The sequence below is a fragment of the Aminobacter sp. BA135 genome, assembly GCF_050859125.1.
GTDB classification, from domain to species: Bacteria; Pseudomonadota; Alphaproteobacteria; order Rhizobiales; family Rhizobiaceae; genus Aminobacter; species Aminobacter ciceronei.
The window spans coordinates 1572750-1627007 of the sequence record NZ_CP139572.1 but is presented as its reverse complement, the minus strand read 5'-3'; the positions used below and the strand labels follow the sequence as shown (position 1 = coordinate 1627007).

Annotated in this window: 62 protein-coding genes, 1 tRNA gene, 1 pseudogene and 1 riboswitch (2 of these 65 running past the window's edge); of the genes and pseudogenes, 35 read left to right on the top strand and 29 right to left on the bottom strand. The window is 63.8% G+C overall.

Annotation, left to right across the window (positions count from 1 at the left end; all coding sequences use genetic code 11):
- Positions 1-283 carry the end of a TIGR02302 family protein gene (locus SLT36_RS08025; protein ID WP_432286727.1) on the top strand. 2303 nt of this gene lie to the left of the window's left edge, so the window shows 283 of its 2586 coding nt (coding positions 2304-2586); the start codon falls outside the window, past its left edge; its stop codon occupies positions 281-283.
- Positions 284-576: 293 nt separating this feature from the next.
- Here SLT36_RS08025 and SLT36_RS08020 read toward each other — a convergent pair whose 3' ends face one another.
- Both SLT36_RS08020 and SLT36_RS08015 read right to left on the bottom strand, forming a co-directional pair.
- Entirely contained in the window at positions 577-1203 is a 627-nt protein-coding gene (locus SLT36_RS08020; RefSeq protein ID WP_432286726.1) for a glutathione S-transferase family protein, read from the bottom strand.
- Positions 1204-1299: 96 nt separating this feature from the next.
- Positions 1300-2160, bottom strand: a complete 861-nt coding sequence (locus SLT36_RS08015) for a LysR substrate-binding domain-containing protein (RefSeq protein WP_432288278.1) — start codon at positions 2158-2160, stop codon at positions 1300-1302.
- A gap of 306 nt (positions 2161-2466) precedes the next feature.
- Here SLT36_RS08015 and SLT36_RS08010 point away from each other — a divergent pair, with 306 nt between their 5' ends.
- Positions 2467-3411, top strand: coding sequence for a DMT family transporter (locus tag SLT36_RS08010; RefSeq protein WP_432286724.1), 945 nt, complete (start codon positions 2467-2469; stop codon positions 3409-3411).
- On the opposite strand, the gene SLT36_RS08005 is transcribed toward SLT36_RS08010, so the two are convergent.
- The 3 genes from SLT36_RS08005 to SLT36_RS07995 all read right to left on the bottom strand — a co-directional run bounded on the left by SLT36_RS08005 (position 3378) and on the right by SLT36_RS07995 (position 4824).
- The gene (locus tag SLT36_RS08005; RefSeq protein WP_432286722.1) at positions 3378-3773 is read right to left on the bottom strand and encodes a response regulator; all 396 of its coding nucleotides are present in this window, start codon (positions 3771-3773) and stop codon (positions 3378-3380) included. The genes SLT36_RS08010 and SLT36_RS08005 overlap by 34 nt on opposite strands.
- A gap of 67 nt (positions 3774-3840) precedes the next feature.
- Complete coding sequence (gene hpt, locus SLT36_RS08000) at positions 3841-4383, bottom strand: hypoxanthine phosphoribosyltransferase (protein ID WP_067957665.1); 543 nt, start codon at positions 4381-4383, stop codon at positions 3841-3843.
- A gap of 9 nt (positions 4384-4392) precedes the next feature.
- Positions 4393-4824, bottom strand: a complete 432-nt coding sequence (locus tag SLT36_RS07995) for a hypothetical protein (protein ID WP_432286721.1) — start codon at positions 4822-4824, stop codon at positions 4393-4395.
- Between the two features lie 439 nt (positions 4825-5263).
- Between SLT36_RS07995 and ftsE the strand changes: the two genes are divergently transcribed.
- The 4 genes from ftsE (at position 5264) to SLT36_RS07975 (ending at position 8613) form a co-directional block, all read left to right on the top strand.
- Positions 5264-5923 carry a cell division ATP-binding protein FtsE gene (gene ftsE, locus SLT36_RS07990; protein WP_067957659.1) on the top strand — a complete coding sequence of 220 codons (660 nt, stop codon included), beginning with the start codon at positions 5264-5266 and terminating at the stop codon, positions 5921-5923.
- Positions 5916-6929: a cell division protein FtsX gene (locus SLT36_RS07985; RefSeq protein ID WP_432286720.1), complete on the top strand. Its 1014-nt coding sequence runs from the start codon at positions 5916-5918 to the stop codon at positions 6927-6929. Before ftsE ends, SLT36_RS07985 begins: the two co-directional genes overlap by 8 nt.
- Positions 6930-7012: 83 nt before the next feature.
- On the top strand, positions 7013-7720 hold the full coding sequence (locus SLT36_RS07980; RefSeq protein ID WP_432286719.1) for a YdcF family protein: 708 nt from the start codon (positions 7013-7015) through the stop codon (positions 7718-7720).
- A 104-nt stretch (positions 7721-7824) separates the two neighbouring features.
- The gene (locus SLT36_RS07975; protein WP_432286717.1) at positions 7825-8613 is read left to right on the top strand and encodes a lysophospholipid acyltransferase family protein; all 789 of its coding nucleotides are present in this window, start codon (positions 7825-7827) and stop codon (positions 8611-8613) included.
- Here SLT36_RS07975 and SLT36_RS07970 read toward each other — a convergent pair.
- The 3 genes from SLT36_RS07970 to SLT36_RS07960 form a co-directional block, all read right to left on the bottom strand.
- On the bottom strand, positions 8610-9185 hold the full coding sequence (locus tag SLT36_RS07970) for a demethoxyubiquinone hydroxylase family protein (RefSeq protein WP_154386129.1): 576 nt from the start codon (positions 9183-9185) through the stop codon (positions 8610-8612). The two genes, SLT36_RS07975 and SLT36_RS07970, sit on opposite strands and share 4 nt — an antisense overlap.
- Positions 9186-9245: 60 nt before the next feature.
- Complete coding sequence (locus SLT36_RS07965; protein WP_432286715.1) at positions 9246-10301, bottom strand: bifunctional transcriptional activator/DNA repair enzyme AdaA; 1056 nt, start codon at positions 10299-10301, stop codon at positions 9246-9248.
- A gap of 74 nt (positions 10302-10375) precedes the next feature.
- A complete protein-coding gene (locus SLT36_RS07960; protein WP_432286713.1) occupies positions 10376-10894 on the bottom strand; it encodes a gamma-glutamylcyclotransferase in 519 nt (172 codons plus the stop codon).
- A gap of 56 nt (positions 10895-10950) precedes the next feature.
- On the opposite strand from SLT36_RS07960, the gene SLT36_RS07955 reads away from it, so the two are divergent.
- Positions 10951-11949, top strand: coding sequence for a DUF2125 domain-containing protein (locus SLT36_RS07955; protein WP_432286711.1), 999 nt, complete (start codon positions 10951-10953; stop codon positions 11947-11949).
- A 52-nt stretch (positions 11950-12001) separates the two neighbouring features.
- Here SLT36_RS07955 and SLT36_RS07950 read toward each other — a convergent pair whose 3' ends face one another.
- On the bottom strand, positions 12002-12937 hold the full coding sequence (locus SLT36_RS07950) for a prephenate/arogenate dehydrogenase family protein (RefSeq protein ID WP_432286710.1): 936 nt from the start codon (positions 12935-12937) through the stop codon (positions 12002-12004).
- Positions 12938-12940: 3 nt separating this feature from the next.
- The gene (hisC, locus tag SLT36_RS07945) at positions 12941-14053 is read right to left on the bottom strand and encodes a histidinol-phosphate transaminase (RefSeq protein ID WP_432286709.1); all 1113 of its coding nucleotides are present in this window, start codon (positions 14051-14053) and stop codon (positions 12941-12943) included.
- 153 nt (positions 14054-14206) lie between these two features.
- Positions 14207-14284, top strand: a riboswitch (SAM riboswitch).
- Between the two features lie 49 nt (positions 14285-14333).
- Here hisC and metA point away from each other — a divergent pair.
- On the top strand, positions 14334-15257 hold the full coding sequence (gene metA / locus SLT36_RS07940; protein ID WP_432286707.1) for a homoserine O-acetyltransferase MetA: 924 nt from the start codon (positions 14334-14336) through the stop codon (positions 15255-15257).
- 42 nt (positions 15258-15299) lie between these two features.
- Here metA and SLT36_RS07935 read toward each other — a convergent pair whose 3' ends face one another.
- Positions 15300-16157 carry a LysR family transcriptional regulator gene (locus tag SLT36_RS07935; RefSeq protein WP_432286706.1) on the bottom strand — a complete coding sequence of 286 codons (858 nt, stop codon included), beginning with the start codon at positions 16155-16157 and terminating at the stop codon, positions 15300-15302.
- A 152-nt stretch (positions 16158-16309) separates the two neighbouring features.
- On the opposite strand from SLT36_RS07935, the gene SLT36_RS07930 reads away from it, so the two are divergent.
- Positions 16310-17830 (top strand): MFS transporter, encoded by a 1521-nt coding sequence (locus SLT36_RS07930; protein WP_432286704.1) that lies wholly within the window; start codon positions 16310-16312, stop codon positions 17828-17830.
- Positions 17831-17875: 45 nt separating this feature from the next.
- On the opposite strand, the gene SLT36_RS07925 is transcribed toward SLT36_RS07930, so the two are convergent.
- The 5 genes from SLT36_RS07925 to SLT36_RS07905 all read right to left on the bottom strand — a co-directional run bounded on the left by SLT36_RS07925 (position 17876) and on the right by SLT36_RS07905 (position 24019).
- Positions 17876-19681, bottom strand: a complete 1806-nt coding sequence (locus SLT36_RS07925; protein WP_432286702.1) for an ABC transporter ATP-binding protein/permease — start codon at positions 19679-19681, stop codon at positions 17876-17878.
- 124 nt (positions 19682-19805) lie between these two features.
- The gene (locus SLT36_RS07920; protein ID WP_432288277.1) at positions 19806-20666 is read right to left on the bottom strand and encodes a lipid kinase; all 861 of its coding nucleotides are present in this window, start codon (positions 20664-20666) and stop codon (positions 19806-19808) included.
- 179 nt (positions 20667-20845) lie between these two features.
- Positions 20846-22267, bottom strand: a complete 1422-nt coding sequence (locus SLT36_RS07915) for a pyridoxal phosphate-dependent decarboxylase family protein (RefSeq protein ID WP_432286701.1) — start codon at positions 22265-22267, stop codon at positions 20846-20848.
- Between the two features lie 98 nt (positions 22268-22365).
- A complete protein-coding gene (locus SLT36_RS07910) occupies positions 22366-23157 on the bottom strand; it encodes a DUF1194 domain-containing protein (protein WP_432286699.1) in 792 nt (263 codons plus the stop codon).
- A 91-nt stretch (positions 23158-23248) separates the two neighbouring features.
- On the bottom strand, positions 23249-24019 hold the full coding sequence (locus tag SLT36_RS07905) for a class I SAM-dependent methyltransferase (RefSeq protein ID WP_432286697.1): 771 nt from the start codon (positions 24017-24019) through the stop codon (positions 23249-23251).
- A 106-nt stretch (positions 24020-24125) separates the two neighbouring features.
- Between SLT36_RS07905 and gloB the strand changes: the two genes are divergently transcribed.
- The 3 genes from gloB to SLT36_RS07890 all read left to right on the top strand — a co-directional run bounded on the left by gloB (position 24126) and on the right by SLT36_RS07890 (position 25904).
- A complete protein-coding gene (gene gloB, locus SLT36_RS07900) occupies positions 24126-24893 on the top strand; it encodes a hydroxyacylglutathione hydrolase (protein ID WP_432286696.1) in 768 nt (255 codons plus the stop codon).
- A gap of 115 nt (positions 24894-25008) precedes the next feature.
- Complete coding sequence (locus SLT36_RS07895; RefSeq protein WP_432286695.1) at positions 25009-25464, top strand: DUF6678 family protein; 456 nt, start codon at positions 25009-25011, stop codon at positions 25462-25464.
- A 2-nt stretch (positions 25465-25466) separates the two neighbouring features.
- Positions 25467-25904, top strand: a complete 438-nt coding sequence (locus SLT36_RS07890) for a cupin domain-containing protein (RefSeq protein WP_432286694.1) — start codon at positions 25467-25469, stop codon at positions 25902-25904.
- Here SLT36_RS07890 and yddG read toward each other — a convergent pair.
- Complete coding sequence (gene yddG / locus SLT36_RS07885) at positions 25901-26797, bottom strand: aromatic amino acid exporter YddG (protein WP_432286692.1); 897 nt, start codon at positions 26795-26797, stop codon at positions 25901-25903. The genes SLT36_RS07890 and yddG overlap by 4 nt on opposite strands.
- Before the next feature lie 137 nt (positions 26798-26934).
- A complete protein-coding gene (locus SLT36_RS07880) occupies positions 26935-27717 on the bottom strand; it encodes a DUF3108 domain-containing protein (protein ID WP_432286691.1) in 783 nt (260 codons plus the stop codon).
- Positions 27718-27972: 255 nt separating this feature from the next.
- On the opposite strand from SLT36_RS07880, the gene rpmB reads away from it, so the two are divergent.
- The 6 genes from rpmB (at position 27973) to SLT36_RS07850 (ending at position 31733) form a co-directional block, all read left to right on the top strand.
- Positions 27973-28269: a 50S ribosomal protein L28 gene (rpmB, locus tag SLT36_RS07875; protein ID WP_067957607.1), complete on the top strand. Its 297-nt coding sequence runs from the start codon at positions 27973-27975 to the stop codon at positions 28267-28269.
- A 122-nt stretch (positions 28270-28391) separates the two neighbouring features.
- Positions 28392-29069: a queuosine precursor transporter gene (locus SLT36_RS07870; RefSeq protein ID WP_067957605.1), complete on the top strand. Its 678-nt coding sequence runs from the start codon at positions 28392-28394 to the stop codon at positions 29067-29069.
- Between the two features lie 59 nt (positions 29070-29128).
- The gene (locus tag SLT36_RS07865) at positions 29129-30076 is read left to right on the top strand and encodes a LysR family transcriptional regulator (protein WP_432286690.1); all 948 of its coding nucleotides are present in this window, start codon (positions 29129-29131) and stop codon (positions 30074-30076) included.
- Positions 30077-30176: 100 nt separating this feature from the next.
- Positions 30177-30539: an antibiotic biosynthesis monooxygenase family protein gene (locus tag SLT36_RS07860; RefSeq protein ID WP_432286688.1), complete on the top strand. Its 363-nt coding sequence runs from the start codon at positions 30177-30179 to the stop codon at positions 30537-30539.
- A gap of 14 nt (positions 30540-30553) precedes the next feature.
- Positions 30554-31183, top strand: a complete 630-nt coding sequence (locus tag SLT36_RS07855) for a DsbA family oxidoreductase (protein WP_432286686.1) — start codon at positions 30554-30556, stop codon at positions 31181-31183.
- Positions 31184-31328: 145 nt separating this feature from the next.
- Complete coding sequence (locus SLT36_RS07850) at positions 31329-31733, top strand: GNAT family N-acetyltransferase (protein ID WP_432286684.1); 405 nt, start codon at positions 31329-31331, stop codon at positions 31731-31733.
- A gap of 6 nt (positions 31734-31739) precedes the next feature.
- On the opposite strand, the gene SLT36_RS07845 is transcribed toward SLT36_RS07850, so the two are convergent.
- Positions 31740-32168, bottom strand: coding sequence for an Lrp/AsnC family transcriptional regulator (locus SLT36_RS07845; protein ID WP_432286682.1), 429 nt, complete (start codon positions 32166-32168; stop codon positions 31740-31742).
- Positions 32169-32290: 122 nt separating this feature from the next.
- On the opposite strand from SLT36_RS07845, the gene SLT36_RS07840 reads away from it, so the two are divergent.
- Positions 32291-33391 carry a saccharopine dehydrogenase C-terminal domain-containing protein gene (locus tag SLT36_RS07840; protein ID WP_432286680.1) on the top strand — a complete coding sequence of 367 codons (1101 nt, stop codon included), beginning with the start codon at positions 32291-32293 and terminating at the stop codon, positions 33389-33391.
- Positions 33392-33531: 140 nt separating this feature from the next.
- On the opposite strand, the gene SLT36_RS07835 is transcribed toward SLT36_RS07840, so the two are convergent.
- The 5 genes from SLT36_RS07835 to SLT36_RS07815 form a co-directional block, all read right to left on the bottom strand.
- A complete protein-coding gene (locus tag SLT36_RS07835; protein ID WP_432286678.1) occupies positions 33532-33903 on the bottom strand; it encodes a nuclear transport factor 2 family protein in 372 nt (123 codons plus the stop codon).
- Between the two features lie 47 nt (positions 33904-33950).
- Entirely contained in the window at positions 33951-34970 is a 1020-nt protein-coding gene (locus tag SLT36_RS07830; protein ID WP_432286677.1) for an esterase-like activity of phytase family protein, read from the bottom strand.
- Positions 34967-36865 carry a cobaltochelatase subunit CobT gene (gene cobT, locus SLT36_RS07825; RefSeq protein WP_432286676.1) on the bottom strand — a complete coding sequence of 633 codons (1899 nt, stop codon included), beginning with the start codon at positions 36863-36865 and terminating at the stop codon, positions 34967-34969. Before cobT ends, SLT36_RS07830 begins: the two co-directional genes overlap by 4 nt.
- 12 nt (positions 36866-36877) lie before the next feature.
- On the bottom strand, positions 36878-37864 hold the full coding sequence (gene cobS, locus SLT36_RS07820) for a cobaltochelatase subunit CobS (RefSeq protein ID WP_432286674.1): 987 nt from the start codon (positions 37862-37864) through the stop codon (positions 36878-36880).
- A gap of 116 nt (positions 37865-37980) precedes the next feature.
- Positions 37981-38589: a J domain-containing protein gene (locus SLT36_RS07815; protein ID WP_154386105.1), complete on the bottom strand. Its 609-nt coding sequence runs from the start codon at positions 38587-38589 to the stop codon at positions 37981-37983.
- A gap of 141 nt (positions 38590-38730) precedes the next feature.
- Between SLT36_RS07815 and SLT36_RS07810 the strand changes: the two genes are divergently transcribed.
- From SLT36_RS07810 to SLT36_RS07795, 4 genes are all read left to right on the top strand, one after another.
- Positions 38731-39033, top strand: a complete 303-nt coding sequence (locus SLT36_RS07810; protein ID WP_310328086.1) for a BolA family protein — start codon at positions 38731-38733, stop codon at positions 39031-39033.
- A gap of 80 nt (positions 39034-39113) precedes the next feature.
- Positions 39114-39458, top strand: a complete 345-nt coding sequence (locus SLT36_RS07805; protein ID WP_432286672.1) for an ArsR/SmtB family transcription factor — start codon at positions 39114-39116, stop codon at positions 39456-39458.
- Positions 39459-39462: 4 nt separating this feature from the next.
- Positions 39463-39993, top strand: coding sequence for an arsenate reductase ArsC (locus SLT36_RS07800; RefSeq protein WP_432286671.1), 531 nt, complete (start codon positions 39463-39465; stop codon positions 39991-39993).
- Positions 39990-40700 carry an aquaporin gene (locus tag SLT36_RS07795; protein ID WP_432286669.1) on the top strand — a complete coding sequence of 237 codons (711 nt, stop codon included), beginning with the start codon at positions 39990-39992 and terminating at the stop codon, positions 40698-40700. Before SLT36_RS07800 ends, SLT36_RS07795 begins: the two co-directional genes overlap by 4 nt.
- On the opposite strand, the gene SLT36_RS07790 is transcribed toward SLT36_RS07795, so the two are convergent.
- Genes SLT36_RS07790 through SLT36_RS07780 form a run of 3 tightly spaced genes read right to left on the bottom strand, consistent with a single transcriptional unit; the run spans position 40648 to position 43300 of the window.
- Positions 40648-41571, bottom strand: a complete 924-nt coding sequence (locus SLT36_RS07790; RefSeq protein ID WP_154386100.1) for an HlyC/CorC family transporter — start codon at positions 41569-41571, stop codon at positions 40648-40650. The genes SLT36_RS07795 and SLT36_RS07790 overlap by 53 nt on opposite strands.
- The gene (gene aroB, locus SLT36_RS07785; RefSeq protein WP_432286667.1) at positions 41568-42680 is read right to left on the bottom strand and encodes a 3-dehydroquinate synthase; all 1113 of its coding nucleotides are present in this window, start codon (positions 42678-42680) and stop codon (positions 41568-41570) included. The genes SLT36_RS07790 and aroB overlap by 4 nt, the downstream gene beginning before the upstream one ends.
- Complete coding sequence (locus SLT36_RS07780; RefSeq protein ID WP_432286665.1) at positions 42677-43300, bottom strand: shikimate kinase; 624 nt, start codon at positions 43298-43300, stop codon at positions 42677-42679. Before SLT36_RS07780 ends, aroB begins: the two co-directional genes overlap by 4 nt.
- 132 nt (positions 43301-43432) lie before the next feature.
- On the opposite strand from SLT36_RS07780, the gene SLT36_RS07775 reads away from it, so the two are divergent.
- From SLT36_RS07775 to SLT36_RS07755, 5 genes are all read left to right on the top strand, one after another.
- Positions 43433-43582: a histidine kinase gene (locus SLT36_RS07775; protein WP_115730645.1), complete on the top strand. Its 150-nt coding sequence runs from the start codon at positions 43433-43435 to the stop codon at positions 43580-43582.
- 10 nt (positions 43583-43592) lie between these two features.
- Positions 43593-44504: a site-specific tyrosine recombinase XerD gene (locus SLT36_RS07770; protein ID WP_182575159.1), complete on the top strand. Its 912-nt coding sequence runs from the start codon at positions 43593-43595 to the stop codon at positions 44502-44504.
- Between the two features lie 97 nt (positions 44505-44601).
- Positions 44602-45552 carry an acetyl-CoA carboxylase carboxyltransferase subunit alpha gene (locus tag SLT36_RS07765; protein WP_432286664.1) on the top strand — a complete coding sequence of 317 codons (951 nt, stop codon included), beginning with the start codon at positions 44602-44604 and terminating at the stop codon, positions 45550-45552.
- A 277-nt stretch (positions 45553-45829) separates the two neighbouring features.
- The gene (locus SLT36_RS07760) at positions 45830-47101 is read left to right on the top strand and encodes a L,D-transpeptidase family protein (RefSeq protein WP_432286663.1); all 1272 of its coding nucleotides are present in this window, start codon (positions 45830-45832) and stop codon (positions 47099-47101) included.
- Positions 47102-47106: 5 nt separating this feature from the next.
- Positions 47107-47340 carry a sulfurtransferase TusA family protein gene (locus SLT36_RS07755; RefSeq protein ID WP_432286661.1) on the top strand — a complete coding sequence of 78 codons (234 nt, stop codon included), beginning with the start codon at positions 47107-47109 and terminating at the stop codon, positions 47338-47340.
- Positions 47341-47380: 40 nt separating this feature from the next.
- Here SLT36_RS07755 and SLT36_RS07750 read toward each other — a convergent pair whose 3' ends face one another.
- The gene (locus tag SLT36_RS07750; protein WP_432286659.1) at positions 47381-48511 is read right to left on the bottom strand and encodes a CobW family GTP-binding protein; all 1131 of its coding nucleotides are present in this window, start codon (positions 48509-48511) and stop codon (positions 47381-47383) included.
- A complete protein-coding gene (locus SLT36_RS07745; protein ID WP_432286658.1) occupies positions 48508-49650 on the bottom strand; it encodes a D-alanyl-D-alanine carboxypeptidase family protein in 1143 nt (380 codons plus the stop codon). Before SLT36_RS07745 ends, SLT36_RS07750 begins: the two co-directional genes overlap by 4 nt.
- A gap of 228 nt (positions 49651-49878) precedes the next feature.
- Here SLT36_RS07745 and SLT36_RS07740 point away from each other — a divergent pair, with 228 nt between their 5' ends.
- The 7 genes and pseudogenes from SLT36_RS07740 to SLT36_RS07710 all read left to right on the top strand — a co-directional run.
- Entirely contained in the window at positions 49879-51042 is a 1164-nt protein-coding gene (locus tag SLT36_RS07740) for a M20 aminoacylase family protein (protein WP_067957538.1), read from the top strand.
- A gap of 151 nt (positions 51043-51193) precedes the next feature.
- Positions 51194-51270, top strand: a tRNA-Arg gene (locus SLT36_RS07735).
- Between the two features lie 113 nt (positions 51271-51383).
- A complete protein-coding gene (locus SLT36_RS07730; RefSeq protein WP_432286656.1) occupies positions 51384-51884 on the top strand; it encodes a hypothetical protein in 501 nt (166 codons plus the stop codon).
- A gap of 433 nt (positions 51885-52317) precedes the next feature.
- Positions 52318-52608, top strand: a pseudogene (locus tag SLT36_RS07725) (ribbon-helix-helix protein, CopG family).
- A 136-nt stretch (positions 52609-52744) separates the two neighbouring features.
- The gene (locus SLT36_RS07720) at positions 52745-53065 is read left to right on the top strand and encodes a hypothetical protein (RefSeq protein ID WP_432286654.1); all 321 of its coding nucleotides are present in this window, start codon (positions 52745-52747) and stop codon (positions 53063-53065) included.
- Positions 53066-53362: 297 nt separating this feature from the next.
- Entirely contained in the window at positions 53363-54022 is a 660-nt protein-coding gene (locus SLT36_RS07715) for an FkbM family methyltransferase (protein WP_432286653.1), read from the top strand.
- Positions 54023-54099: 77 nt separating this feature from the next.
- Positions 54100-54258: the beginning of a glycosyltransferase family 25 protein gene (locus tag SLT36_RS07710; protein WP_432286651.1), read on the top strand. Its footprint extends 300 nt past the window's final position; only the first 159 of its 459 coding nucleotides appear in the window; the start codon lies at positions 54100-54102; the stop codon falls past the right edge of the window.

The window sequence follows — 54258 nt, the reverse complement described above, 5'->3', positions numbered from 1 at the left end:
GCTGCGCCAGGGCGCCCAGGACATGATGCAGCAGATGCAGGCGATGCAGGGCGACCAGGGCGGCAGCGGCGAAGGCGGCCGCCAGCAGAATGCCGACCGCGACCCGCTCGGCCGGCCCCGCGCCACCACCGGTCCCGACTTCGGCGACTCGACCAAGGTGCCCGACGAGATCGACGTGCAGCGCGCCCGCCAGATCCTCGACGCCATCCGCAAGCGCCTGGGCAATGCGCTCAGCCCCGAACTGGAACGGAGTTATCTCGAACGCTTGCTGGAGCTGCGGTAGCCGGGAGCTCACTACGTTCGTTCCTCCTGTACCGACGCACTCCGTCCCACCCCTCTCTGTCCTGCCGGACATCTCCCCCGCAAGGGGGGAGATTAGTATCGTCACCGGCACTGCTCATCCTGTCACGAGGTAGCAACGGGCCGTGTGGCTGGTGGTTGGCGGTGGGGCTCGATGACGGCATGATCTCCCCCCTTGCAGGGGAGATGTCCGGCAGGACAGAGGGGGGTGCGAGAGGAGTGAGTTCGAAGGTGTAATGCTCAAATCGCTCACGCCTCGGCGCCGCACACCCAGCCTCAGCCCGCAACCATGCCCGCTTCTTGCGCCATCACAAGATCCGTCTGGCTGGCGCGCTGAAAAGCGGGGCGTGCTGCCAAGCGCTCGACATAGTCCAGGAACACCGGCTTTTCGGGCAGCGTCTTCAGCACACGGATGCCGAAATTGATGCCGCCGCCGATCTGGGTGTCAGCTGCGGTGAAGCTGTCGCCTGCGATGTAGGGGCGCGAGGACAACGTCCTTTCGAGATTGTCGACCATCTCGCTGAACGAACCGTAGGAATAGCCGCTGCCCATGAATTCGTGACCATGCGCCTTGGCCGCCAGCACTGGGTCGAACACCGAATCGGCATAGACGAGCCAGGTCAGGTAGGGTGCGCGCAGCTTGTCGCCGACGGCAGGCGCAAGTCCGGCCTCGGGGAAGACATCACAGAGATAGGTGCAGATTGCCGCCCGCTCGGTGACCAGGATGCCATCGTGGATGATCGCCGGTACCTTCTTGTTGGGCTGGATCGAACGATACTCTTCCGGCACCCCGCCAGGTGCGCGGATATCGACCTTCTCGATCGTATAGGGGGTGCCGAGTTCCTCAAGCAGCCAAAGCACGTTGGACGCGCGCGACCAGGGCGCGTGGTAAAAGGTGATCATCACTTCCTCCTCATTTCAGAATGCCGCCTGCATAACATTGGCCTCCTGACAGCCTTTTGTCAGGAGGTATGGCAGGATACGGCTTGTTCCCAGCGATCAGCGCCGCTGATGGAAAGCCTCGCGGATGGCGTAGGCCATGGCGTCGACGGTTTCGCTGTTGGCGCGCGGATTGCGATGCATGACGACCCTGGTCGTGTCGATTGCCCCGAAGCCTTCGGCCTCCGTCAGCTCGCGGCAATCCAGTGGAATGTTGCTGCGGGCCATCGGCGCCAGCGCCAGTCCGGCGGTGACGGCAAGGGAGAGCCCGTTGGTGGTATCGCTGGTGTAGGCGAAACGGTAATCGATGCCGCGCTGCTCGAGTGAGCGAAGCGCATACTCCCGCGACCAGCCGTGGCGGGTGTACATGGCAACCGGCAGCGGCCGCTCCAGATGCAGTTGGTGGTGAATGGAGGTCACCCAGACCGTCGGGTCATTCATCAGGACTTCGGCGCCCGATGGAAATTGCCACTCGAAGACCACGGCAAGATCAAGTTCGCCGGCCGCGAGCGAAGCCAGTTGGGAGACCGAATAGCCGAACCGCACCGTCACCTCCACCTTCGAATGGCGCTTGGCAAAGGCACCCAGGGCGCGCGACAGAACAGGCTGGCCATACTCCTCGGGGATGCCAATGCGGACCGGTCCGCCAAGCGGCGCCGCGCGCATCGACGACGCCGTTTCATCGAGCAGGGCAACGATGCGGCGGGCATTTCCGACGAGCTCGGTGCCGCGTTCGGTCAGGGCGACGCCGCGCGCGCCGCGCGTGAACAGCACCTCGCCGACGACCTCCTCGAGGCGCTTGATCTGCATGCTGACCGCGGACTGGGTGCGCCCGACGCCTTCGGCCGCGCGGGTGAAATTGCCGCTCTCGGCAACCGCGAGGAAGGTGCGCAGCAGGTCGCTGTCGAGGCGTGCGGTCATGAAAACGTTTTCAGCCATGAGAAATTCTAATGACTGCCATCATTCCAATTCGTTTGCATCGTGTCAAACGGCGGGGAATAGTCCCGCTACCCATTGGAAGGTGGTCGCAAGAGATGCGGCTGCGGACTGGTAATACCGTCCTCACTTTCACCCGCCGCAATCTTGCCGGCGGGTATTTTTTTGGGGCAGCTGTGCGCCAGTCGCTGTCGCCGCTGGCCCAACAGGAGGCGCCGACAAGCGCTCTCGTTCCGCCCGATCTCAAGGTACAAATATCGGGACGACCTCTTAGCCAGGCATTCCTGCACCATGCACAACAGAACGCTTCTCGGCATCCTCTGCCTCTGCCTGGGCGTGCTGGTGTTTTCGATCCAGGACGCCCTGATCAAGGCCGTGGCCGGCACCTATCCGGTCAGCGAAGCGCTGCTGATCCGCGCCGTGGTGGCGTTGCCGATCCTGCTCCTGCTGGTGCATCGCGATGTCGGGCTTCCGGCACTCGCCTCGCCCAACTGGCGCTTTCTCGCAACGCGCTCGACGATCCTGTTCGTGTCTTACTGCGCCTACTACCTGGCGATCCCGGCGCTGCCGATCGCCGATGCGGCGGCGCTCTTCTTCCTGACGCCATTGCTGATCATGACCATGGCCGGTCCCTATCTCGGCGAACGGGTGCCGTGGCAAAGCCTTGCCGCCGGCACGGTCGGGCTGTTCGGTGTGGTCATCATGGTCAATCCCAGCGCCGGCATCTTCGAATGGGCGGCCTTGCTGTCGCTCGCCTCGGCGTTTCTCTACAGCTTCTCGCAGCTGATGGCGCGCAAGGTCGGCGTGACGGAAAGTGCCACGACAATGGCCTTCTACCAGAACGCCGCCTATCTCTTCGGCGCCGTGCTGATCACCACGATCTTCTCGGCCGCCGGCTTCCAGCAGACAGGCCATCCCAGCCTCGATTTTTTGATGCGGCCATGGATCTGGCCGAGCCTGCGCGACTTCCTGATGATGGGCGCCTGCGGCATCATTGCCGCTGTCGGCATGGTGCTGCTTGGCCAAGCCTATCGGCTGACGCCCGCCAACAAGGCGGCGACTTTCGAATACACCGGGCTGTTGTGGGCACCGCTGTGGGGCTTCCTGTTCTTCGCCGAGGTGCCCGGAACCGGCACGGTGATCGGCGCGCTGCTGATCGTCGGCGCCGGTATATTCGCGCTGAATGTCGGGACGCGGACGCCTCAGGCGGCGCCGGCGAGCGCCACTGTCGACTGAGCAGCCAGCGCCCGCGAAACGCGGTCACGAATGTCGTTGAGCGTGAACGGCTTCTGCACGACATCGATGATGATGGCGTCGAGTTCCTCTGCGCGCTCGCGCTGGTCGGCATAGCCGGTCATCAGCAGGATCGGCAGCCCGGGATAGGCGCGTGCTGCATTCTGCGCCATCTCGATGCCGTCCATCTCCGGCATGCGGATGTCGGAGACGATCAGGTCGTACCCGCCGCGCTCTGCGTGGATGCAGTCGAGCCCTTCGGCGCCATCGCAAGCGACGTCGACCTTGTGGCCGGCGCGTTCGAGCGCGCGGGCTGCGAGAGTGCGGACGGACTCATCGTCCTCAACGATCAGAAGTTTTGCCATGGCGGCGATATTTGCCGCGACTGGTTGACGATTCCTGAATGCCGCAAAATTTGTGATTAGCGGCTGATCAGTCTTCGCCCTTGACCACTCCGACGAAGGGCAGCTCGCGGAAGGCGTGCGCCACATCCATGCCATAGCCGACGACGAAATAGTCGGGGCAGTCGAAGCCGACATAATCGGCATTGAGGTCGGTCTTGCGGCGCATGCGCTTGTCGAGCAGCACGGCGATCGAGCAGCTCTTGGCGCCACGCGACATCATCAGCTCGCGGGTGAACTTCAGCGTCTTGCCCGATTCGAGAATGTCGTCGATCAGCAGGACGTCGCGGCCGGCAACCTCGTTATCGATGTCACGCAGCACGCGGACCTCGCCGCTCGTGGTGCCGGCGCCATAGCTTGAAATGAAGATGAACTCGACCTCCGGCGACAGGCCGACGTCGTGCATGGCGCGGATCAGGTCGGCGGCGAAGATGAACGAGCCCTTCAGCACCGAGATGACCAGAAGGTCAGTGTAGTCGTGCGCCGCGATATCCTTGGCGAGTTCGAGATTGCGCCGTGCGATCGCCGAGGCGGAGAACAGCACTTCGATTTCCTTGTCGCGCACAACAGGCATGACAGCATCCTATTCCGAGAAAGCGACCGTGACGGTCTTTACCCCGTTCATAGGCACGTCGAGCCGGCTCGAAAAGTCCCATCTTGCGCCGGCTGCCACCGGAACCGTGCCTGTCCCCAGCCTGTAACGCAGGACTTTGCCGTCATCGCCGGTGACGGCGATGACGATCGGCGGCAGCGGTGCCGCCCTGTTTCCGTCGTTGAAGGCGGTGCCGTCGACGAGCAGAAGCGGCTTGCGGCCGGAGCTGTCGATGCGCGAAACGACGTCGGCGAGGCGCAGCTTCGGCGCCTGCCATGACAACGGAAACGCCGCGGCATGCAGCACCTGGTGTCCGCCGGCGACCCAAAACGCCATTGCCGCCAAGGAGATACCGGAGAGCCAGAAGATCGGCCCGCCGCGCGTCGGCCGGGCGTCCAGCCGCGAATGCGCTGGCCTGAGCATCTCCATTCCGCCCCGATTGGCTGGCTGAGTGGCGAGGACAGGCTGGACGGCGGATGATTCGTTTCGGCGATCGGCGCGAGCCACGACTTCGAAATCGGCGTCGATAATGTCCAAGGCAGGCGCGCGCTGCGGTTGGGCGGATGTGTCGCGGCCGTCATCGGTCATGATTTCGCCGGAAACCGGGCGTGCTTTCCGCTGCTCAGCCATCAGACCCCTTAGACATTCTGCCGAGAGGGGGTAAACGGAAATGGTTAATGCTTCGCCACCGAGGTGCTTCGGCGCCCCATTCCGGACGGAAAATTAACCGTCTCTTAACCATGCGGACCCATGGTCGTTTCGTAGAAGCGGGCAGCCAGGGTCCCGATGAATCTCCATGGATTCGCAAGTTCCCAGGGTTTCGTAAGTTCCCAATGTTTCGCAAGTTCAAGGTCTGCAGCACGTGATCCGCTTCGAGAATGTCGGCCTCAGATACGGGATGGGACCGGAGATCCTGCGTGACATCTCCTTCCACATCCCCGAGCGCTCGTTCCAGTTCCTGAGCGGGCCGTCGGGCGCGGGCAAGACCACCCTGCTGCGGCTGCTGTTTTTGTCGCTCAAGCCGACGCGTGGCCTGATCAGCGTCTTCGGCAAGGACCGTTCGCGCATCTCGCGCACCGAGCTGCCGCTGATGCGCCGGCGTATTGGCGTGGTGTTCCAGGATTTCCGCCTGCTCGACCACATGACCACCTACGAGAATGTGGCGTTGCCGCTGCGCGTGCGCGGGCGCGAAGAGGCAAGCTACCGCACCGACGTCACCGAACTGCTCAAATGGGTCGGCCTCGGCGAGCGCATGCATGTGCTCCCGCCGGTGCTTTCGGGCGGCGAAAAGCAGCGCGCCGCGATCGCCCGCGCGCTGATCGAGCAGCCCGAGATCCTGCTGGCCGACGAGCCGACCGGCAATGTCGATCCGCCACTGGCGCGGCGCCTGCTCAGGCTGTTCATCGAGCTCAACCGGCTTGGCACCGCGGTGGTGATCGCAACCCACGATCTCGGCCTGATGGACCAGGTCGATGCTCGGCGCATGATTCTCGCCGGCGGAAGGCTCGACATCTATGACTGAGGCCCAAGCCGACAGCAGCACACACGACGAGGAATTCGAGGACGAATTCGAGGATGCGCCGCTCCAGCAGCCGGCGCCAAGGCTGCAGCGCAAGACCGCCCCCATCGTGCCGTCACAGAACATCGCCGGCCGCGCGCTGGTGCTGGTCATCGCCATCATGACCTTTTTATCGTGCCTGACGCTGGGTGCGGTCACACTGGTGCGCGACACGGCCTCGGTGTGGGAAAACCAGATCGCCCGCGAGGCGACGATCCAGATCAAGCCCGCCGAAGGGCTGGACATGGAGGCGGCACTGGAGACGGCCGCACGCATCGCCGGCGAATTCGCCGGCGTCAGCGGCACCAAGATCGTCGATCGCGCCGCTACCGCGCGGCTGCTCGAACCGTGGCTCGGCTCGGGATTGAACATCGACGAGTTGCCGGTGCCGCGGCTGGTGATCGTCACCATCGACCAGAGCAGCCCGCCCGATTTCGGCGCGATGCGCCAGGCGATCAGCCCCAAGGTGCCAACCGCCACGCTTGACGATCACCGCACCTGGGTCGACCGGCTGGTGGCGATGGCGCGCACGACGGTCACCATCGGCACCGGCGTGCTGGTGCTGATGCTGGCAGCGACTGTGCTGTCTGTGGTGTTTGCGACGCGCGGCGCCATGGCCGGCAACGGCCACATCATCGAGGTGCTGCATTTCGTCGGCGCCGAGGCCAATTTCATCGCCAGCGAGTTCCGCCGTCACTTCCTGCTCACCGGCATGAAGGGTGCGGCCGCCGGTGGCGTTGCCGCTGTGGTGGTCTTCATCATCTTTTCGTGGTGGTCGTCGCTCAATCTCGCGACGCCGGAAGCCGACCAGGCAACCGCCCTGTTCGGCAACTTCGCCATCGGCCTGAACGGTTATCTCGGCGTTGCCGTGATCGTTACTGTCATTGGAGCATTGACTGCCGCGACATCACATTTCACCGTCGTCAGCTATCTCGGCGACATCGACGTGCAGCATCCGGAAAGGATGTGATCACCGATGATGTCACTTTGTTGCAGAATGTGCTTAGATAGGCGCTGCAAAAGCCGCAATCCCTGCTTAACCATGGCTTCGTGATGGGTCAGAACGCGCTCGCCGCATCGGGGACGGTTTCCGGATCGAAAATCTACCCGGCCGGGCTCAAGCCGCGCCGGAGAAGTATTTTTTTGCGCCGCATTTTGTTCATCCTCGTCGCAGCAGCCTTCATCTTCACCGGTGGCTTCGCGCTGTTCGCAACCCATGTCAGTCGACTGACCACGCCGGCCAACCCTGCCAAGGCCGACGCCATCATCGTTTTGACCGGCGGCCAGTCGCGGCTGGATGCGGCACTTGACCTGCTCAAGGCCGGCAAAGGCGAACGCCTGCTGATCAGCGGCGTCCATCCCTCGGCAACGCGCCGGCAACTGCAGCTGGCGACGCGCAGCGACAAGTCGCTGTTCAACCGTGTCGACATCGACCGCGCCGCGCTCGACACCATCGGTAATGCCGAGGAAAGCGCCAAATGGGTCGAAAGCCACGACTATGCCCGTGTCATCCTCGTCACCAACAACTACCACATGCCGCGCAGCATGCTGGAAATGGGCCGGCTTTTGCGCAAGGCCAGCCTGGAGCCCTACCCGGTCGTCAACTCCAAGCTTGGCGAAGGCCGCTGGCTGACCAAGCCCGAAGCGTTCCGCGTGCTGTTCACCGAATACAACAAGTACCTGCTGGCGCTCGCGCGCGGCATCGTGCCGGTCAAGCCGACCTCGGACGGCATGGTCGTGGTGCAGGCCGCCGCCGAATAGGCACTCTGCCACGCAAAAGCTCATTCCAAAGCAAGCGGCGTTTTCCTTTTTGGACGGCTTGGTGTAACCAACGGCGAAATCCCGTCCTCAGGCGCCCCTCACCAATGCTCCATATCCGCTCGCTGGCATTCAACTTCGTCTTCTATGTCAGCCTGATCGCCCAGATGATCTTCTGGACGCCCTACTATTTCCTGTCGCCACGCCACCGCGCCTGGCTGGTGCCCAAATTCTGGGCGCGTTCGAGCCTGTGGCTGCAGGAAAAGATCGCTGGCACGAAGAGCGAGGTCATGGGGCTCGAGAACCTGCCTGCGGGTTCGTTCATCCTGGCGCCCAAGCACCAGTCGTTCTGGGACGCCATCGCCTTTTTCCCCTACCTGCGCGACCCGCTCTACATCCTCAAGCGCGAGCTGATGTGGATCCCGTTCTTCGGCTGGTACATCGCCAAGATGAAGATGATCCCGGTCAACCGTGGCAAGCGCTCGGCAGCCCTGAAGGCCGTTGTCGTGGCAACCCGCCGGGAAATGCAGAACGACCGCCAACTGATCATCTATCCCGAGGGCACCCGCCGCGCGCCCGGCGACGAGCCGGCCTACAAGTGGGGCATCGCCGAGCTTTACGCGGCGCTCAACATGCCCGTGGTGCCGGTCGCCCATGTCGCGGGCCTGTATTGGCCGCGGCGCAAGTTCCTGCGTTACCCCGGCACCATCAAGGCGCGTTTCCTGAAGCCGATACCGGCGGGCCTGTCGCGCGAGGAATTCATGCAGCGCCTGATCTCGGAAACCGAGGCCGCCTGCGACGAATTCCTGATCGAAGCCGCAACCTCGAAAAACCCGCCGCCGATGCCGCCGACGGCGGTGAAGCGGCTCAGGGAATTGGGCGTCGAGGTCGGCTAGCTACCGGCCGCCAGCTCGCGCTTCATCCAGCTCGTATCGCCCCAGGTCGACAGCCAGATCATCATGGCTGTCGCCGCCGAGATCGCCCCATAGGCCAGCCTGTAAGGCACGCCCTTGGCGGACCTGCGCTGGCGCGCGACCTCAAGATGCTCGAGTTCCTCCTGCTGGATGTCGAGGATGGCGGCATGCAGGCGCTCGTCCCGACGCTCCAGGAAACGAAGCTGTTCTTCGAGATGGCGATGCACGGTGGCCTCCACCGCTTCCGTGCAGAGCCAGACCATCTGCGGTCCAAGCACCGATGTAACCAACCCCAGCACATAGCCGCCAAGCGACCAGAACTTCATGACACGGCACGGCCGCGTGTCGCGTGTCGGCATGGCGTCGCGAAAGATCCTGGCGTGAAGGATCTCGTCGGCGCGCATTTTCTCCAGCTCCGGCTGGATCACCGGGAAGAACCGCCGGGCAACAGCGATTTGCGCGCCATAAATGTTGATCGCGGCGCGTTCGCCAGCGTGATTGACCTTGAGGATACGCTGGATCGTGATCTTGTCCGCGCTTGCAGGCAGCAGCATCGATGTCCCCCGACTACGATGCTCCCTTGATATCACTGATCCTTGATATGTGACACGAGGCTAGCCAGCGGCCATCCGTCGCTCGTGTTCGAGCAGCCAGCGCTTGCGCCAGAGGCCACCGCCATAGCCCGTCAGGTCGCCGCTGGCGCCGACCACCCTGTGGCACGGGATGACGATGGCGATCGGGTTGGCGCCGTTGGCGCGGCCGACCGCACGTATGGCTGCGGGGTTGCCGATCTCGCCGGCGAGGCCGGAATAAGTCACCGAGACGCCCGCAGCAATGCGGCGCAAGCCGTCCCACACCTGACGTTCAAAGGACGTGCCTTGCGGTGCCAGCCGAGTTGCGAACTCTGCAGACGTGCCAGCGAAATAGGCGGAGAGTTCCGCCTCGATCTGATCGATCGGTGCGGCCCTGCCGAAGGCAATGGCCGAGCCGGTGACCGCCTGCAGCTTGCGCACCTCTGTCGCCAGCGCCTTTCGCTCGAGGAATTCGAGGATGTGCAGGGCATGCTGGTCCGCAATCGCGATCATCGGGCCGATGGGCGTCTCGATCCAGTCGGCCTTGAGCATGGTCTTGCCGCGCAGCTTGGCCGGCGCCTCGCCGAGCAGCCGGGTGACAGCCGCGCGAAAGCCGCTGCCGGAATCGAACCCCGCTTCGACCTGAGTATCGAGCACGCTGTCGCCCGAGCTCAGCCGCTCCGCCGCCTGCCCGAGCCGGCGCAGCCGCGCCATTTCGAGGAAGCTCATGCCGAAACGACGCTTGAAGGCGCGGCGCACGGTCGAGGCATCGAGGCCCATGGCAACGATGTCGGCCTCCAGCCAACGTCGCTCCGGCTCGCGTTCGAGCGCCTCGACCAGCGTTGCGACCAATGGCTCCGCTTCGCCCGAGCCCATCATCGGCCGGCAGCGCAAGCAGGGCCTGAAGCCGGCATGCAGGCATTCGGCGGTGGTGTCGAAGAACTGCACGTTCTCGCGCTTGGGCTTGCGCGCGGAGCAGGTCAGCCGACAGAAGATGCCGGTCGTCCTGACCCCGACATAGGCAAAACCGTCATAGCCTGCGTCGCGGGCGATCAGGGCATCGTAGAGCGTATCGTCGTCGGGGCGTTGGAACAGCATGGTTGATCTTTAGCGCGATTGCGCGCGACGCGCCGCCGAAAATCGGGCGTTGATTTTACCTCCTGACACCAGGTCTATTCGCCGACGAGCCGCGCCACTTCTTCGAGCCAGTGGTCACGAATGCCGAGTGCCTTGAGATGCTCGACGGTGCTGAACACATACTCCTCGTTGCGGCCCGATTGGCCGACGGCCCCGGTGACGATGCCGGCCGCATGCGCCGCGTCGAGATTGCCGGCGTACTGGTGATGCTTGCGGTCGGCGATGTAGCAGACCGCAGCCACCTTTTCGCTCCCGTCGAGCTGGATCGTCAGCTGGCGTTCGAGATAAACGCTGGTGACGAGCTCGCGGTTCCTGAGATAGGCCAGCACCTCGTCGCGCAGGTCGCCGGGCACGCGGAAGGCGAGGCCGACACAGGAGCCGCCACGGTCGAGGCCGAGCACCAGGCCCGGCCGCTGCTCGGTGCCACGATGGACCCAGGAGCGGATGCAGAGCGAACGACGAAACCCCATCAACCGGGCACGGCGCGTCTCGACATGCGCGAAACCTGGCCGCCACATCAGCGAACCGTAGCCAAAAACCCAAAAATCGCCCATATCGCCAGCCTGTTGGTGATCGCGGTGAACAGAACCGCGTTAGCGAGAGCCCAAGCATGCCGTCAAGTCAGGAACCAAGAGCAAACTACAGCCGCCGCTTCATGTGGCTCGGGCTTTTCATCGTGCTGCTGTTCGGCGGCTACAGCGCCGGATGGTTCTGGTTCGCCGGCAAGGCCGAAAGCGAGGTGCGCAAGGCGATCGCCGGCGTCAACCGCGATGGTGTGTCGCTCGAATGCGCCAACCCCGCGATCAAGGGCTTCCCGTTCCGCATCGGCCTGTTCTGCGACCGGCTGGACTACGAGGATGCGGGGCGCAGGATTTCGGCCAGCGCCGGCAGTTTCCGCACCGCCGCCCAGGTCTATCAGCCGATGCACTCGGTGCTGGAGATCGACGGCCCGCTCAGGATCACCGCGCCCGACCTGCCTCAGTTGCAATTCAACTGGGATTTGCTGCATGCCAGCGCACGTATCGCCAAGCCGTTGCCCGAACGTATCTCGGTCGAAACGCTCAAGCTTTCTGGCCAGGCGGCGTTCATCGACGGGGTCGCCAAGCCGCTGTTCACCGCCGAGCAGACGCAGACGCATCTGCGCCCGAACGGCGCCAACATCGATCTTGCCGGCACCTTCACCGGTCTGCAGATCGATCCGCAGGCGATCGGCGGCCGCACGCTGCCCAAGCTCGACGGCAGCGCCGACACCTCGCTCAACAATGGCGTTGCCCTTGTGGAAAGCAGGCAGCCGGCGCTGCGCGGCCAGTCGGGCAGCATTCGCTCGCTGACGCTGACGTCGGGCGGTACGACCGGCGTCGCACTCAGTGGCCCATGGTCGGTCGGCGACGATGGGCTGATCGATGCAGATCTCAAGGTGACGATCCAGAACCCGCGCGAGCTGTCGCGCATCCTGTCTCAGGTCATTCCGGAGCAGGCCAAGCAGTTCGAGACCGCCTTCACCGGCCTCGCTTTGCTCGGCGACGCGCCGACCCTGCCGCTCAAGATCGTCAAGGGCAAGGCGACTTTGGGGTTCATTCCGCTGGGGATGGTGCCGGCGGTCGATTAGGGGAGTAAGGCAGTAGGGGAGTAGGGGGACGATCCCCTATTCCCCTATTCCCCTAACCCTTCGCCGGATGTTCGATGGCCTCGCGGCCGAAGTTCGGCACGTCGACTTCCTGGCCGGCATCGATGATCGAGCGGCGGATGGCGCGGGTGCGGGTGAACATCTCGAACAGCTTGTCGCCGTCGCCCCAGCGGATAGCCCGCTGCAACGACGCCAGGTCTTCCGAGAAGCGCGCCAGCATTTCCAGGATCGCGTCCTTGTTGTGCAGGCAGACGTCGCGCCACATCGTCGGGTCGGAAGCCGCCAGACGGGTGAAGTCGCGGAAACCGGAAGCCGAATATTTGATCACTTCCGACTTGGTCACCGACTCCAGGTCGTCGGCTGTGCCGACGATGTTGTAGGCGATGATGTGCGGCAGGTGCGAGACGATGGCGAGCGTCATGTCGTGATGTTCGGGATCCATCGTATCGATGTTGGAGCCGCAGCGGCGCCAGAACTCCGACAGCTTCTCCAGCGCCACCGGATCGGTATCAGGCAGCGGCGTGAAGATACACCAGCGGTTCTCGAACAGCTCGGCGAAACCGGCATCGGGGCCCGACTTCTCGGTACCGGCCAAGGGGTGGCCAGGGATGAAGTGCACGCCCGCTGGCACATGCGGGGCCATCTGCGCGATGACGGAGGCCTTGGTGGAGCCGACATCGGTGAGGATGGCGCCCGGCTTCAGCGCTGAAGCGATGTCGACAGCCACCGCTTCCGAAGAGCCGACCGGCACCGAGGCGATGACGAGGTCGGCATCCTTGACGGCTGCCTTGGCGTCGGTCGAGTAGCTGTCGCCGAGGCCGAGCTCCTCGGCGCGGGCGAGCGTGGGTGCACTGCGGGTGGTGATCGCAATGTGACGGGCGAGCCCTTCACGGCGGATGACGCGTGCCAGCGACGAGCCGATCAGGCCGATGCCGACGAGGGCGATCTTTTCAAAGAGAGGATCTGACATGGTTTAACTTTTCAGGAATTCGGTGAGTGCGGCGACGACGCCGCGATTGGCTTCTTCTGTGCCGATGGTCATGCGCAGCGCGTTGGGGAAACCGTAGCCGGTGACCCTGCGCAGGATATAGCCGCGCGCCGTAAGATAATCGTCGGCGGCTGCGGCCGAGTGCTTGCCGTCATCGGGGAAGTGCACCAGCAGAAAGTTGCCGACAGAAGGCGTGACGCGCAGGCCAAGCTTTTCGAACTCGGCGACCAGCCATTCCGCCCATTTGGCATTGTGGGCAATGGTGCGCTCGACATGGCCACGGTCTTCCATCGCCGCCACGCCGGCTTCGATCGCCGCCGCATTGACGTTGAAGGGACCGCGCATGCGCTCGAGCACGTCGATGACGTGCGCCGGCGCATAGATCCACCCGATGCGCATGCCGCCGAGGCCGTGGATCTTGGAGAAGGTGCGCGTCATCACGACGTTCTCGTTGGCCGCGACCAGTTCGACACCCGACTCATAGTCGTTGCGGCGGACATATTCGGCATAGGCAGCGTCGAGGACGAGCAGCACGTTCCTGGGCAGTGCCGCGTGCAGGCGGCGCACCTCCTCGAACGGCAGGTAGGTGCCGGTCGGGTTGTTGGGGTTGGCGAGGAAAACGATCCTGGTCTTCGGCGTCAGCGCGGCGATGATGTTGTCAACGCTGGCCTTCTCGGCATCCTCCTTGGCAACGACCGGCGTGGCACCGGCTGCCTGGGTGTAGATCTTGTAAACCATGAAGCCGTGCTCGGTGTAGATGGCCTCGTCGCCCGGCGAGAGATAGCTCTGGGACAACAGGCCCAGCACTTCGTCGGAGCCATTGGTGCACAGGATGTTGGCAGGGTTCAGCCCATGGGTCGTAGCGATCGCCTGCCTCAGGCGTGACGCCGACCCGTCGGGATAATACTCCATCTTATGCGATAGCCTTTGGACGGCCTCGATCGCATGGGGCGAGGCGCCGAGCGGATTTTCGTTCGACGACAGCTTATGGAGCTTGGCGACGCCTGCCGGAGCGGAGCTCTTGCCGGGGACATAGGCTGCGATGTCCATGATGCCGGCGCGGGGTTCGGGGCGAATCTGCTCGGGTGCCTTGGTCATTTCGAAATATCCTGGATTGGCGCCTCCGGCCGGAGGCCGCAGCGGAAATACCGCCCGGTGCACGCAATGTCGAGGAAAACCGGCGGAACCAGGCGGTCTGGCCGGACGAATGGGTCGCGGTTGACGCAATCCCCGCCCGGGCGTAATAGCAGGGCATAGACCCGTGGTGATTTGGCCGGTCGGCTTGCAGCCACGTTAAACAAGTCGCTAAAGGGCCGTTTGCGATCCGTAAACCGGCTTTGCGACAGCAATGCCGGTTTTGTTTTTTGGAGTTCGCACAGTGCCGATCAAGATCCCGGATCAACTCCCCGCCCGCCAAGTGCTGGAAAAAGAGGGCGTGTCCATCATGGATGAGCAGACAGCTCTCCGCCAGGACATCCGTCCGCTGCAGATCGGCCTGCTCAACCTGATGCCCAACAAGGTCAGGACCGAAACGCAGATCGCGCGCCTGATCGGCGCCAGCCCGCTGCAGGTCGAACTGACGCTGGTGCGCATCGGCACCCACAAGGCCAAGAACACCTCAGAAGATCACCTCATCGCCTTCTATCAGACCTGGGAAGAGGTCAAGGATCGCAAGTTCGACGGCTTCATCATCACCGGTGCGCCGGTGGAACTGCTGCCTTTCGAGGACGTGACCTACTGGGACGAACTCAAGCAGATCATGGACTGGACGACGACCAACGTGCACTCGCCGTTCTTCATCTGCTGGGGCGCGATGGCGGCCGCCTGGCATTTTCACCGCGTTCCCAAGCACACGCTGGAGCACAAGGCGTTCGGCGTCTACCGCCACAACAACAACGCGCCTGCCTCGCCCTATCTCGCCGGCTTCTCCGACGATTTCGCCATACCGGTGTCGCGCTGGACCGAGGTCCGTGCCTCGGACATCCCCGAAGGCTCCGGCCTGGAGCTTTTGATGGAATCGGAAGAGACCGGCCCCAGCCTGCTGGCCGAAGAAGCCGGCAACCGGCTCTACATGTTCAACCACATCGAATACGACTCGACCTCGCTCAAGGAAGAGTATGACCGCGACGTCACGGCCGGCGTGACCATCGCCGTGCCGCACGAATACTATCCCGACGACGACCCGCAGCGCCGGCCGCTGAACCGCTGGCGCTCGCACGCCCATCTTTTGTTCGGCAACTGGATCAACCGCGTCTACCAGACCACCGAGTACGATCTGGAAAACATCGGCAAGGGTCGCTAGCACCACAAGACCGCGTCCGGAACCAGGGCGCGGTCCTTTGCCCTACCCCGCCTTTGCCCGGTGCTCGTGGAAGGCGCAGGCGAGGATACGCAGGGCTTCGCGCGAGCGGCGGTCGGTGAGCGACGAGTGCAGCACGATCTCGCTTGCGGGCACATCAGGCAGACCGAACTTGCGGCTGACTTCGACGGTTCCGGGCGGCGCGAGACGGCTGGGAAAGACCGCCGTCGCCAGCCCGGCCGACACTGCCGCCGTCACCAACGACGAGCCGCCGCCGACGAACACCTCGACCCAGGGAATGCCGGCATCGTCGAGCGTGCGTATCGCCAGATCGCGCACGCCGCACAGCCGCGACAGCGTCGCCAGCCGGATCGGCTCGCCAAGACGATGATCGAACTCAGGCGTCGCATACCAGCCGAAATGCTCCGGTCCCAGCACCTCGCCGTCGCGGCGGTCGTCCTCGCGCCGAACGATCGCGGCATCGAGCTCGCCACGGTCGAAGGCATCGAGCAACAGCGTCGAATTGTCGACCTGCACCTCGATGGTCAGCGCCGGATCGTGCTGGCTGAGGCGGGCGAGCAGCGTCGTCACCTCCGGCCCGGCGACGTGGCCGGCGATACCCAGCGTGAAGCGCCGGGCAGAACACGTCAGGCCGGCAACCGCATTGTCATGCGCAGCGAGGAAGGTTCGTGCCGATTCGATGAACAGCGCACCGTCGGCCGACAGCCTGACGCGGCGCGGAGTACGTTCGATCAGCTTGCGGCCGACACGCTCCTCCAGCCGCTTGAGCTTGACGCTGACCGCCGCCTGGGTCGAGCCCATGGCGTCGGCTGCACGGGTGAAACTCTGCAGGTCCGCCACCATGACGAAGTTGCGCACGGCCTCGGCGTCGAGCCACAGCATCTCATCTATCCAAATTTGTTATCACTGATATAGGATTGCATAGCATTTATGCATGCTCAAGCTTGGCATATCTCGGATGTTTCCAGATAACCAGCGGCGACCGGACTTCCTCCCCCGACGCCGCCAGCCGGAGACATGGGATGAAGCTTACGATGAGAGACAGTCTGGCGCTGGGGGCGATCTGCCTGTCGGCGCTGATGTTTGGTCTTGAGATATCGAGCGTGCCGGTGATCCTGCCGACGCTCGAACATGTGCTGCATGCCGACTTCAAGGACATGCAGTGGATCATGAACGCCTACACCATCGCCTGTACGACGGTACTGATGGCAACAGGAACGCTGGCCGACCGCTACGGCCGCCGGCTCGTTTTTGCGATTACGGTTGCCGCTTTCGGCGTGACCTCCTTGATGTGCGGCCTCGCCCCCACCACCACAGTGCTGATCGCCAGCCGCTTCCTGCAGGGCATGGCCGGCGGCGCCATGTTCATCTGCTCGATCGCCATCCTCTCGCACCAGTTCCAGGACGCCAAGGCACGCGGCAACGCCTTTGCCGTCTGGGGCGTCATATCAGGCATCGGCCTTGGCTTCGGCCCCATCATCGGCGGCGTGATCGTCGCCCTGTCGACCTGGCAGTGGGTCTTCCTCGTGCACGCTCCACTGGCATTGCTGTGCCTGGTGCTGACCTTCGGCAGCGTCAAGGAATCGCGTGACCCGCAGGCGACGAGGCTGGACCTTCCCGGCATCGTCATCCTGAGCGCTGCTGTCTTCGGCCTGACCTACTACATCACCCAAGGCGCTGATCTCGGCTTCCTCAGCCCGACGGCTCTGGCTATCGCCGCGGCGACGCTGATCGGCCTGATCGCCTTCGTTGCGGTCGAGCGGAGGCATTCGCACCCGATGTTCGACTTCTCGGTGTTCCGGATCCGCGACTTCTCCGGCGCCATCGTCGGCTGCGTCGGCATGAACTTCAGCTATTGGCCGTTCATGGTCTACCTGCCGATCTATTTCACCGCAGGCCTCGGCTATGACAGCACCGAAACGGGGCTCGCCGCGCTCGCCTATACGGTGCCGTTCTTGGTGATGTCGCCGGTGGCGCAGTATCTGCTCTTGCGCACCAGCCCACGCACCGTCATTCCGCTCGGCCTGTTCACCATCGGCCTCGGCTTCATCGCCATGTGGCTGGGCAGCCCTGTCGAAGGGGCGAGCGGCCTGACGGTGCTGCCCGGGGCGCTGATTGCCGGCATCGGCCTCGGTCTGACGACGACGCCGGCCACCAACATGACCACGGGTTCGGTGCCGGCCAGCCGCGCCGGCATGGCCTCGGGCATCGATGCCAGCGCCAGGCTGATCGCTCTTGCCGTCAACATCGCGGTCATGGGCTTCGTTCTCGTCGAGGGCATCCTTGCAGGACTTAGGGGGGCGCTGCCCGAGGGCGCCGATGCCGGCCAGCTCCGCTCGCTGGCGGAGCGCATCGCCGCCGGTGGCGCAACCGACGGCGCGCAAGGCGCCCTCGACGTGCCGGCCGACGCGGTCCATGCCGCACTGGTCAACGGATTCCACTGGGTGATGCTCTATGGCGGCCTCGGCGTATGGGTGCTGGCGGCGCTCAGCTTCGTGCTGTTCGGTGCCGGCAAGTCGTCGGCCGAGCCTTGCCCGCAAACGCGCGCGATCTGAGCGCACCGCTGCAGGCCTGCACCGGCGGGCCTGCAGCCCGGCCGATCAAGCCGGAGCCTTGGCCTTTGCCACATCCTTGATGCGGATCGGCTTGAGCACCGGCCCACGCTTGTCCTTGGCAAGGTGGACTGTCCGGTCGAACAGGCCGCCATTGTGTCGTTGCGGGCCAAAATAGACGACGCCGGTGCCGGCGAGCTCGCCCTCGAACATGTCTTTGACCCGGCGATGCGCTGCTGCGTCGAGCGTCTCGAAGGCCTCGTCGACAATCACCCAGTCGGGTTTGTGCAAACGCAGTCGCGCGAAGGCGACGAGCCGCAATTCGTCGCTGGTGAGTTCGTCGTTCCATGGCGCGACACGGTCGAGCGAGGTTGCCAGCCGCTCCAGCCCGACGGCGGCAAGCGCTTCGGCAAAATCCTTGTCGTCGAGGACTGTGCCGCTGGACGGATAGGCAAGCACCTCGCGCAGCGTGCCCGGCGGCAGGTAGGAAGCGCGCGGCAGGAAGGCGACCTGCTTGTCCTTGGGCAGTTCGATGCGGCCCTTGCCCCATGGCCACAGCCCGGCGAGCGCGCGGAACAGCAGCGTCTTGCCGGCACCTGCCTCGCCCGTGACCTGCAGGCGCTCGCCCGGCCTGACCCGGAGATGCGGCTCCGAAAGCCGGATGCAGCCGCTCGGCGAGACCAGTTGGAGATCGTCGAACGCCAGGCTGCCGTCGTGGCTTTCGGCGACGTCGATGCGCTCCTCCTTGTCGTGCAGCCCGTCGGCTGAGACCAGCACGCGGCGGATCACGCCGACGCGCATCAGCGTGGCGCGCCAGTCGGCGATGGCGCCGACATTGTTGATGAACCAGCGCAGCGAGGCGTGGACCTGGTTGAAGGCGCTGACAGCCATCATCAGCCCGCCGAAGCTGATGTCGCCAGCGAAATAGACCGGTGCAGCGACCAGGATCGGCGCGACCACGGTAAACCAGCCATAACCGTCGGTGACCCAGCCGAGATTGATCTGGGTGGCGAAGATGCGGCGCAGCGAATTGAGCACGCCGGCAAGATCGAGCTCCAGCCGGCGCTTTTCGTCGGCCTCGCCGCGCGCCAGCGAGATGGCGTCGATGTTCTGGTTGATGCGGACCATCGAGAAACGAAGCTCGGCTTCGCGCGAATAGCGATCGGCGTTCTGGGCAATCAGCCGCCGGCCGACCAGCCAGCTCAGCAGCGATGCGGAGCCGGCATAGACGATCGCCGCCCAGACCATGTAGCCCGGGATGCTGAACGAGCGCTCGCCAACGTGGAAGACGAAGCCGGATGACAGGCTCCACAACACTCCGACGAAGGACACCAGCAGGATCGAGGCCTGCAGCAGGCCGATGGCGAGGTCTGTTGTAAGGTCGGCAAGGTGCCCGGCATCTTGCTGCATGCGCTGGTCGGGATTGACACCGACGGCACCCGCATTGGCGAGGCGGAAGGCGCGGCCCGGCCGCAGCCATTCGGTGATGAGGTCGAGCGTCAGTCCCTCGCGCAGCTTGAGCCGGATCATCTGGTTCAGCCATTGCTGGCCGACATTCAGCACCAGGAGGCAGCCGGCGATCGCCGCAAAGATCGTCAACTGGTGCAGGAAGGCGTCGAGGTCGCGGTTCTCCAGCGCGTCGTAGAACGGCTTGTTCCAGCGGTTGAGCACGATCTGCCCGGCCGACGTGGCGAGGATGACGGTCAGGATCGACAGGCCGAGCCAGACGAGCGTCCGGCGCACCGCTGAACCGGCAAGCGCTTGCCGCGCCATCTTCAGATGATCGAAGAACCCGGCGTCGACATCCTCAGCCAGAGGCTCACGATTGGTCTGGGTGAACGATTGGCCTGACATGCACATCCTCCGGCTGGCCGCTTCGTGCGAATCGGCGCGGGCAGAGTGTGCCATTCAACTGCGACGGCGTATCAGCGAGTCGGCTGAACAGACCGTGATTGAAAACGCAGTCTTTGGCCGGGGCTCAGCCCTTCGGCACGAACACGTTGACCGATTTGGGCCGGATGCGGAAATGCGCCGGCGTCCAGGTGACCAGCTCGCCGTCGGTGTTGACCGGTCGCGGCTGCTTGGTGCGGATCGTCACCTCCGTGGTCTTGAAGGCGCGGACGTCGTCCCACTGGCCTTGCGTGCCCTTGCGCAGGCTGGGCAACAGCCTGAGCAGCCGCCACCAATGGTCGACCTCGAGACTGTAGAGATCGAGCCAGCCGTCGTCGGCGGTCGCGGTCTCCTCAACGGTCATGCCGCCGCCATAATGGCGACCGTTGCCGACCGAGACCTGCATGGTGCGGATCTTTTCGGTGGTGCCGTCATGGTCGACATAACAGGTGAACAGCCGCGAGCGCATCAGGATGCGGGCGGCGACGATGCCGTAGCCCAGCGTGCCCCAGCGCTTCTTGGCGTGCTCGGTGAGCTCGCCCGCCAGTTCGGCGCTGAAACCGATGCTGGCGACGTTGAAGAACAGATGGCCGTTGACCTCGCCGAGATCGACGGTTGCCTGGTGGCCGGCGGCGATGATTTCCGCCGCCTTCACCGGGTCGGCGGGAATGCCCATCGTGCGGGCAAAGTCATTGGCCGTGCCGAGCGGCAACACACCGAGCGTCAGGCCGGAATAGGACAGACCGGCGGCCGCGTTGTTGAGCGTGCCGTCGCCGCCTCCAACGATTGCCATGTCGAAATGATCGGCATTGCGCGAGATCAGCTCGGAGGCGTTCTCGTCCTTGCTTGTTGCCATCTCCTCGATCTGGAGACCGGCATCGACGAGCACCTGACGGACGGCATCGATCGGGCCGCCACCACGGCGTGCGCGCGGATTGACGATCAGCATCGCGCGCTTGCCCCTGGAATGCTGCACGGCGCGCTTTTGGTTGATGACGTCGGTCAGGAGGAAACCCCTATTGTTCACGGTGGGCCAAGCCCGCTGTCATCTAGGGATCGATCTGGCAAATTTGAAGGCAGGCGGGTGAATATGCCGGCGGCGAAGCCAAGTAACCGGCAATATTCGCGTCAGTCCTGGGTCGTTTCACGCACGCCGCGCCAGGCTGAGATGATGGCTGCGGCGGTGGCCTTGCCGGCCGCGTCGTCGATGAGCCAGGAAATCACCGAAATGCGCATCACCTCGCGTCCGCGCCATTTGGCGCCGCCGGCGAAGGCAACGCCGTCCCGCTGGAGCCGGATGATCGTTGCCCGGGTCAGTTCATCGCCGCGCTCGGCAGGCTCGTCGGCGCCGAAACGCACCAGCACCTGGTTGAGCACGACATCGTTGAGCACTGCGATGGCGTTTTCACCACGCAGCTCATCGGCGATCAGCCGGGCAACACGACAGTGCCGCTCGACCATGGTGGCAATGCCCTCGCGGCCGAGATGGCGGATGATCGCCCAGGTGGCGAAACCACGCGCCCGCCGCGACAGTTCGGGAACGAAATGGCTGGGGTCGCGCTCGCCCTCCATAGCCGTCGGCAGATAGCTCGCCGCAATCGTCATGGCGCGGCGATGCGCCTCGCTGTCGCGGACGATGGCATAGCCGCAGTCATAAGGCGTCTGCAGCCATTTGTGACCATCGGTTGCCCAGGAATCACAAGCGTCGAGCCCCTCGGTGAAATGCCTGAAAGCAGGGCAGGCACGCGCCCAGGCCCCGAATGCGCTGTCGACATGGATCCAGGCACCGACCCCGCGGGCGATCGGCACCAGTTCGGTGAACCTGTCGAAGCCGCCTGTGTTGATCTGGCCGGCCTGCAGGATGACGATTGCCGGCCCACGCACGTCAGCCGCACGGTGAGCGAAATCGTCCGGCACCATCTGGCCCTGGCTGTCGGTGGCGACCCGGATCAGCCGATCGTGGCCAAGGCCGAGGAATTGCAGCGCCGAAAACACCGTGGTGTGGGCGTCGTCTCCAATCAGCACGGAAATCGACGGCGCGCCGAACAGGCCGTTGGCTTCGACATCCCAGCCGATACGACGCAGCACCTCGCCGCGCGCCGCGGCCAGGCAAACGAAATTTGCCACCGTAGCACCTGTGACGAAGCCGACCGAGCTTTCGCGTGGCAGATCGAGCAGGTCGAGCAGCCAGCGCGCGGCAACCGTCTCGGCCGCGGCGGCCGACGGCATGGCGTGGTGGTTGCCGGCGTTCTGGCCCCATGCGCTGGTCATCCAGTCCGCAGCGACGCCAACCGGATGCGAACCACCAATGACCCAGCCGAAGAAGCGTGCGCCGGTGGTAACGTTGAGGCCCGGTTCGGCCCGTGCCGCCAGTTCGTCGACCACGACGCCGGGTGCTTCTCCGGTCTCGGGCAAAGGGCCGTCAAAGGCGGCCAAGGCGTCGGCGTAGCCATGCAGCGGACGCTGCGGCCTGGATGGCAGTTCCGACCTGTAACGGACGGCATGGTCCGCGGCCTGGCGCAGCAGGCGCCCGATCTGTTCCCCCTCCATGGCAGTACCCTCTGCTCCAAGAGTGCCGTAATCCGCAGAAACATTAGAAACCAAGCATATTCCGCGCGGGGCTTCCCGGCAACGAACGCACCCGCAGTCTAACGATCTAGCTCGGGGAAATAGGGATCGGAATAGATCCGCCTGTCGCGTTCGCCGGCCATGCAGTCGACCCGGGGCTCGGTATCGATCCTGACGACCGGCACGGCATGGGTGTCGCCGCTGACCTCGAGCACCAGCTTGCGCCGGATCGCAGTGGCGAATTCCGACGCCGCCTTGATCGGCAGGACGAACGAGCCGGGGCCGCCTGTGACGCATTCGGCGTAATAACGGTCGAGCCGGGACGCCGTTCGCGACGGCCGGATCAGGATCGGCAAGCCGTTGATGACGATTCCCTGGGCCAGAGCAGCGTCACGCGCGGGAAGCACCGGGTTGCCGAAATTGTTAGGCCCGTCGCCCGAAATGTCGATGACGCGGCGAAAGCCGTCGGCGTCGTTGCTGTCGAACAGGTTGGCGCCATAAGTGACCGCGCCCGAGATCGAGGTGCCGCGAAAGCCGCTGAACGGCCTCGCCTCGAGCCTGGCGGCGAAGGCGGCAGCACTCTGCGGCCCGTCGATGATCTGCCACGGCACCACCGATTCCTCGCGCACGGTGCCCGCCCATTCGAAATAGGTGATGGCGACGCGGCCGTGGTGGCCGGACAGCACGGCATCAATAAAATCAGGGTGGCGCAGCGCCGCGACATAACCCGCGCGCTGGAGGGTGAACTCTTCCAGATCCATCGAGCGCGAGACGTCGACCGCAAGCACGAGCTCGACATCGACCGCAGCACCAGCCACGGGGCGCGGCACCTCGCAGCCCAGACACAAGACTATGGCCAGCACGCCCAGCATCGTTTGCAGGCTCTCCCAACGGATGGATCAGTGTCGCGGCAATGGCGTCGGAATGGAAGTGGTGCGGCTTCACCCCTTCGTGAGGTACAGCCTAGCCACCATGCTCCGCGTCGCCACGGCGTAGGGCTGGAAAGCCGCGTGAGGCGCCGGTGGGCGACAGCACCGGCACAAAGACGCGCCGCGAGGCGCGCTGCGCCACCGGAATGCCCTGGTAGACGCGCTTCTGCGCCTCGACGACGATGGCGCCGGCAAAGATCGGCCAGAGGCGGCGACCGGCGCGCTCGAACAGATGGTCGAACTTCATCATCCATTTGCGCCGTGACGGCGGGAAATGCAGCGCATCCGACCATGCCGAGACGGTGAAATTGGCCTCGCGCAACAGTTCGTTGAGCTGGCCGGACGAGAATGGCCGCCCGGTGCCGAAGGGCGTGTGCTCGAAACGCGCCCACATGCCGCGCCGGTTGGGCACGACAATGACGATGCGCCCCGCCGGCGACAGCACGCGCCAGATCTCCTTCAGCGTCTCGCGCGGGTTTTCGGCATGTTCGAGCGAATGGACCAGCAGCACCCGGTCGACCGAGGAATCGACGAGCGGCAACTCCTCGTCAAAGACGAGTGCCGTCGAGGACGGCCCATTCGCCGGCCAGACCACGGCACCTTGTGTAGCCGGCATGAAGGCGAAGACACGCTCGGCATCGCTGCCGAATCGGTCGAGCCAGGGCAGCGTGTAACCGAGCCCGACAAGCCGCTCATTGGGCAGGCCAGCCCACACCGACGACAGCGCCATTGTTATCGACTGCTCGGCGAGGCGGCCAAGCGGCGTCGAGTAGAAGGAGCGAAGATCGACGATGTCGGAATTCATGGGCCGAAGGTAGACGCGCCGCCCACCGACTTCAACGACCCCGCCCCATTTGGCGTGACAGGCTTGGCGGCGCGCCCTATCGTTCCCGGCAAAATGGAGTCCTGTCATGGCTGTCGAGATCAAGCTTTTCATGTGCCGCACCGACAATTTCGGCGCGCTTTTGCACGACCGCGAAACCGGTGAGACGGCAATCATCGATGCCCCGGAGGAAGGCCCGATCCAGTCGGCGATCGAGCACAGCGGCTGGACGCCGTCGACGATCCTGACGACGCATCACCATACCGACCATGTCGAGGCGAACCTGGCCTTGAAGAGCCGCTACAAGCTGCGCATCATCGGCCCCGAAGCCGAGCGCGACAAGATCCCCGGCATCGACGACACGGTCGAGCAAGGCTCGGTCATTCCTTTCGGCAACGAGACCATCGAGGTCATCGAGACACCGGGCCATACGGCCGGCCATGTCTGCTACTACCTGCCGAAATCGAAGCTGGCCTTCACCGCCGACACGCTGTTTGCGCTCGGCTGCGGCCGGCTGTTCGAGCGTCCCGCACCCGTCATGTTCGAATCGCTGAAGAAGCTCGCCGCCCTGCCGCCGGAGACGGTGATCTATTGCGGGCACGAATACACGCTGTCCAATGCGCGTTTCGCGCTGACGATCGATCCGGACAACGCAGCCCTGCGCGCGCGCACCGAAAAGATCGAGGCGCTGCGCAGCGACGGCAGGCCGACACTGCCGACGACAATCGGCGAGGAGCTGGCGACCAACCCGTTCCTGCGCTGGGCCGATCCAGCCATCCGCAAGCATCTCGGCATGGAACAGGCGACTGATGTCGACGTCTTCACTGAGGTCCGCAGGCGCAAGGACAATTTCTGACCATGCGGGCTCAGGAGATCATCGCCACATTTAGCATGCAGCGGGTGGGATAATCAGTCACACGTCAGCCGCACGAAATGTTGCGGCATTCCAGCATCGCTGCAATGATGGACAAATGGTAGTAGCGACGCCCGATCCAGACCATGTGTATCTGCTCACCGATGCAAAGGACAAGAAACGCATCAGGGAAATCCTGACAGAGCGCGGTTTGGCTTCATACATGAACGACACGAAGTGGCGGGAACTTTGTCGGGGTATGTATCAGCTGCCTTTTCCGCCCGCATACCAGGTCAAATACGTGCATCAGGCACCTGAGACACACGAGCTTGAGTATGCACCGGCATACTTCGGCGACTGGGCAAGAACCCACGAAGCGAGCCTTGGCCTGCACATCGAGTGGATAAGGATTGCACCCCGCTACACCGAGCACAGAGGCCTGTTGGTAAGCCCGGTGATACAGGATTGCTCAAGCGAACTGATCGCACTGCTCACACGGATCCACGTTCCATTTATCGAGCAGGATAGCTTCGTGGTGATCTATGGGCACGGCTCGGCTTCGACCCCGATCTGACCATGAGGGCTCAAGAGATCATCGCCACACTCGGCATGCAGCGCCACCCCGAAGGCGGCTGGTATGTCGAGACCTTTCGCGACAGCCCGCCAGGCGGGCCGCATGGTCTGCGCGGCAACCAGACGGCGATCTATTTCCTGCTCAAGCACGGCGACGTCTCGCACTGGCACCGCGTCAGGGATGCCGCCGAGATCTGGCATTTTCATGCCGGGGCGCCGATCGAGCTCAGGCTGTTCCAGCAAGGCGGCGAAATCGTCGCCCACACACTCGGCATCGACATAACAGCGGGCCAGCGGCCGCAATGCGTGGTGCCATCCGGCTGGTGGCAGACGGCGCGTTGCCTGGGTGACTGGACGCTTGTCGGCTGCACGGTGTCACCGGGTTTCGAATTCGCCCAGTTCGAGTTGGCGGAACCGGGCTGGGAGCCGAGTGTCGGCTAGGCCCCTGCCCCGTCGGCGGCCGGCCCCTTGCCCTCGCCAAAGATCAGCGATTTCGCCGCCAGCACCGCACCGCCGGTGATGAGCACGCAAGCGGCGAGGATGCGCAGCGATGGTTCGGCGAAGCCGGCCGCGATCAGCACCAGGGTCGACAGCAGCGGGGCGGCGTAGCTCGCAGCACCGAGCACCTGGATGTTGCCGCGCTTGACGCCGATGTCCCAGGCATAGAAGGCAGCACCGACCGGCATCAGGCCGAGGCCAAGCACGGCGAGCCACTGGCCGGCATTGGCCGGCAGCACGGTCTCTTCCAGCGCCAGGTGGCAGGCAAAGGACAGCACCGACGTCGCCAGGCAGAACCAGGTGACGACGGTCGTCGGCACCGACGGAAAGCGGCGTGACAGAAGCGAATAGCCCGACCACAGGAAGGCGCAGGCGAAGGCCATGATGTAGCCGAAGGCGTAGCGCGGCTCGAAGGCCAGCCCGCCGCCCTTGGTGACGATCAGGAATGTGCCGGCCAGGCCGAGCAGCGCACCGGCGATGTGGTTCCAGCGCAGGCGCTCGCCCGGCATCAGCGCCGAGCCGAGCACAATGAAGAGCGGCCAGAGATAGGCGATCAGGCTGGCCTCGACCGCCGGCGCGTTGCGCAGCGCAGTGAAGTAGAAGAAGTGATAGCCGAACAGGCCGACGATGCCGATGATCCAGACCTGCGCCGGGATCTTCTCGGCCTTGTCGGGCTTGGGCATGAACAGGCGGGCAACAAGGCCGACGCAGGTGCCGATGGCGAAGGTGATCGCCGACATCAGGAACGGCGGCACCGAACCGGAGGCGTCTGTAAGCAAGGCCAGCAGCGCCCACATGGCGACCGCCGAAAATCCGATCAAGGTTGCGCGCCCCACTTACCCCTCCCGGCGCAACGCGCCTTTTCCCGTGGAGCATGACCGCGTCCGGAAACCGGCGCCCCCTTTTTGTTGCGCATGATCTTATCCGAAAATCGATGTCCACTTTTCGGGAACATGCTTCGTTCGGGTCATGCTCAATTGGTCGCTTCGAAGCGCCGTGCCTTGACGGTGATCGTTCCGATCTCCGTGCTTACGGTCGCATATATAGGCGCATATACTCCGGTTTCGCCGAGCGGCGCAAACGTCACCATGATGCGGCTGCGGTCGCGCAGGAAGGTCAGCGCCTTCTTGTCGGTGCGGTAGCCCGAGACAGGCTGGAAACCCATGCTGCAGGTGACAGTGTCGCCCGCGAAACCCTTGACCGCCATCTTCTTGCGCGACACCTCGGTCAGCCTGAGGTCGGCACGCAGTTCGCCATCATAGATCCTGACAGTGCGGCCGCAGACCTTGTCGAGGCTGGGCGCGCGGATGACGGTCGCGGCGATCGGATCGGCGACGCCGCGCAGGTCGTTGGCACCGAGCGGAATCCACGTCTTGCCGCGCTTCTTGGGCGGCGGCACCACCTCGGTGCTGGTGACGCGGTCGCCGGAAAAGCCGACCGCGACGAGCGAGCTGACCTTGCCCGAGACATAGTCGGCGCGGAAGGCTCGTGGCCTGGTGCGGCCCTCGCCAAAACTGCCGCGCGACGAGATCGTGCCGCGCGTGTCGTCGAAGAAGGCGGCCAGCCCGGCGCTGGAGACCCTGCCGTTGACGACATAGGAGTTGCCCTCATAGGTGCTGTCGAAGGTCGCCTTGGCGACCGGAATGCCGAGAAACGAGAGCGAATAATCGCCGCTGAAGGATTTACCGGCGGCGAGCAGCGGCGACGGCAGGACGGCGAGGCAAAGGCAAAGCAGGATCGGTGCGGGGCGGCGCATTCCAGGTAACACCTCATCGACAGCGCAAGCTGCGCCTGCCGCTGTTCACGTCCCTGCGCAATGGTTATAGAACCAATTCCGGCCATTCTGTGGAGTTGGGGACAACGCCTGGAAACAACCGGGGTGCTTGACGCGTCGGTGAAATACACTTATGGAACGCCAACTTTTTCCATGAGGCCGCCTGACTGAGACCGCGCGCCATCGTTATTCGGTGCGTCATCGTCGCTTGGTCCGCCAGAACTGAAGGTAAGTAACATGTCCCGCGCTTGCGAACTCACCGGCAAAGCCGTCATGACCGGCAACAATGTGAGCCACGCCAACAACAAGACCCGTCGTCGCTTCCTGCCGAACCTGGTCAACGTCACGCTCATCTCCGAGACGCTGAACCAGAACGTGCGCCTGCGCATTTCGGCCAACGCCCTGCGCACGGTCGAGCATCGCGGTGGCCTCGACGCCTTCCTGATCAAGGCTGACGCGGAAGAGCTGTCGCAGCGTGCGCGCCTGCTCAAGAAGCAGATCGCCAAGAAGAACGCCGAGCAGGCCGCAGCCTAATCGTCTGACGAGGCGGGGGACGACCGCCTGGAGCCTCTGACGGCCGCAAGGACGATGGAGGCTCCGCCCAAATCCGCCCGGGCTATGCCCGCACCGCTGGTTCCATTACCCAGGATAAAAAAATGAACTCCGGTTCAAGATATCTGCCTTTCGTGGCGGCCATGGCGCTTGTCGTCGTCGCTTCCAACATTCTCGTCCAGTTCCCGATGCAGGGACAGGTCGGACCTTTGGCGCTTGCCGACGTCCTGACCTGGGGTGCTTTCACCTACCCCTTCTCATTCCTGGTCACCGACCTTGCCAACCGGCGCTACGGCCCGAAGCTGGCACGGCGTATCGTCTTCGTCGGCTTCACGGTTGCGGTGGTCTGCTCGATCGTCATTCCGCCGGTGCTGTTCCGCTATGGCCTGATCCCGTTCGACACGGCTGCCGATCGACTGGCGCGAATCGCCGTTGCCTCCGGTGCTGCCTTCCTGACCGCCCAGTTGCTCGACATCACCGTGTTCAACTGGCTGCGCCGGCAGAGCTGGTGGCGCGCGCCGATCTTCGGCACGCTCGTCGGTTCGGTGTTCGACACGGCGATCTTCTTCGGCATCGCCTTTTCGGCAGCCTTCGCTTTCCTCGGCCCCGAGGATGCATTCGCCCTGGAAGCGGCCCCGCTGTTCGGCGTGCTGCCGTTCGAGGCGGCGCGCTGGATCTCGTGGGCGCTCGGCGACCTTACCGTGAAGCTTCTGATCGCCGTCTTCGCGCTGATCCCCTACCGCCTGATCGCCGCGCGCTGGACACAGCCGGCGCTGGCATAGCCGCCAACAAATACCACAGCATTGCCACGAGCAGCCGATGATCGATCGGCTGCTCTTGCATGTCGGGCGCCGCCGCATACCTTACCGGCTCGCGCCACGGCATGATCGGCAGGGGTATGGCTCTCGATTCGGTTGATCTTTTCCTCGAGGTCGTTCGCACCGGAAGCTTTTCCGGCGCGGCCAGAGCCACCGGTATCCCCGTCTCGACGATAAGCCAGCGTATCGCCGCACTCGAAACCCGCCTCGGCAGCACCTTGCTCAAGCGCACCACGCGACGTCTGGCCTTGACTGAAACCGGCGCAAGCTATCACGAGGTCGCGTCGCGGGCGCTGGCCGAACTGCGCGGCTACGAGGCCGAGCTGACCGACACGGCGGCAGGGCTGAGCGGCAAGCTCAGAGTGGCGAGCACAATCGCCATGGACGATGTGCTGGCGCCGCTGCTGAGCAGCTACCTTGAGGCTCATCCCAACATGTCGCTGGAGCTCAACCTGAGCGGCCGCAACGCCGACCTGTTCACTGATGGCATCGACGTCGCCATTCGGGTCGGCACGCTGCGCGACGATTCGGGGCTGGTGGCGCGTTCGCTTGGCAGTGCCGCGCTGCGGCTCGTGGCGTCACCTGCCTATCTCGCGGCACATGCACCAATCAGCCATCCTGGTGACATCGACACCGGCCAGCTGATGTCCTTTTCCGGATATGCCTCGGCACAGCTGCACCACGCCGGCGGCGACCCCTACGAACTGAGCATCGCCGGTCGTTTCACCGGCAACCAGCTTTCGTCATTGCGGCATCAAGCCGTCGCGGGTCGTGGCATCGCGCTGGTGCCGGCTGCATTCCTGGCCCGGGAACTGGCCAGTGGCGAATTGGTGACGGTGTTGCCCGAGTGGAGCGGCGAGGCGCAGCCGATCCACATCGTCTATCTGCGCCAGCGCATCGTCTCGAGGCGCCTGCGCTCCTTCATCGACCATGTCGTCGCGCATTTTCCGCGCCAGCTGTTCGTCGCCTGATCTTCCGTCGATCCGGAAGCTGCATCCTGAAATCTCCGGCTAATCCGGCCGGGTACCTGTCCTTACCTTCGGCTCATCGAAGCGACGAAAGGACATGCAGATGCAGGACACACAGGGATTCTACTCGATCATCGACTACACCGTGGACGGCGCCCAGACACAGCGAGAGCTGATCGACGCCTTCGCCGGCCTGCAGGAAAAATGGGTGCGGTTCTATCCCGGCTACAAGTCGGCGCATCTGTTTGCCAGCACCGACGGCACGCGCGTCTACAACATCATCCACTGGGAAAGCGAAGCCGCGCATCGCGAATTCGAGCGCGTTTCGGACAATGCCGCGCGCATTGCGGCGATCCAGGGCGTCATCGACGGCCTCAAGGGCAAGGCCGAGCCCAGAATGAGCGGCCCACCGCGCTACAACCTCGTCCGCGAAATCGCGCCCGGCCCGCGCCCGATCGACGCCTGAGCCGGGAGGAGACCATGCAGATCGAGATGCATGCCGACGTGCTGTGTCCGTGGAGCTACATCGCCAAGCGCCGCCTCGAAGCCGCCTCGGCGCTTGCCGGCATGCCGATCAAGATCGTTTGGCGCAGCTTCGAGTTGTCGCCCGAAGGCGCTCTGATATCAGGCGACAGCGCCGCCGACATGATCAGGCAATGGCGCGGCGATGCGGCCGAAGCGCGGATCGCCCAGATCACAGGGTTCGGAGCGGTCGAGGGCATCAAGCTCGACCTGGAGAACGCCCGCCCGGTCAACAGCTTCAACGCGCACCGGCTGGTTCACCTTGGTGCAGCGAGCGGCAAGGCCGACGCGGTGATGGAACGCCTGCTGCAGGCCTATCACAGCGAGGCCGAAAACATAGCCGACCGCGGCGTTCTGGACCGGCTTGGCCGCGAGGCCGGGCTTGCGCCAGGTGCGGTGGCGGTATTGCTCGCCGGCGACGACTTCGCCGCCGCCGTGCGCGCCGACAAGCGCCTCGCCGTCCAACGCGGCATATCGGGCGTGCCGGTGATGGTCCTCGCCGGGACAGCGCCGACTTCGGCGGTCAAGCCGGTCGAGGAGCTTGCCAAGCTGCTGCGACAGGCGGCGGCAAGCGAGCCGAGCGCATGAGCATCGAGGAGCATTCGCCACTTTCCGCGACCACCGGGGACATGCTGGCGTAATGCAATCTCGACAATGTCGCGGGAGTTACGTCAGACACGGTGGATACATGACCATTACACTACGCCCGCTCAACGATGCCTAGCGGGCAAGAATGCTTGAGCTGCAAGTCGCGCCGGCGCAGCAGAATTTTGTCGCCAGCAACGAGGATTCGATCGAAGAGGCTGATGCGGGCCACCATTACGCGCCGTTCGCCATCTATGCCGATGACCTGCCGGTCGGCTTCACCATGTATGCGCTCGATCCCGACGACGGCAATTACTGGATCTATCGGCTGATGATCGACCAGCGTTACCAGCGGCTCGGCTATGGTCGCAAGGCGTTGCTGGAGATGCTGAAGCTGATGTCGAAGCTGCCCAGCTGCGGCCATGTCACCTTGAGCGTCGTGCCGGAAAACGAAATGGCGATGGCGCTCTATCGCGAGGTTGGCTTCCGCGCGACGGGCGAGGTCATCGGCGGCGAGGTCGTCTTTCGTCACGACCTTTCGGCGATCGGCTGAGGCCGATCAGCGGTCGATTCGCGTCGACAAGACGATCGACGACAAGGTGCGTTCGACACCTTCGAGCGCACCTATTCGGTCGATCAAGGCATCGAGGTCGCGCACCGACGGCGCCTCGACGACGACGATCATGTCGAAATTGCCGCTGACCGAATGCAGCGTGCGCACCTCGGGAATCCGCTTCAGCACCGCCTCCACCGCCGCCGAGACCTTGGGCAGCGCGGTGACCAGGATATGTGCGCGAACCAGGTTCTTCTCGTAGTCTGGCGACAGCTTGACGCTGTAGCCAGCAATCACCCCGCGCTGTTCCAGCCGCTCGATCCGGCTTTGCACCGTCGTTCGCGACACACCTAGCTTGCGCGCCAGCTCGGCCGTCGAGGCGCGCGCGTTCTCGCGCAACAAGGCAAGCAGGGCGCGATCAGGGTCTGTCGTCATTTCGTCGATACCATACGTCGTTTCGTCCAAAACATATCGGCTTTTCGGCAATATCGATACTGCCTTTTGACGAGACGCGACCGTAGACTCCGCGCGAAATTCCATTTGAAGGGGACATGACCATGAAACAGATCGTTGTCGTAGGCGCAGGCAAGATCGGCTCGACCATCGCCGACATGCTGGCCGAGAGTGGCGATTACCAGGTGACCGTGGTCGACCGCTCACAGGCAGCACTTGATTCGCTCGAGACCGGCAACGCCGTGCAGACGCTTAAGGTCGAGATTGCCGAAGCTGGCGCCCTCGACGCCGTTTTGGCCGGCAAGTTCGCCGTACTTTCCGCTGCCCCCTTCCACCTCACCACGCGCATTGCCGAGGCAGCGGCCAAGGCCGGCGTGCACTATCTCGACCTGACCGAGGACGTCGCTTCGACCCGCATCGTCAAGGAATTGGCTGTCATCGCCAAGAGCGCCTTCATCCCGCAGTGCGGCCTCGCACCAGGCTTCATCTCGATCGTCGCCAACGATCTCGCCAAGCGCTTCGATTCGCTGGAAAGCGTGCGCATGCGCGTCGGCGCACTGCCGCAGTACCCGTCCAATGCATTGAACTACAATCTGACCTGGAGCACCGACGGCGTCATCAACGAGTATTGCGAGCCCTGTGAGGCGATCGTCGAAGGCTCGCTGGTCGAGGTGCCGCCGCTGGAAGAACGCGAAGAGTTCTCGCTCGACGGCATCACCTATGAGGCGTTCAACACCTCGGGCGGTCTCGGCACCCTTTGCGAGACCTACAAGGGCAAGGTGCGCACGCTGAACTACCGCACCATTCGCTATCCCGGCCACGCCGCGATCATGAAGGCGCTGCTCAACGATCTCGGCCTGCGTCACCGCCGCGAAGTGCTCAAGGACATCCTCGAGAACTCGCTGCCGGCGACCATGCAGGACGTGGTGGTGATCTTCGTCACCGTCAGCGGCCGCAAGGGCGGGCGCCTGCTCCAGGAAAGCTACGCCAACAAGATCTACAGCCGCCAGATGGGCAAAATGGTGCGCAGCGCCATCCAGATCACCACGGCTTCCGGCATCTGCGCCGTGCTCGACATGCTGGCCAACGGCGCATTGCCGCAGCAGGGCTTCATCCGCCAGGAAGACATCCCACTCGACGCCTTCCTCGCCAACCGCTTCGGCCACAACTACGCCCAGGCCGCGACAAGCCATCTGGCAGCCTGATTGGGGGACGCCTTACGGGGAGGATACCCCGGAGGTCATGATTTTTGCCGCGAGGGGTTAGGGGACCCCTCGCTTTCTTTTTGTTCGGATAGCTGCGACCGGCTCCCTGCTTGGCTCGGCCAAGGGCAAGTTCAGGCAGATCAGATCGCTACCATCGGCCCGAAGAAGCCGATGATGCGCGCGATGCGCTTCCCGTCGGGCGAAAGCTCGGCAATATCAAGACCTTCGGGCAGCGGCGTGCCGTCGGCCTCGACGACGCGCCAGCCGAAACGGGCAACGCCGTGATGAAGATCGACAGAGGTGGTGCGGACGATCTTCGCACCGGGGCGGCTCATCCGGACACTTGCGATATGCACCAGAAGCTCATCGGCACCGACAGTGTCGGCCCGCGGGTCGGTGTATGTCGCCCGCTCGGCCCAGACGGCTTCGAGCAGCTCCTTGCGACTGTCGGCGTCGGGTTCGTTCCAGACCGCGCAGTAGCGGTCAATGAGGCTGGTGACGTCGGACGACATGGCTGGCTCCCGCATCGCAGGCGCCGACAATAGCGGAAAATCGTCGTTCAATCGCCGTGCAGGATGAATTCCAGGTAGAGGTTGCGCTGCAGGATCGAATGGTTGTCGTCGGAGACCAGCGATACCATCAGCGCGCCGTCGCTGCGCTGCCAGACGTCGAGCCCTTCCATGTTGTCGATCTGGTAGCCCATGTTGGCCTCCAGCAGCACCGGGCCGTCGGCGACCTGGCTCCTGGCGATTGTCTCGGAGGCAATGCGCCGGAGCCGCATCTTCACGCCCGAAGCCATCGAGAAGCTACGCTCAAGCAGCAGCAGGTCGCCATCGGGCAGGAAGGCGCCGTCGGTGATGTCGAACTCGCCGTTGCGCTTGACCGTGAAGACGCCCTTCTTGGGCCCCTCGATGATCGCGGCGAAGATGTTGCCTGATGTGTCGAGGCTCTTTTCCGACACCACCACAAGCCCGCCCTTCTCAGTGGAATAGGCGACGGTCTCGAAGCCGCGATTCGTCCTGAGCTCGTTGCGCGGCACGAGGAAATCGAGCTCGCGGAACGGCGGCTGCATGTTGTCGGGATCGATGCGGTACTGAGCTATGCGGTGGGTGCGCTCGAAGCCGACGGTAGCGATAGCGTCCTTCACCGCAAGGCCCTCTGCATCGGCCTGCCATTTCTTTTCGATGGCGCCGCCGGAGCTGTCCACCATCTGCACCATGCGGAAGTTTTCGATGCCCGTCGGGCGCATCGCGGAATCGCGGGCGACACGTCCAAAATACCAGAAGCCGGTGTCGGCGACGCCGATGAAGTCGCTCCCCGATTTGAGGAAGCGGAAGGCCGACAGCGCGCCGAGATTGCGCGACGACGAGGTCATTTCGAGGCCGCCGACGAATTCGAGCGGACCAAAGATCTTCTGGTCGAGACCGATCTGGAAGCGGGCGATGGGACGGGCTGATATCTCGATGCGCTCGATGGCAGGCTGCTCGGCGCGCGAGGACGCGGTGAGCGATGCCGACAGCGCGAGCGCCGCCAAGGCAGCGCAAGCAAGGTGCCGCAGCCGGGCCATGGACAAGCTCATCCGGCGCGCCGGAAGCCGCCGCGGCGGTTCTCGCGCGCACTCTCTTCACCGAACAGCGAGGCGAGCTGCTCGGTCATCGCACCGGCCAGTTCCTCGGCGTCGACGATGGTGACGGCACGGCGATAGTAGCGCGTGACGTCGTGGCCGATGCCGATCGCCAGAAGCTCGACCGGCGAGCGCGTCTCGATCAGGTCGATGACGGCGCGCAGATGGCGCTCCAGATAGTTGCCCGGATTCACCGACAGCGTCGAATCGTCCACCGGCGCGCCGTCCGAGATCATCATCAGGATCTTGCGCTGCTCGGGTCGTGCGATCAGGCGCTGGTGCGCCCAGAGCAGCGCTTCTCCGTCGATGTTTTCCTTGAGCAGGCCTTCGCGCATCATCAGGCCGAGATTGCGGCGGGCGCGGCGCCACGGCGCGTCGGCTGACTTGTAGATGATGTGGCGGAGGTCGTTGAGGCGGCCGGGATTCGGCGGCTTGCCGTCCTTCAGCCACTTCTCGCGTGCTTGTCCGCCTTTCCAGGCGCGCGTGGTGAAGCCGAGGATCTCGACAGAGACGCCGCAGCGCTCCAGCGTGCGCGCCAGGATGTCGGCGCAGGTTGCGGCAACGGTGATCGGACGGCCACGCATCGAGCCAGAATTGTCGAGCACAAGCGTGACGACGGTGTCGCGGAACTTGGTGTCGCGCTCCTGCTTGAACGACAGCGGCTGCATCGGGTCGATGACGACGCGCACGAGGCGTGCGGGGTCGAGATAGCCTTCTTCGAGGTCGAAGTCCCAGGAGCGGTTCTGCTGCGCCATCAGGCGGCGCTGCAGGCGGTTGGCGAGACGGCCGACGACACCAGACAGATTGGCGAGCTGCTTGTCGAGGAAGGCGCGGAGACGGTCGAGTTCGTCCTCGTCACACAGCTCCTCGGCACCCACCGTCTCGTCGAAAGCGGTGGTGAAGACCTTGTAGTCGATTTCGCGCGGCAGGTTGGCGAAGGGGTTGTCCTGGCGGCGCGCCTCGCCCGGCGTCTCGGAATCGACGTCATCGTCGTCGGACATCTCGTCGGAAGTGGCGTCGGACGCCTCCATCTCGCCGGACTGCTCTTCCTCGGCGCTGGATTCGGCGTCTTCGGACTGCGCCTGCTCGGAGCCGGAATCGTCTTCGCCGCCCTCCTCGCTCTGCTCCTCGCCTTGCGGCTGGTCGTCGTCCTGGTCCTCGTTGTCCTCGGTTTCCTGGTCGTCGCCATATTCCTCGGCCATCTCGAGCGAGGCCAGCATGTGGCGGACGACGCGGGCAAAGGCCTGCTGGTCCTCGAGGCTGCCGAGCAGGCCGTCAAGATCGCCACCCGCCTTCTGGTCGACCCATTCGCGCCAGAGCGAGACCATGCGCTCGCCGCTCTTGGGAACGGGCTGGCCGGTCAGCTTCTCGCGCACCATCAGCGCCAGCGCTTCCTCGAGCGGCGCTTCCGACTGCTCGGTGACGTCGGCTAGATTGGCCTTGGCGTATTTGTCCTCGAGCATCGAGCTGATGTTCTGGGCAACGCCTGCCATGGCACGGCTGCCGATCGCCTCGACACGAGCCTGCTCGACGGCATCGAAGACGGCGCGGGCCTGCTTGCCCTCGGGTGCCAAGCGGGCATGGATGCGGCCATCGTGGCAGGCGCGCTTGAGCGCCATGGAATCGCCGAGGCCGCGGGTAACGGCGATGTCGCCGGCGGAGGCTTTTTTCGGCAGTTCGGGCAGGCGGGCGCGATTGCCGGCAAGCGCCGGCCGCTCCTTGGCGAAGGCCACTTCGAGGCCGTTGTCGCCCGAAATGGCACGCATACAGACGGTCATGGCGCGCTTGAAGCTGTCGGCTTCAGAACCCGTCTTCGACTTGTTGCGTGTGTTGTCGCCCGGCCCCGCCATCTGAGCCCGTTCTTATCCCAGCACGACGTTGGCAGCCGATTCCGGCAGGTCCTCGCCGAAGGCGCGCTGATAGAACTCGGCAACGACGGAGCGTTCGAGTTCGTCGCACTTGTTCAGGAAGGTGAGCCTGAAGGCCATGCCGACATCACTGAATATCTCGGCGTTTTCGGCCCAGGTGATGACGGTGCGCGGGCTCATGACCGTCGACAGGTCGCCATTGATGAAGGCCGAGCGCGTCATGTCGGCGACGCGGACCATCTTGTTGACGATCTCCTTGCCTTTGGCGTCGCGGTAGTGCTTGGCCTTGGCAATGACGATGTTCACTTCGTTGTCGTGCGGCAGGTAGTTCAGCGTTGTCACGATCGACCAGCGGTCCATCTGCGCCTGGTTGATCTGCTGGGTGCCGTGATAAAGGCCGGTCGTGTCGCCGAGGCCGACGGTGTTGGCGGTGGCAAACAGACGGAAGGCCGGGTGCGGGCGGATGACGCGGCTCTGGTCGAGCAGGGTCAGGCGGCCCGACGATTCCAGCACGCGCTGGATGACGAACATCACGTCGGGGCGGCCGGCGTCATACTCGTCGAAGCAGAGCGCGACATTGTGCTGGTAGGCCCAGGGCAGGATGCCGTCCTTGAACTCGGTAACCTGCATGCCTTCCTTGACGACGATCGCGTCCTTGCCGACCAGATCGATACGGCTGACATGGCTGTCGAGGTTGACGCGGACCATCGGCCAGTTGAGACGGGCGGCGACCTGTTCGATGTGGGTCGACTTGCCGGTGCCGTGGTAACCCGACACCATGACGCGGCGGTTGTAGGCGAAGCCGGCGAGGATCGCCATGGTCGTTGCCTTGTCGAACAGATAGTCCGGATCGATGTCGGGCACATGCTCCGACGAGGCCGAATAGGCCGGCACGACCATCTTCGAATCGAAGCCGAAGGTGTCTTTCACCGACACCGTGGTATCAGGCAGGTTGGTGATGTCGCGATCGACCTTGTTCATAGCGTCTCCACGCGCGTGGCTTCAGGCCACGCCGGCAATCGAATTTTCTTCGGGGGCGGTCATAAAGCCTTTTCCGACCAGATGAAAGTTGGAAAAAGGCCGCGACCGCGGCTGGCTCAACACAATCCCGCTTGCTTGAGCACGCGATATGCCTGGAGCACATCCCTGAAGCGGTCTTCAGAACCTCGGTCGCCGCCATTGGCGTCGGGGTGGTGGCGTTTGACCAGTTCCTTGTAGCGCGCCTTGATATCGGAACCGGTGGCGCGCGAATCGAGTCCCAGCGTCTCCAGTGCCTTGGCCTCCAAGGGCTTCGCCTTGCGCTGGCGCGGCGCGCCCTGTGCACCGAAGGGGTTATGCGGATCGCGCATGCGGCTGTAGTAGCCGGCGCGGCCCGAACGCTGCTGGGCGAAATCGGGCGCCGAACGCGCCGAGCCGTTGGATCCCATGGTCCAGGTCGGCCTGTGGCCGGTCAGCGCTTCCTTCTGGAAACGCGCGATATCGCCGTCGGCGAGGCCGGAGAAGTAGTTGAAGCCCTTGTTGTACTCGCGCACGTGATCGAAGCAGAAGCGGAAGTACTCGCCTTCCCGCATCCGGCCGACCGGCGCCTTGTGCGTTCCCGGCTGCTTGCAGCCGTCCCACTGGCAGAGCGGGGCATGCGACTTCACCTCCGCTTCCGGATCGGGCCGGACGCGGATCTTGTCGAAATATTTTGGGTACGGCTTCATCTGATCGTATTTACCGCCTCTTGGCGCGGCGAAACAAGAATTGACATTTCGAGGATGTTGGCCCTAACGCCTGATTTGCGGCCCAATTTTGCCCGAAGGCATGATTGGTCGCGGCGACACATGTGGTGAAAGGCGAGACCGATGTCCATACAGGCGACTATCGAAACGAAGCTGAACCAGGCATTTTCGCCTGAGCGGCTCGTCGTGCTCAATGAAAGCCACCTGCATGCCGGCCACCACCATGTCGACGGCGGCCATCACGCCACCTTCGACGGGTCAGGCGAGACACATTTCCGCATCCGCATCGTCGCCCCCGCCTTTGCCGGCATGAGTCGCATCGACCGCCACCGCGCCGTCAACGACGCACTGGCGGCCGAACTCAAGGCCGGCCTGCACGCACTGGCGATCGAGCCGGCAGCCCCCGGCGAAGCGACACGCTGGTAGTTTTTTTCTGGACGATTGTTGAGCCCAGCCCCGCGCTGCCTCGTCATTTGCCTGTCACATACATCCATTAGTCTGGATATATGGATACAAACGACACGATCGACGCTCTCGCCGCGCTGGCCCAACCGACACGGCTGGAGGCCTTTCGCCAGATGGCCGCCGCCGAGCCGGACGGCATTGCCGCCGGCGACCTGGCACGTCGACTCGACGTGCCGCAAAACACCATGTCCGCGCATCTGGCCGTGCTGACCCGCGCCGGCCTCGCCACCGGCGACCGCCAGGGGCGCTCGATCATCTACCGCGCCAACCTCCCTGCCCTGCGCAATGTGCTGTTGTTCCTGCTGCAGGATTGCTGCGACGGCAAGCCGGAGATCTGCGCGCCGCTGCTCGCCGAATTGTCTCCCTGCTGCACGCCATCGGAGTAATGCCATGACCCACCGGCCTTTCAACGTGCTTTTCCTCTGTACCGGCAACAGCGCCCGCTCGATCCTCGCCGAGGGCATTCTGCGCAAGGATGGGGCACCGCATTTCAACGCCTTTTCCGCCGGCAGCCAGCCCAGGGGCAGCGTCAATCCCTTCGCGCTCAAGGTGCTTGAAAGCTATGGCTATCCGGCCGACGGCTTCCGCTCGAAGACCTGGGATGAGTTCGCCGCTGCCGGCGCCCCGGAGATGGACTACATCTTCACCGTCTGCGATGACGCGGCGGGCGAAGCCTGCCCGGTCTGGCTCGGCCATCCGGCCAACGCGCATTGGGGCATCGAGGATCCGAGCCACGTCGAAGGCACCGACCTCGAAAAGGAAGCAGCTTTCGTCACCGCCTTCAAATACATGCGCAACCGCATCAGGGCATTCACCGCGCTGCCCATCACCAGCCTCGACCGCATGGCGCTGACCGCACATCTGCATGATATCGGCAAGATGGAAGGTGCCAGCACAAAAGCAGGCGATTCCGGCACGTGAGCGCTTTGCTCGCGCGGCGATTGCTTGCCGAATGCCTAGGAAGTGCCTTCCTTCTCGCAACCGTGGTCGGCTCCGGCATCATGGCGGCGCAGCTTGCGCAGGGTAACGTAGCGCTGGCACTGCTCTGCAATGCTCTGGCCACCGGGGCCATGCTGGTGGTGCTCATCACCATTCTCGCGCCAATCTCCGGCGCGCATTTCAACCCAGCAGTCAGCCTCGTGACGGCGCTCGACCGGCGCCTGGCATGGTCGCTGGTCGCGCCCTATGTCGCAGCACAAGCGAGCGGCGCGATACTGGGCGTATTGCTGGCGCACGCGATGTTCGACCTGCCGCTGCTGCAGGTCTCGACCACGGTCCGAACCGGCCCGGGCCAATGGCTCGGCGAGGCAGTCGCAAGCTTTGGACTGGTGTTGACCATCTTCGGCTGCATTGCCCAGGCACCCAAAACGACGCCCGCCGCCGTCGGTCTCTACATCTTTGCGGCCTACTGGTTCATCTCGTCGACGTCCTTCGCCAATCCAGCTGTGACCATCGCGCGGGCGCTGACCGATACATTCGCGGGCATCGCGCCCGCCGACACGCCGGCATTCATCGCGGCCCAACTGGCGGGAGCGGTGCTTGGCCTGGCGACAGGTCGGGTCTTGTGGCCGGGTGTTACTTCGGCGGACGCGCTGCGGCCGGTTGAGGCTCGACCACCGCGGGCCTGATCCTGATCCGCGCGAGGCGGTTCTTGTCGCGTTTCATGACGATGAAGCGCTTGCCGTGGAAGGTGAAGGCCTGCTTTTCCTCGGGGATCGACTGGGTCTCGTGGATGACGAGGCCGGCGATCGTCGTCGCCTCGTCGTCCGGCAGGTGCCAGTCGAGCGCGCGGTTGAGGTCGCGGATCGGCACGGTGCCATCGACGACCACGGAGCCGTCGGCCTCCTGCTTGACGCCCTGAATATCGATGTCGTGCTCGTCGGCGATCTCGCCGACGATCTCCTCGATGATGTCTTCCAGCGTCACCAGCCCTTCGACCTCGCCATATTCATCGACGACGATGGCGAAATGCGCCTTGCGCCGCAAAAAGGCGTTGAGCTGTTCCTGAAGCGAGGTCGTGTCGGGCACGAACCAGGGTTTGGAGGCGACCTTCGGCACGTCGACGCGTGAATAGTCGCCTTCGACGTCATTGAGCGCGCGGAGCAGGTCCTTGGCGTGGACGACGCCGACGATGTTGTCGAGCGAGCCGCGCCACAACGGCATGCGGGTGTAGGGGCTCTGCAGGATCTCGCGCACCAGTGTCTCGGGCGCCATGTCGGCATTGATCGAGCGGATGTTGGTTCGGTGGACCATCACGTCCGACACCTCGAGCTCATGCAGGTCGAGCAGGCCGCCGACCTGGTCGCGGTCCTGCTTGACCACCTGGCCGTCGCGATGGAGTTCATCGACCGCGCCGCGCAGTTCGGCGTGGCCGGAACGCTGCGGCGTCAGCGCAATCAATTCGTAGCCGAGCGAGGCAAGCAGCCGCTCGCGGAAGGCCAGCCCGGCAAGGACCAGCCCCGACAGCGCGCCCGCAGCGATCCAGCCGGCCTCGATCATCCCTGACGCTGCTCCTTGAGGAAGGAAATCACTTCGGAGGCCGGCACGTCCTTGGCGATGAAGGACTGGCCGAGGCCGCGCGTCAGGATGAAGGTCAGTGCGCCGCGCGACACCTTCTTGTCCTGGGTAATGTAGTTGAACAGCGCATCGGCGTCCGGCAGGTCCCCAGGGATGTCGGACATGCGCCACGGCAGGCCGACGGCGCGCAGATGCGCCTCGACGCGTGCCGCATCGTCGGGGCTTGCCAGATTGAGCCTGGCCGAGAAGCGGTGCGCCAGCGCCATCCCGATTGCAACACCCTCGCCATGCACCAGCCGTGCGCCGTCATAGGCAGTGGCAGCTTCAAGCGCGTGACCGAACGTATGACCGAGATTGAGAAGCGCCCGGTCGCCGGTTTCGAACTCGTCGCGGGCAACCACGTCGGCCTTGGCGCGGCAGGACTGCGCTATAGCCTCGATGCGAGCCGCACCACCCGAAAAGACCTCCTGCCAGTTCTGCTCCAGCCAGGCGAAGAAATCCGGGCGGTCGATCAGGCCGTATTTTGCGACCTCGGCATAACCGGCGCGGAATTCGCGCAGCGGCAGCGTGTCGAGGGCCGCGGTGTCGGCCAGCACCAGCTTCGGCTGATGGAAGACGCCGATGAGGTTCTTGCCGCGCGGGCTGTTGATGCCGGTCTTGCCGCCGACAGACGAATCAACCTGCGCCAGCAGCGAGGTCGGCACCTGCACGAAATTCATGCCGCGCCGCACGATGCCGGCGGCAAAGCCGGTGAGATCGCCGATGACGCCGCCGCCAAGCGCGATCACCGCATCACCGCGCTCGAGCCGGGCGGCAATGATCTGGTCGACAACGGTTTCCAGCGAGGAAAAGCTCTTGGTCTTTTCACCGGCTGGCAGTGTGATGACAGCAGGCGCATTGCCGACAGCCGTGAGACTTTCGACCAGCGGTTCGAGATGGGCAGCAGCGACATTCTCGTCGGTGACGATGGCACAACGCGCCTTGGGCAGACGCTGCTGGATCAGCTCGCCGCCGCGCGCGATCAGGCCCGGGCCGATCAGGATGTCATAGGCGCGGTCGCCAAGTCCGACTTCGACAGTGACGACGCTCATTCGTGATCCTCCGAGCCTTCCGAAACGTGAATCCTGCCGGGCACGCCGAAATGGCTGCACAGCGCTTCGATGACCTCGCTGGCGATCGCCTCCTTGCGGTCGTCGCGCGTCGCGACCGTCAGGTCGGCAAGGCCATAGACCGGGTAGCGCTCGTCCATCAGCTTGGAAAGCACCGCGCGCGGATCGGCGTTCTGCAGCAGCGGCCGGTTCTGCTTCTTGGAAACGCGTTCCATCAGAAGGTCGAGCTCGGCCTTGAGCCAGACCGAAACGCCGTGGCCTGCGATTGCCGCGCGGGTCTGTGCATTCATGAAGGCGCCGCCGCCGGTCGACAGAACCTGCGGGCCCCCTTCCAGGAGGCGGCCTATGACGCGCTGTTCAAGCGCGCGGAACTCGACCTCACCATAGCGTTCGAAGAGCTCGGGAATTGTCATCCGCGACACGCTTTCGATCTCGTGGTCACTGTCGATGAAGCCGAGGCCGAGCGACTGCGCGACCTTGCGGCCGATGGCGGTCTTGCCGGCGCCCATGAGGCCGACGAAAACGATCGAACGGGTGCCGAGCCGTTCGAGCAGGGCGGCTACGGAGCCTTCGGGAAATGGAGTCTGCGCGTCGGGTGTCATGGCGTCCCTTTCGCCGGCGTATCGACATGAAAAGCCCCGTTGCGTCAAGCGCATGACCGCAAACGCGCCCTTGAATTGCCTGTGACGGCGTCCCATAAGGGCACAGGATAGGACAGACGGGCAAACACATCGATGCCGACACTTTTCCGGTTCCTTGTCACGCTCGCTGTTCTGGCGGGCATCGCATACGGCGCCATGTTTGCGCTGGTGATGTTCGTCGAGCCGAAGAAGGCAGAAATCACCGTGCGCATTCCACCGGAAAAGCTCGCGCCCAAAAAATGAAAAGCGGCAAATGAAGAGCGGCGCGCGCATCGAGGCCTTCCTCGAAATGATGAGTGCCGAGCGTGGCGCTGCCGACAACACGCTGGCCAGCTATCGCCGCGACCTCGAAGACGCCTCGGAATTTCTCGGCGGCCGCCTCGCCGACGCCGACGCCCCAGCCATCCGCGGCTATCTCGACGACATTGCCGGCCGCGGCTTCGCAGCGACCTCACAGGCACGCAAGCTGTCGGCACTCCGGCAGTTCTTCCGCTTCCTTTATGCCGAAGGCCTGCGAACCGACGACCCCACCGGCGTCCTCGACAGCCCGAAGAAGGATCGGCCGCTGCCCAAGACGATGAGCGAGGCCGAAACAGGCCGGCTGCTTGACCGCGCGGCGATGGAAGCGAGCGAATCCGCCGAGGGCGACAGCCTGGCGGCGACCCGGCTGCACGCGCTTGTCGAGGTGCTCTATGCCACCGGCTTGCGCGTTTCGGAGCTGGTCAGCCTGCCGCTGACGGTGGCGCTGCGCGACGAGCGCTTCTTCGTCGTGCGCGGAAAGGGCGAGAAGGACCGTATGGTGCCGCTGTCAGCCAAGGCGCGCGAGGCGATGCGGCGCTGGCTGGGTGACCGCAATGCCAACCCACGGCTGGTCGAAAGTCCGTTCCTGTTCCCGGCTTCGTCGGAAAGCGGGCACGTGCCGCGCCAGGTCTTCGCCAGAGAACTCAAGGGTCTGGCCGCCCGCGCTGGCATCGCATCGGCGAAAATCTCGCCACACGTACTGCGCCATGCCTTTGCCAGCCACCTGCTGCAGAATGGCGCCGACTTGCGCGCGGTGCAGCAATTGCTTGGCCATTCCGACATTTCGACCACGCAAATCTACACCCATGTGCTGGAAGAAAGGCTGTTGAAACTGGTCAACGAGCATCATCCGCTTGCCGATTAGGGCCCATATCGCTATGTGAGTGCCACGTTCCACTGGCGCGGTGCCACAGTCCCGGCCCCCGGTGCCTCAAATTTTCAGCGTGGTAGTCCGCTCGCCAATGTACAATTACCTCGATTTCGAAAAACCGGTCCAAGATCTCGAAGGCAAGATCCTCGAGCTCAAGAAGCTTGCGGAAAATGGCGAGGCCGTCGATGTCGGCGACGAGATCAAGCGGCTGGAGAAGCGCTCGCGTGATGCCCTGCGCGACGCCTATAAGGCGCTGACGCCCTGGCAGAAGGTCCAGGTGGCGCGCCACCCCGACCGCCCGCATTGCCTCGATTACATCAACGGCCTGTTCACCGATTTCACGCTTCTGGCCGGCGACCGCAATTTCGGCGAAGACAATGCCATGGTCGGCGGCTTCGCCCGCTTCCGTGGCGAGCCGGTGCTGGTGCTCGGCCAGGAAAAGGGCAACGACACCAAGAGCCGCCTCAAGCACAATTTCGGCTCGGTCCGCCCCGAGGGCTACCGCAAGGCCGTGCGCCTGATGGAAATGGCCGACCGGTTCAACATCCCCGTCGTCATGCTCGTCGACACCGCAGGTGCTTATCCCGGTGTCGGCGCCGAAGAGCGCGGCCAGGCCGAAGCCATCGCGCGCTCGACCTCCGCCTGCCTCGGCCTCAAGGTGCCGTCGATTGCCGTCGTCATCGGCGAAGGCGGTTCGGGCGGCGCGATCGCCATTGCCACCGCCAATCGGGTGTTCATGCTCGAACATGCGATCTATTCGGTGATCTCGCCTGAAGGTGCAGCCTCCATCCTGTGGCGCGACACGACACGCTCCAAGGACGCGGCGACCAATATGAAGATCACCGCGCAGGACCTGCTCTCGCTCAAGATCATCGACAAGATCATCGACGAGCCGCTGGGCGGCGCTCACCGCAACGCCGAGGCAGTGATTTCGGCCACCGGCGACCTGATCGCCAAGACTTTCGCCGAATTCAACGGCTCGAACATCGATTTCCGCGAGCAGCGCCGCGAGAAGTACCTCTCCATCGGCCGCAGCCTCTAGCATCCGCCCGAAAATCGGAATCGATTTGCGCAAGGCGCGATGCGCAGCCTGTGATTGCACAAACTGTGGGGCCTATGGGCCAGGGCATGGTTTCGCCACAAAAATGCCGCCTCGCCCGGCTCAATGAACTTGCCGTGATTTTTCGCGCGTGGGACGGGCCAGGAACTTGCGGTAAGGAATTTTCAAGGTTAACGACCCTAAGGTCGAGGCAGTACCAGGACGGGCCGGTCGTTGGCGCATGCGCCATGACTGCAATGTAGAGACGACATTTAGACCGATGATCGCCAATATCGCACGCGCCGGATTGCTTCTCGCTGCCCTTGCGGTGGCAGGCTGTTCGGAATCCTCCGTGACCGACTTCGTGCCGCAGCACGCCAACCGCCAGCTTTCGGCCAAGATCATGGCCGAGATGAAGGCCAAGGGCATGAACAAGAGCTCGCCCGTGCTGGCGCGCGTGTTCAAGGAAGAAGGCAAGCTGGAAGTCTGGAAACAGAAGACCAACGGCCGCTACGACATCGTTGCCAGCTACGACATCTGCAAGATGTCGGGCAAGCTCGGCCCCAAGTTCACCGAGGGCGACCGCCAGTCGCCGGAGGGGTTCTACACCGTGCGTCCGGGACAGATGAACCCGAACTCCAGCTATCACCTCGCCTTCAACATCGGTTATCCCAACACCTTCGACCGCGCCAACGGCCGCACCGGCTCGAACCTGATGGTTCACGGCGCCTGCTCGTCGTCAGGCTGTTTCTCGATGACCGATGCGCAGATCGAGGAGATCTACGCCTTCGCGCGCGATGCCTTCAAGGGCGGCCAGACCGAATTCCAGGTTCAGTCCTATCCGTTCCGCATGACCGCTGCCAACATGGCGCGTTATCGCAACGACCCGAACTACCAGTTCTGGGCGATGCTGAAGGAAGGCTACGACCATTTCGAGATCACAAAATCTCCGCCGAAGGTCGACGTCTGCGAAAAGCGCTACGTCTTCAACCAAGTTCCGGAAGCGGGCGGCACATTCAATCCGACCGGCGCATGCCCGGCAGTGACCCAGCCGCAAGCGCTGCAGACGGCCTATCAGGCCTACAAGAGCAAGTATGACGCTGCTTTTGCCAGCGCCACCGGCGGCGACATTCCCGCACCCAAGCCGACGATTGCCGGCATCAAGGAAGCGGCGATCGTTTCGGACTGGACCAAGCGCCGTGCCCGCGGCGAGCGCGTGACCCTGGAGCCGCCGGCGATGGCCCAGGACGGCAGCATCGTCCAGACCACCGCCCGCATGGGCCGTATCGATTCGGCCGAAGGCCGCCGCATGGCAGCGCTCGATGCGGCAGCGGAAGCCAAGAAGAAGGCTGCCGAGGAAAAGGCGCAAGCCATCGCTGCCGCCAAGGCTGCCAAGCTTGCCGCCCAGCAGCAGGTCGAGACCGCCGCCGTGCCGCAGCCACAGCCCGCAGTGACCGAAGCGCCGACGCAGGCCGCCCAGGCGGCTCCCGCCGAAGAGGCAGGAGCTGCCACCAAGCTCAAGAAGAAGCTGCTCAACCTGTTCGGCAGCTGATCGGCGTGGGCGAAACCACCGAAATCTACGATCTCAGGGGGCTCAATTGCCCCCTGCCCGTGCTCAAGGCCAAGCGCCGGCTCGCCGACATGTCACCGGGCGAGCTGTTGTGGCTCGAAACCACCGACCCGCTGGCTGTCATCGACATCCCGGCCTTCTGCCAGGAGGCCGGCCACAGGCTGGTCGAAACGACGCCGGTCGCAGGCGGCCACCGCTTTCTGGTCGAACGCGGAAGCTGAGTTCGGAGTCGGTGCGTCCCTTGGAGGCAGCGACAGGATCCTACCGCCCGGCGATCGCCAGCGGGTTGTTTTCCATCGCTTCGCGGTCCGGCGTGTCGATGGCAGGTTTGTTGACGAAGGCGGCAAACAGGCGTTCGACATAGTCGCGCGGCAGGTCGATGCCGATCAGCACCAGCCTTGTGCCGCGAACCGCATCCGGCCATGACGGCAAGCGTGCCGGCGGATGCAGCAGTTTCTGCACGCCATGGATGACCAACGGCCGCTCCCGGTCTTCCAGCAGTTCGACGATGCCCTTGATCCGCAACAGCTTGTCGCCTTGCGTCGACAGCAACAGGTCGAGGAACATCTCGACCGTCGAGAACGGCAGCGCGCCGGCGTGCGTCAGCGAGAACGAGCCGACCCGGCTGTCGTGATGGTGGCCATGGTCGTGATCATGATGATGGTCACCGTGGTGATGATGGTGACCGTGGTCACCGTGATGGTGATGGTCATGCGCTTGCGCCTCGCCCAGCCAGCGGCGCACGTCGGCGGTCTTGGTCGCCGGGTCGTAAAGCCCGCACTGCAACAGCCTTGCCACCGCCGCACCCTCGACTTCGCGGATTTCGGCGCCCGGATTGATGCGGGCAAGCCGCGCCTTGAGCGCATCGAGCCATTCGGCATCGTCAACGAGGTCGGCCTTGGTCAACACGATGCGGTCGGCCACCGCTACCTGCTTGACCGCCTCGACATGGGCGTCGAGCGTCGCTGCACCATTGACCGCATCGACGACTGTGATGACGCCGTCTAGCCGGAAGGCGTGGATGAGTGCGGGATGCCCCATGATCGACTGCAGCACCGGCACCGGATCGGCAAGGCCGGTGGTCTCGATCACCACCCGCGAAAGCCTGGCGATGCGGCCGGTTTGCAGCCGGTCGACGAGATCGGCCAGCGTGTCGACGAGTTCGCCGCGCACGGTGCAGCAGAGGCAGCCATCGGACAGTTCGATGACCCCGTCAGAGGCCTTTTCGACCAGCAGATGGTCGATGGCGACGTCGCCGAACTCGTTGATGATGACCGCCGTGTCGGTCAGCTCAGGATCCTTGAGCAGCCGGTTGAGCAGCGTCGTCTTGCCGGCGCCGAGAAAGCCGGTCAGCACCGATACCGGGATCGGGAAAACTGCCTGCGAATTCACGAGCGCGCCTGAACCTTGCCAGCGACAGGGGCAGCACCAATCGGTGCCGGCCTGTCGGGGCGCCAGGTCGGCAGCGGCACGCCTGTTTCGACGACGATGTCGCGGCCGCCGAGCGCCTTTGGCATCGGCCCGGTGGCGCCGCCCAGGCTGACCGTGACCCAATTACGCTGGCGCGTCATTTCTGGAATGATCGAGACCTTGTCCGGTGCTGCCCCCGCTTCGGTCGGACCATCGGACGCCGCATGCTTGGCCTTGGGCGAGCAGACTTCCTCGCGCATGCTCGTCGCGACGTCGCGGTTGTCGCCATAGGGCGCAAGCCCTGTAACGCTGACCGAGGCGCCGTTGCGGACGAATCCGGTCTGCAGCATCTTCGCCGCTTCTTCGGCGCGATTGTCTGGTGAATCGGCACCGAGAACGATGGCTGCCAGCGTCCTGCCGTCGCGGGTGGCGGTGGCGATCAGGTTGAAACCGGATTCGCAGACGAAACCGGTCTTCATGCCATCGGTGCCAGGGAACCGGCCGACCAGCGGGTTGAAATTCTTGAGCTTGGCCTTGCCCGCAATGATGCCTTCGATGTCGAAATAGGCGGCATATTCAGGATATTCGAGGCGGATCGCCCTGACCAGGATCGCGAGATCACGCGCCGTCGTATACTGCTCGGGATCGTGCAGGCCGTTGGCATTGACCCAGTGGCTGCCGGCCATGCCGAGGCGCTGCGCCTCGGCGTTCATCCGTGCGGCGAAGGCCTCTGGCGTGCCGCCGACATTTTCGCCGATCGCCGCCGCCACGTCGTTGGCCGACTTGACCATGATGATCTTCAGCGCGTTGTCGAGCGTCAGCACGGAACCCGGCTTGTAGCCCATCTTGGCCGGCGGGAAGGCCGCCGCCTTCTTGGAGATCTTGATCGGCGAATTGAGCGCCAGCTCGCCAGCCTGGACGGCGCGGAAGGTGGTATAGGCGGTCATCAGCTTGGTCAGCGAGGCCGGATGCCAGCGCTTGAACGCGTCCTGATGCTCGATGACGGCGCCCGAATTGACGTCGAACAGCATCGCTGGATTGGCCGACGCGGGGACAGCGCCCAGCACGGTTGCGACCGTTAGGCCGAGGAGCATGCTTCTGACGAACCTAATCTTCATCATCAAATCCGAAATCGCCTCTTGCCGATCATAGCCGGCCGTCCATAAGATTTCCGTAAACCGGGATGGCAACGCGCTGGCCGGTACGAAAGACCCATGGCCACGGCGTCGCCGCCGCTGCTAAATAACCTATGTGACGCCAAGATGGCAGATCTCTAGCGATCACAATTGCGAATCCGGACCCCTGGCTCAACAAACAGACGGTCCAACACACAGGAAGTCGAGACCAACATGCCGATCCTGAACCGAGCCGCCGAAATGCAGGACGAGATCGCCGGCTGGCGCCGTCACCTGCACCAGAAGCCGGAACTCAATTTCGACGTCTTCGAGACCGCCGACTTCGTCAAAGCCAAGCTCGAGGAATTCGGCTGCGACGAAATCGTCACCGGCCTCGGCAAGACGGGCGTCGTCGGCATCATCAAGGGCAGCCTCGGCGCCGGCGGCGTCGTCGGCCTGCGCGCCGACATGGACGCGCTGCCGATCGAGGAGATCACCGGCAAGCCTTATGCTTCGACAGTACCTGGCAAGATGCATGCCTGCGGCCATGACGGCCACACGGCAATGCTTCTGGGTGCCGCCAAATATCTCGCCGAGACGCGCAATTTCGCCGGCCAAGTGGCCGTCATCTTCCAGCCGGCCGAAGAAGGCGGCGGCGGCGGCAACGAGATGGTCAAGGACGGCATGATGGAGCGCTTCGGCATCCAGAAGGTGTTCGGCATGCACAACATGCCGAGCCTGCCGGTTGGCCAGTTTGCCATCCGCCCGGGCGCCATCATGGCGGCGACCGCCGAGTTCACCATCACCGTCAAGGGCAAGGGCGGCCATGCCGCCATGCCGCACCGCGCCATCGACCCGATCGTCGCCGGCAGCCAGCTGGTGACCGCACTGCAGGCAATCGCCTCGCGCAACACCGATCCGGCCGAGGCGATCGTCGTTTCGGTGACCAAGTTCCTCGCCGGCACAGCCTACAACATCATTCCCGAGCAGGCTGTCATTGCCGGCACCGTGCGCACGCTGAAGAAGGAAATCGCCAAGCTCGCCGAGGAGCGCATGGGCGCCATCTGCCGCGGCGTCGCGGAAGCCACCGGCACGGCGATCGAGCTCGACTACGACGCCAACTACCCCGTCACCTTCAACCACGAGAACGAGACCGTGTTCGCAGGCGATGTCGCCGCCTCCGTCGCCGGCGAGCCGCAGGTGCACCGGGCGATCCAGCCGCTGATGGGCGGCGAGGACTTTTCCTACATGCTCGAAGCCCGCCCCGGCGCCTTCATCTTCATCGGTAATGGCGACACCGCCAACCTCCACCACCCAGCCTACGACTTCAACGACGAAGCCATCCCGCACGGCGTCAGCTACTGGGTCCGCCTCGCCGAGACGGCGCTCGCGGCCTGACCTTCGCCGCCCAAATACGTCCATGGCCGCCCGCCGGCCCTGGACGCGGCAACAGCATTTGGCCAGCCCGGCAACCGCCAAAACGTTTCACAACCGGCCCGCCAAAAACCGTTGGCGAATCCGCTCGAAGCCGCTATGTGTGCAGCCGAGTGGTCCCGTAGCTCAGTAGGATAGAGCGGCAGATTCCTAATCTGTAGGTCACAGGTTCGATTCCTGTCGGGATCACCAACAAAATCAAGGACTTAGTTTCTGATTCATGTTGGTGACATGTCGCATCATGTTGCAACTGAGTTCCCTTGATTTCCAACGGTTTTCACTCACACTCGGCTAGTCGACGCGACATGCAACGCGACATGGCGCGCGGACTGCGGGGGGGGGACATGGGGTCGCTTTGGCAAATGATGCGCCTGTCCACGTTGGCTGCATTCGCTCCGGATCGCTTTCTCAAAGCTGATCTTCTCGATGACAACGCGAGCCGACACCTCCCGCCCGATGCCGAATTGCTGGCGAAGATGATCGCAGTCAAACGCACGCAGCTTGAGAGCCTGCGTTCGGGATGGGCTTCTTCCTTGGGGCTCATGGCCTATGCAGGGCTTGTCGGGCTGCTATTCGGTCGGATTGCATTGAAGGAGTTGGGGGAACGTCCCGGAGTTGCAATGGTCGTTGGCGTCTTGGGCGGCATTATCCTGCTCTGGAGTGCTATCGCCCTACGCGGCTGGGAGATACAGACGATGGGAGGCAAATCCCTTGTCGAACGTGTCAATGCATGGATCGTGCGGGCCGCCTGCTTCCTCGGGACAACATTGGCGGTGATTTCGGTGAGCTGGGACGCAAGTTTTTGAAAGGGACGGAACAGTGACGCAGACGTGCAAAAACCCAGAATGCAGGAAGCAGTTCTCCGTGACATGGACTGGCAGCAATGTGCCCGGTGGCAAGACACTCGAAATAATCCAATGTCCCCATTGCGGGAAAGAGCACGATCGAGAGATGACGAGTTTGGCCCCGATCGTAACGCCGATCCATCATGGCGGAACAGGGACTTAAATATACAAAAAGCCCCGCTACCTTTCGGCAGCGGGGTGATTGGGTGGTTAGTCGGCGGTACTGCAAACATGGCCGCTTCAGCCACGGTGGCGCTGCAGCGTTAACGGCCGGTAAATCAAGGTAGATGTGAAGGGCGCTAAAACGCAAAAGGCTCAAGCCGAAGCCAGCGGGGTTGGCGTGCTGCGGAACCCCGTCCCTTGAATTCCGCCCTTACCTGAATACGCTGCCGGCATGACACGCGCCGACACCGCTGCCGAGCTCGACGACGCATCAGATCGGATCGCGGATATCAGCCGCGCCGACCTGCAGATCATGCTGCGACGGGCGGCGCTCAGGCTGAGCAACACCGAAGGCATCGTCCTCGACCAGGATGTCGACGAGGCAGTCAACGCGCTGGCGGCCGATCTCAAGATGACCCGGGCAAGACCTCTTGCGAACCATGATCCGGGAATGGCTGGAGAAAGGCGGTATCTGCCGGTACGGATGCTGGAAGAAGACGGCGAGAGGGACGGGAGCGCTTAGAGCGCAACAAAGCCCGCCAGCCGGAGCCAGACCGCGCACGGTCGATCTGCACGGGCGCTCGCGGCTCTGCCAAACAAATTCTCAACCTCTGGTGGGCTATAACGGGAAGGCATCGATCTTGTACCGTGAATGGACCATGCCTATGAAGAAGCCGCCAAGCGCACTTTGGTCAGTAATATTGGTCGGGTTTGCGATACTGCCTCTGACCTTCTACCTGCGGCATCTTGGGTTATTGGGACCACACGTTTTTCTGCTGATGGCCTGGGTAGCTTTGCTCGCCGTAATGATCCGGCATGCCCGGGCAGCCAATCAATCCGTCAAGCAGGGAGCCATCGTTATTACCGGCTTCATCTTTTGTGCGCTGATCGGAATGCATACACACTGGGTTGTCACCATCGGCGCCTTTTTTGTCCTGATCTACCTCGGCGAAAAGACAAAGGTTCTTCAGCGTGGCTGAGATCATCTGGGAAGCGCGTAAGCAAAAAAAGGCCCCGCCACATTTCGGCAGCGGGGCGACATAAGCAGAGGGCGCGGCGGTCGTTAGGGCAGCTTGAAGCCTCCCCCCATCATGAAGGCAACGATGGCCAGGATGATGCCGCCGATGATTAGGCGGACGATCCAAGTGAAATTCGAAGACGGTTGAAGTGACCGATCAGCCGGCACCAGATTTGGTCAGGCAGAGTTAGGCGCTCCAATTGCCAATCTACACCGATGCCGATACCAACCTTACGGGCTAATATTGGGGGTTGGCGGGATGTTTAGCGAGAGCTATCCGGAATTCATGGTGCGGTGGCATTTGTATCGGCGTTGGAAGAGACCGCCGAACCCGACGCGCAAGGCGGAATACACCTTCTACAAGCTTATGAAGTCTGCGCCTCGTGGCGGACTATTCGTTGATCTCGGTGCGAACGTCGGGGATGTGACCAACCGTGCGCTTGCGTACGGGATGCGGGTGATCGCATTCGAACCTGATCCGGTCGCCAGGCAGGTTCTCGTCGAGCGATTTGGACGCAATGACCGGGTCACAATCATCCCGAAGGCGGTCGGCGCTTCGGCGCGTACCGCTGTTTTTTATCAGCGGCCCGATATAGCGAATGTTGGCAAGACACAGTCGTCGTCGCTGCTTGAGACCCACGAACATGTGAGCGGCAGCCAGATCGAGGTGGAGGTTATCGACCTAGTGCAATTCCTACGGGATCTGCGCGAGCCCGTTTCGGTGATCAAGATGGACATCGAAGGTGCTGAGGTCGAATGTTTGGAAGCGCTGTTTGAGTCGGGCATCTATCGCAGCATTGGTGCGATGTTGGTCGAGACCCATGACCGCCTTTTCCCGCAACTGACACCGCGCCTGGATCGAATTCGAAACCGGATCACAGTAGAGCAACTACCTCACGTCTGTTTGGACTGGGGTTGATGTCGCGCCAGTGGCCGCGCTGCCGTGCCTTCGAAAGGGGGCCGGCAGACGCATACCAGTAGCGATAAGACTGGACCATGCGCCTTTTCGTGATCAACCTTGATGCCGCAACCGATAGACTTCAATGGATGTCGGATTCGTTCGCGTCATTGGGGCTAGATTTTGAACGCATTGCAGCCATCGACAAGAACAACTTGCGTGACGATCACATATCCCATGTCGTTGGAACGGGATGG

Excerpts from the sequence above, each read along its gene's own strand:
- SLT36_RS08020 (WP_432286726.1), bottom strand. The coding sequence starts at position 1,203 with ATGATCACCTTTTACCACGCGCCCTGGTCGCGCGCGTCCAACGTGCTT.
- SLT36_RS08015 (WP_432288278.1), bottom strand. The coding sequence starts at position 2,160 with ATGACCGCACGCCTCGACAGCGACCTGCTGCGCACCTTCCTCGCGGTT.
- SLT36_RS08010 (WP_432286724.1), top strand. The coding sequence starts at position 2,467 with ATGCACAACAGAACGCTTCTCGGCATCCTCTGCCTCTGCCTGGGCGTG.
- SLT36_RS08005 (WP_432286722.1), bottom strand. The coding sequence starts at position 3,773 with ATGGCAAAACTTCTGATCGTTGAGGACGATGAGTCCGTCCGCACTCTC.
- hpt (WP_067957665.1), bottom strand. The coding sequence starts at position 4,383 with ATGCCTGTTGTGCGCGACAAGGAAATCGAAGTGCTGTTCTCCGCCTCG.
- SLT36_RS07995 (WP_432286721.1), bottom strand. The coding sequence starts at position 4,824 with ATGCTCAGGCCAGCGCATTCGCGGCTGGACGCCCGGCCGACGCGCGGC.
- SLT36_RS07985 (WP_432286720.1), top strand. The coding sequence starts at position 5,916 with ATGACTGAGGCCCAAGCCGACAGCAGCACACACGACGAGGAATTCGAG.
- SLT36_RS07980 (WP_432286719.1), top strand. The coding sequence starts at position 7,013 with ATGGGTCAGAACGCGCTCGCCGCATCGGGGACGGTTTCCGGATCGAAA.
- SLT36_RS07975 (WP_432286717.1), top strand. The coding sequence starts at position 7,825 with ATGCTCCATATCCGCTCGCTGGCATTCAACTTCGTCTTCTATGTCAGC.
- SLT36_RS07970 (WP_154386129.1), bottom strand. The coding sequence starts at position 9,185 with ATGCTGCTGCCTGCAAGCGCGGACAAGATCACGATCCAGCGTATCCTC.
- SLT36_RS07965 (WP_432286715.1), bottom strand. The coding sequence starts at position 10,301 with ATGCTGTTCCAACGCCCCGACGACGATACGCTCTACGATGCCCTGATC.
- SLT36_RS07960 (WP_432286713.1), bottom strand. The coding sequence starts at position 10,894 with ATGGGCGATTTTTGGGTTTTTGGCTACGGTTCGCTGATGTGGCGGCCA.
- SLT36_RS07955 (WP_432286711.1), top strand. The coding sequence starts at position 10,951 with ATGCCGTCAAGTCAGGAACCAAGAGCAAACTACAGCCGCCGCTTCATG.
- SLT36_RS07950 (WP_432286710.1), bottom strand. The coding sequence starts at position 12,937 with ATGTCAGATCCTCTCTTTGAAAAGATCGCCCTCGTCGGCATCGGCCTG.
- hisC (WP_432286709.1), bottom strand. The coding sequence starts at position 14,053 with ATGACCAAGGCACCCGAGCAGATTCGCCCCGAACCCCGCGCCGGCATC.
- SLT36_RS07935 (WP_432286706.1), bottom strand. The coding sequence starts at position 16,157 with ATGCTGTGGCTCGACGCCGAGGCCGTGCGCAACTTCGTCATGGTGGCG.
- SLT36_RS07930 (WP_432286704.1), top strand. The coding sequence starts at position 16,310 with ATGAGAGACAGTCTGGCGCTGGGGGCGATCTGCCTGTCGGCGCTGATG.
- SLT36_RS07925 (WP_432286702.1), bottom strand. The coding sequence starts at position 19,681 with ATGTCAGGCCAATCGTTCACCCAGACCAATCGTGAGCCTCTGGCTGAG.
- SLT36_RS07920 (WP_432288277.1), bottom strand. The coding sequence starts at position 20,666 with ATGCTGATCGTCAATCCGCGCGCACGCCGTGGTGGCGGCCCGATCGAT.
- SLT36_RS07915 (WP_432286701.1), bottom strand. The coding sequence starts at position 22,267 with ATGGAGGGGGAACAGATCGGGCGCCTGCTGCGCCAGGCCGCGGACCAT.
- SLT36_RS07910 (WP_432286699.1), bottom strand. The coding sequence starts at position 23,157 with ATGCTGGGCGTGCTGGCCATAGTCTTGTGTCTGGGCTGCGAGGTGCCG.
- SLT36_RS07905 (WP_432286697.1), bottom strand. The coding sequence starts at position 24,019 with ATGAATTCCGACATCGTCGATCTTCGCTCCTTCTACTCGACGCCGCTT.
- gloB (WP_432286696.1), top strand. The coding sequence starts at position 24,126 with ATGGCTGTCGAGATCAAGCTTTTCATGTGCCGCACCGACAATTTCGGC.
- SLT36_RS07895 (WP_432286695.1), top strand. The coding sequence starts at position 25,009 with ATGGTAGTAGCGACGCCCGATCCAGACCATGTGTATCTGCTCACCGAT.
- SLT36_RS07890 (WP_432286694.1), top strand. The coding sequence starts at position 25,467 with ATGAGGGCTCAAGAGATCATCGCCACACTCGGCATGCAGCGCCACCCC.
- SLT36_RS07880 (WP_432286691.1), bottom strand. The coding sequence starts at position 27,717 with ATGCGCCGCCCCGCACCGATCCTGCTTTGCCTTTGCCTCGCCGTCCTG.
- rpmB (WP_067957607.1), top strand. The coding sequence starts at position 27,973 with ATGTCCCGCGCTTGCGAACTCACCGGCAAAGCCGTCATGACCGGCAAC.
- SLT36_RS07870 (WP_067957605.1), top strand. The coding sequence starts at position 28,392 with ATGAACTCCGGTTCAAGATATCTGCCTTTCGTGGCGGCCATGGCGCTT.
- SLT36_RS07865 (WP_432286690.1), top strand. The coding sequence starts at position 29,129 with ATGTCGGGCGCCGCCGCATACCTTACCGGCTCGCGCCACGGCATGATC.
- SLT36_RS07860 (WP_432286688.1), top strand. The coding sequence starts at position 30,177 with ATGCAGGACACACAGGGATTCTACTCGATCATCGACTACACCGTGGAC.
- SLT36_RS07855 (WP_432286686.1), top strand. The coding sequence starts at position 30,554 with ATGCAGATCGAGATGCATGCCGACGTGCTGTGTCCGTGGAGCTACATC.
- SLT36_RS07850 (WP_432286684.1), top strand. The coding sequence starts at position 31,329 with ATGCTTGAGCTGCAAGTCGCGCCGGCGCAGCAGAATTTTGTCGCCAGC.
- SLT36_RS07845 (WP_432286682.1), bottom strand. The coding sequence starts at position 32,168 with ATGACGACAGACCCTGATCGCGCCCTGCTTGCCTTGTTGCGCGAGAAC.
- SLT36_RS07840 (WP_432286680.1), top strand. The coding sequence starts at position 32,291 with ATGAAACAGATCGTTGTCGTAGGCGCAGGCAAGATCGGCTCGACCATC.
- SLT36_RS07835 (WP_432286678.1), bottom strand. The coding sequence starts at position 33,903 with ATGTCGTCCGACGTCACCAGCCTCATTGACCGCTACTGCGCGGTCTGG.
- SLT36_RS07830 (WP_432286677.1), bottom strand. The coding sequence starts at position 34,970 with ATGAGCTTGTCCATGGCCCGGCTGCGGCACCTTGCTTGCGCTGCCTTG.
- cobT (WP_432286676.1), bottom strand. The coding sequence starts at position 36,865 with ATGGCGGGGCCGGGCGACAACACACGCAACAAGTCGAAGACGGGTTCT.
- cobS (WP_432286674.1), bottom strand. The coding sequence starts at position 37,864 with ATGAACAAGGTCGATCGCGACATCACCAACCTGCCTGATACCACGGTG.
- SLT36_RS07815 (WP_154386105.1), bottom strand. The coding sequence starts at position 38,589 with ATGAAGCCGTACCCAAAATATTTCGACAAGATCCGCGTCCGGCCCGAT.
- SLT36_RS07810 (WP_310328086.1), top strand. The coding sequence starts at position 38,731 with ATGTCCATACAGGCGACTATCGAAACGAAGCTGAACCAGGCATTTTCG.
- SLT36_RS07805 (WP_432286672.1), top strand. The coding sequence starts at position 39,114 with ATGGATACAAACGACACGATCGACGCTCTCGCCGCGCTGGCCCAACCG.
- SLT36_RS07800 (WP_432286671.1), top strand. The coding sequence starts at position 39,463 with ATGACCCACCGGCCTTTCAACGTGCTTTTCCTCTGTACCGGCAACAGC.
- SLT36_RS07790 (WP_154386100.1), bottom strand. The coding sequence starts at position 41,571 with ATGATCGAGGCCGGCTGGATCGCTGCGGGCGCGCTGTCGGGGCTGGTC.
- aroB (WP_432286667.1), bottom strand. The coding sequence starts at position 42,680 with ATGAGCGTCGTCACTGTCGAAGTCGGACTTGGCGACCGCGCCTATGAC.
- SLT36_RS07780 (WP_432286665.1), bottom strand. The coding sequence starts at position 43,300 with ATGACACCCGACGCGCAGACTCCATTTCCCGAAGGCTCCGTAGCCGCC.
- SLT36_RS07775 (WP_115730645.1), top strand. The coding sequence starts at position 43,433 with ATGCCGACACTTTTCCGGTTCCTTGTCACGCTCGCTGTTCTGGCGGGC.
- SLT36_RS07770 (WP_182575159.1), top strand. The coding sequence starts at position 43,593 with ATGAAGAGCGGCGCGCGCATCGAGGCCTTCCTCGAAATGATGAGTGCC.
- SLT36_RS07765 (WP_432286664.1), top strand. The coding sequence starts at position 44,602 with ATGTACAATTACCTCGATTTCGAAAAACCGGTCCAAGATCTCGAAGGC.
- SLT36_RS07760 (WP_432286663.1), top strand. The coding sequence starts at position 45,830 with ATGATCGCCAATATCGCACGCGCCGGATTGCTTCTCGCTGCCCTTGCG.
- SLT36_RS07745 (WP_432286658.1), bottom strand. The coding sequence starts at position 49,650 with ATGATGAAGATTAGGTTCGTCAGAAGCATGCTCCTCGGCCTAACGGTC.
- SLT36_RS07740 (WP_067957538.1), top strand. The coding sequence starts at position 49,879 with ATGCCGATCCTGAACCGAGCCGCCGAAATGCAGGACGAGATCGCCGGC.
- SLT36_RS07730 (WP_432286656.1), top strand. The coding sequence starts at position 51,384 with ATGCAACGCGACATGGCGCGCGGACTGCGGGGGGGGGACATGGGGTCG.
- SLT36_RS07720 (WP_432286654.1), top strand. The coding sequence starts at position 52,745 with ATGCCTATGAAGAAGCCGCCAAGCGCACTTTGGTCAGTAATATTGGTC.
- SLT36_RS07715 (WP_432286653.1), top strand. The coding sequence starts at position 53,363 with ATGTTTAGCGAGAGCTATCCGGAATTCATGGTGCGGTGGCATTTGTAT.